We start from the raw sequence: 55,291 nt of genomic DNA on the forward strand, positions 1-55,291 counted from the left end.
GACGTGGCAGGCAGTGCCAAACAACATCCGTCAGGGTTGCCGCTCCAGCAGGATGGTCGGCTTGCCTTGGTAGACGGTTCGCAGCACTTCGCCATAACCACATTTTGCCGCGACGTTCAGCGATCCGGTGTTTTCCGGATCGATGATGCAGACGGTCTTCGCGGCGCCGAACGTCTCGTCGCCCCAGGCAAGCACCCGTGCGACGACTTCGCTGGCCAACCCGTGGCCATGCGCGCCCAAAACCAGAGCCCAGCCGGCCTCCGGAATGCCCTCGATCGACGGCGTCATGTCGCGTTTCAGATCATGAAAGCCGGCCTCGCCGATGAAGCGGCCAGTCGCTTTTTCCTCGATCGCCCAGAAGCCGTAGCCCAGAAGCGACCACAGGCCGGCGTGGCGCAGGAAGCGCATCCAGCTTTCCTCCCGCGTGCGCGGCTTGCCGCCGATAAAGCGGGTGACGGCGGGATCGGCCCACATCGCGACATAGGCGTCGAAATCGTCAAGCCGGTGCGGCCGCAGGACCGTGCGCGAGGTCTCAATTACTGGGGCGACAATTGTATGCGGACTGGCCATGGTCATGTCTCGGTTGTTGCCCGTGCAGGTCTTCCAAAAGTGGGGACAGCGACACGCCCGAGACGGGAAATCCAAATCCGTTGCGAAAAACAAGAGCCAAGGCTGTGTAGATCATCTTCCAGGCTGATGTGAATCCTGCCAGGCGGTGTTAGTTTTTCTCCAGTACTGGTTCAGGCGCGTTGGGTTTCGGCGCTGCCGTCCGACAGAGGGAAAACAGCATGGACACGACCGACCTTGTGCTTGCCATCTTCCATCATCTGCTGGTGTTTTCGCTGGCAGGCATCATCGGCGCCGAGTTCGTCCTGATCCGCAGCGACTTGTCCGCCGCGACGCTGAAGCGGCTTGTCGGCATCGATCGCCACTACGGCATCATCGCCATGCTGATCATCGTCGCAGGCATCGGCCGCGTCATCTATGGTCTCAAGGGCTGGGAATTCTACGTCTACAACTGGATGTTCTGGGCAAAGATGGCCGCCTTCGCAATTGTCGGCCTGTTGTCGATTATCCCGACCGTCCGATTCCTGTCCTGGAACAGGCAGGCGAGCGCCAGTCCCGGCTTCCAGGTGCCTGCGGCGGAGCTAGCGTCCGTTCGCAGCTATGTCCGCACCGAGGCCTTCATCTTCCTCTTGATCCCGGTGTTCGCGGCGGCGATGGCGCGCGGCTACGGTTATTAAGATAGGTCGGAGGAAGGGCATCGCGCGGCCCAACCTTTCCACTCATTTGCGCGGACAAACGTGCAGTTTGCCGTTCGAGGCTGATTGTCATTTGTCGGGTTGCGCTAGTTATTGCTCCATCTACATTCGGTTTTGAGAGGAACTCCGCGCAGCGGTTGGTAATTCGTATCCTGGGAGGAATCACGATGAGAAAATTCGTCGCCGCGCTGGCTGCCGTTGCGGCCGCCATGCTTTACCCACCGGCCGCTGGCGCGCAGACCTACCCCGAACGCACGATCAGCATTGTCGTGCCGTTTTCGGCCGGCGGCCCGACTGACACCGTCACGCGTCTTGTCGCGGAAGCCATGTCGAAGGACCTCGGCCAGCAGGTCATCGTCGAGAATGTCGGCGGCGCCGGCGGCACACTGGGCGCGGGCCGCGTCGCAAATGCCGAGCCTGACGGCTACACGCTGCTCCTCCATCACATCGGCATGGCGACAAGTGCTACGCTCTACAGAAAGCTCGCCTACGACACGCTGAACGCATTCGAATATGTCGGCCTCGTCACCGAGGTGCCGATGACCATCGTCGGCCGCAAGGACCTCGAGCCGACCGATCTGAAGGGGCTGGTCGACTACGCCAAGGCTAACAAGGACAGCATCACCGTTGCCAATGCCGGGATCGGTGCCGCCTCGCATCTGTGCGGCATGCTGTTTATGAGCGCCATCGGCACGCCGCTGGTCACCGTACCATATAAGGGCACCGGCCCGGCCATGACCGATCTTCTCGGTGGCCAGGTCGACATCATGTGCGACCAGACGACCAATACCACCAAGCAGATCCAGGGCGGCACGATCAAGGCTTATGCCGTAACCTCGCCGCAACGGCTAGACGTGCTGCCGGACGTGCCGACGACGATAGAGGCCGGTCTTCCCCAGGTGCAGGTCGGCATCTGGCACGGCATCTATGCACCCAAGGGCACGCCGGCCGAGATCACCGAACGCCTGTCGAAATCTCTGCAGGTGGCGCTGAAGGACCAGAACGTCGTCGCCCGATTTGCCGAACTCGGCACCAAGCCGTCGCCCGAGGCCGATGCCACGCCGGCCGCGCTCAAGGCCAAGCTGGAAAGTGAGATTGCGCGCTGGAAGCCGATCATCGAAGCGGCCGGCCAGTACGCCGACTAAAGGTTTTTAACGGGGCGCCGCCGGCGCCCCGTTTTTACACCGGCATCGGCACGCCCGTGAGGCGGGCCGGGAGGACGTCATGAAACCTTTCGCAATCGACAGAGCCAACGGCATATGCGCCGCGCTGTTGATCTTTATTGGCGTCTTTTTCGCGCTGCAGTCGCTGGGCCTCGAAATCGGCACCGCCTTTCGCATGGGGCCGGGCTATTTCCCCCTGGTTCTGGCGATCGTGCTCATTCTGCTCGGCGCCGTCATCCTAGTCGAGGCAGTGCGCTTCGAGAGCGAGCCGATCGGTTACATTGCGTGGCGCGGCATGCTGTTCATCCTGCCTGCTCCGATCTTCTTCGGCCTGACGGTGCGCGGCCTCGGCTTCATCCCATCGATCTTCCTGGCGGCGCTGATCGCATCGTTTGCCAGCGGCCGCATGAAGCCGCTGACCGCGCTCGTGCTGTCGGCCGGCCTGACGCTGTTCGCGTTCGCCATCTTCAGCTACGCACTCGGCCTGCCGTTCCGGCGTTTCGGCCCGTGGTTGCCACTGTCGTTGTGAGGAGATGAAATGGAACTCCTCAACAATCTCGCACTCGGCTTTTCGACGGCCACATCTTTGGCAAACCTCGGTTTCTGCCTGATCGGTGTCCTTCTCGGCACGCTGATTGGTGTCCTGCCCGGTATCGGCGCCACCGCAACCATTGCCATGCTGTTGCCGATCACCTTCCAGATCGGCGATCCGGTTTCCTCCCTGATCATGCTCGCCGGCATCTATTACGGCGCGCAGTATGGCGGCTCGACTACCGCTATTCTCATCAACATGCCTGGCGAATCCTCGTCGGCCGTCACCGCCATCGACGGCTACCAGATGGCCAGGAACGGCCGCGCCGGGGCGGCACTGGCGACCGCGGCGATAGGCTCGTTCTTTGCCGGCACGGTGTCGACCTTCCTCGTCGCCATCTTTGCCCCGCCGCTGACGGCGATAGCGTTGAAATTCGGTGCTGCCGAGTATTTTTCGCTGATGATTGTCGGTCTGGTCTCGTCCGTCGCGCTCGCCCACGGCTCGATCGTCAAGGCGCTGGCCATGGTCGTGCTCGGCCTGCTGCTCGGCCTTGTCGGCACCGATATCTACACCGGTACACCCCGTTTCACGCTCGGCATCCGCGAATATGCCGACGGGCTGAATTTCGTCGCAGTGGCGGTCGGTGTCTTCGGCGTCGCCGAGATACTGCGCAACCTCGAAAACGAGCATGAGCGTTCCGTGCTGATCCGAAAGATCTCCGGCCTTATGCCGACCCGCGAAGATTTTCGGCGCATGGCGGCTCCCATCGTGCGCGGAACGATCATCGGTTCGGCGCTCGGCATCCTGCCGGGAGGCGGCGCGATCCTTGCCGCCTTTGCCTCCTACACCGTCGAAAAACGTGTCTCGAAAAATCCCGGGGAATTCGGCAAGGGCGCCATCGAAGGCGTCGCCGGACCGGAATCGGCCAACAATGCCGGCGCCCAAACCTCCTTCATCCCGATGCTGACGCTCGGCATTCCGGCCAACCCGGTAATGGCGCTGATGATCGGCGCGATGATCATCCAGGGCATCGTGCCCGGCCCCAATGTCGCCATCGAACAGCCTGCACTGTTTTGGGGTATCATCACCTCGATGTGGATCGGCAATCTGATGCTGATCATCTTGAACCTGCCGCTGATCGGGCTTTGGGTGAAACTGCTTACGATCCCGTATTACGTGCTCTTCCCGATCATCATGGCGTTCTGCTCGATCGGCGTTTACAGCGTCAACACCAACGTCTACGACCTCTATGCCGTCGCCTTCTTTGGCTTGCTTGGCTACCTCCTGACCAAGCTGCGCTGCGAACCTGCGCCGCTGCTGCTCGGCTTCGTGCTCGGCCCGCTGCTCGAGGAAAACCTACGCCGCGCCATGATCCTCTCGCGCGGCGATCCGAGCACCTTCGTGACGCGGCCGATCAGCGCCAGCCTGCTCCTCATCGCGCTTGCCGTGCTCGTCATCGTGTTTCTCCCCGCGGTCAGGAAGAGGCGCGAGGAGGTGTTCGTCGAGGAGAGTTCCTGAATGTGGACGGCGCCACATAGGAGGAACTTCACAGTCACTTGGCGGGCACTGACTCAGTAGCCGCTTCTACTGGCCCGAGCGGCGCGATCTCGACCAGCGGTGCAGGCACGCTGGTCGTCTTTTCCTTGGCCTTGCAGATATCGGCGATGACGCAGGCCGGGCAATCCGGCTTGCGCGCCTTGCAGACATAGCGGCCGTGCAGGATCAGCCAATGATGCGCGTGCCGCATATATTCATCCGGAATGATCTTCAGGAAACCTTGCTCGACCTGTTCCGGCGTCTTGCCCGGCGCCAGGCCGAGCCTGTTACCGATGCGGAAGATGTGCGTGTCGACCGCCATCGTATGCTGGCCGAATGCCACGTTGAGCACGACGTTGGCGGTCTTGCGGCCGACACCCGGCAGCTCGACCAGTTGATCGCGATCCTCAGGCACCTCGCCGCCATGGTCGCGGATCAGCGCCTCCGACAGCGCGATGACGTTCTTGGCCTTGTTGCGCCACAGCCCGATGGTGCGGATATGGTCGCCGAGCTTGGCCTCGCCCAGCGCCAGCATTTTTTGCGGCGTGTCGGCAATTTTGAACAGCCCCCGCGTCGCCTTGTTGACGCCGGCGTCCGTCGCCTGAGCCGAAAGCACCACCGCCACCAACAGCGTGAAGGCGTTGATATGTTCGAGCTCGCCCCTCGGTTCCGGCCGCTGAACGGAAAAGCGCCGGAAAATCTCATGCACCTCGGCCGCGCTGTAAAGCGCCCGCGATCTCGCCGGCCGCGGACGCGGCTTGACGTTCGAGCCCTCGCGGCGGCCGGGCAACAGGTCTTTTTTTAGCGCAGAAGAGTTTTTGGGCTTGGGGCTTGTCATTGCCTTCCTATAATATTCCCCAATGAGCGACACAAACGCCTCATTTCAGGCCGACGAGCCATTTTTCCAGGCGCTGCTGACACCGCACCGGTCGCTGGGCAAGACCGGCTTTGCCATCCTGATGGGCGCCCTGCTGTTCGGCTGGCTGGTGACCGGAGCGTTTTTTCTGTCGCGCGGCGCCTGGCCGGTGTTCGGCTTCTTCGGCCTCGACGTGATCGCCGTCTACATCGCCTTCCGCGCCAATTATCGTGCCGCCCGGGCTCGCGAGGAGGTATCGGTGTCGCGCACCAGCCTCGACATCCGCAAGACTGCCCCGTCAGGCAAATCGGAAGCACACCGCTTCAATCCGTTCTGGGCGCGCTTTTCGATCGCCCGCCACGCCGAGATCGGCATCACCAGAATGGCGGTCGAGGCGCAAGGAAAAAGCGTCTCGATCGGCGGCTTCCTCAACCCTGACGACCGCGAAAGTTTTGCCACCGCATTTTCGCGCGCTCTGGCGACCGCCAAGGCGCGCTGAGCCAGCGTTTCAGAACCGATAGCGCAACAGCCTGCCGATCTTGCGCAATGCTGGAATGTATTTCCAAAGGCGAACGAACAGTTTCGCGAACCAGCGCATGCGAGCGGCATGTTCCGGCTTATAGGCAGGGATGTCCTCGACGAACCGCAGCTTCGGAACGGCTCGCTCCAATTCATGCGGGTTCTCGATGCTCCAATGGACCTCGGCACCGGTGGCGCGGAAGGAGGAATTGAGGCGAATGATCTTCAGGCCCAGGCGACTATAGGCATCGAAAACCAGTTCGCCGCTCGAAAGATGTCCCACCAAACGAGAAAACAGTTGCTGCCCCTCTTCGGCGCCCAGGTAGGGAGTCAGGCCTTCCGCCACGACTATGGCCGGGCGATCCCGAGGTACTTCGTTCAGCCATCCCGGTTCGGTGACCGACGAAGCGATCAGGTGGTAGTGATCCCGCACGGGATAGAGCTTGCGCCTGAGGTCGATGACTTCGGGATAGTCGACGTCGAACCAGTCCACGCCGGCTGGCGGATCGATACGGAATACGCGCGTATCGAGCCCACACCCGAGATGCAGTACGATGGCGTCAGGATTTCGGGCGAGAAAGTCCTGAACGCAGACGTCCAGCGTCTTTGCCCTGATTGCTAGACCGACGCCGAGATTGTTGTCGACCTTGAGCCGTGAGAAATCATAGTCGATGTTGCGCACCGCCTCGTCGGCAAAGTAGTCCCTGAGCAGCGAATTGGGCAGCCGGCTCTCCAGCGCCTTGCCGTAAAGTGTCAAAAGCAAAGTCTCCTTTGCCCCGGTCAGGTTTACTTTTTCACCAGCCACGACCGTCCTCCCCATTCAAAGCCCAGCTCTATCTGGGTACATGCCGCGGGAAAGCAAGTTTCGGGTGGTGATCGGCGCCGCGAAGGACGATATTCGCACTCAAGGAGATACTGCCATGAACGCCCAAATGCCTCTCAAAACGACAGCAATCCTTCAGAAAGACATCACGCCTGAAGGTGGAGACTACGAAATCGTCCGTCGTGCCATCGAAAAGATCAGCCTCGACTATCGCGACCAGCCTTCGTTGGAAGTGCTGGCCGAGGAGGTCGGCGAGACGCCGACCGGGCTGCAGAAGCTGTTCACCCGCTGGGCCGGCCTGTCGCCCAAGGCTTTTCTGCAGGCCGTCACCCTCGATCATGCGCGCAAGCTGCTCGATGCCGGCATGCCGCTGCTTGAAACCTCGTTCGAACTCGGCATGTCCGGCCCAGGCCGGCTGCACGATCTGTTCGTCACCCACGAAGCGATGTCGCCGGGCGATTACAAGACCCGCGGCGCAGGGCTCACCATCCGCTACGGCTATCATATCTCGCCTTTCGGCATCGCGCTGATCATGGTGACGGACCGCGGCCTTGCCGGCCTCGCCTTCAACGACCCCGGCGGCGAGCGTGCGGCCTTTGCCGACATGTCCAGCCGCTGGCCGAATGCGACCTATGTCGAGGACATGGCGGCGACGGCACCCTATGCCGCGCGCATCTTCGATCCGTCGCTGTGGCGCGCCGACCAGCCGCTGCGCGTTGTCATGATCGGCACAGACTTCCAGGTCCGTGTCTGGGAGGCCTTGCTGCGCATTCCGATGGGCCAGGCCTGCACCTATTCCTCGATCGCCGCGCGCATCGGCGCACCGAGTGCCAGCCGGGCTGTCGGTGCCGCGGTCGGTGCCAATCCGATGTCCTTCGTCGTGCCGTGCCACCGGGCTCTCGGCAAGTCCGGCGCACTCACCGGCTACCATTGGGGTCTGACCCGCAAACGCGCCATCCTCGGCTGGGAGGCGGGACAGGTCTCTTCTTGAATAGCCAACGAATGGAACGATTGGAGCGATGCAAGGACCGCTAGGGTGACAAGCAGCGATCTTACGGAGTAGCTTCCCGCGCAATTAGAGTGGTATGCGCTAGCGGGAGGCACTACTTGATCGTCGTCATCGGCTCCATCAATCTCGATCTCATCGCCAGTGTCGACCGCTTGCCCGGCCCCGGCGAGACCGTGCGCGGCTCCGGTTTCGCTACTGCCCCCGGCGGCAAGGGCGCCAACCAGGCGCTGGCCGCCGCCCGCGCCGGCGCCAAGGTGCGCATGGTCGGCGCGGTCGGCAAGGACAGCTTCGCCAGCGACGCTCTGGCGCTGCTGCGCGACGGCAAGATCGACCTGTCCGGCGTCGGCGAGACCTTTGCCTCGACCGGTACCGCGTTGATCATGGTCGGCGCCGACGGCGAGAACGTGATCGCCGTTGTGCCGGGCGCCAATGATTCGGTCGTGCCGGGTGACCTTTCCAAGGCTTTCGTAAAAAACGGCGACGTCGTGCTGCTGCAACTGGAGATCCCGCTGCAGACCGTCGAGGCAGCACTCGACGCGGCAAGCACGGCCGCCGCGATCACCGTGCTCAACACCGCACCTTTCCATGGCGACGCGGCCGGCTTCCTCGGCAAGGCCGACTATCTCGTCGCCAACGAAACCGAGTTCGACCTCTATGGCGAGGCGCTGTCGTTGAATGGCCGCGACCGCCCGGCACGGATGCGCGACTATGCCGCGAGAACCGGCCGCACCATCGTCGTCACGCTTGGCTCGGACGGCGTTCTGGCGGCAACGCCGGACGATCTCCTGATGGTTCCGGCGCTGAAGATCACCCCGCTCGACACGGTCGGTGCCGGCGACACGTTCTGCGGCTATTTTGCAGCCGGGCTGGCAGCCGGCCTGCCGCTCGACCAGGCGCTAGCCCGCGCTGCCGCAGCCGGTTCGCTGGCCTGCCTGAAAGCCGGTGCACAGCCGGCCATCCCGCTGGCCAGGGACGTCGATGCCGCCCTGCAGAAATCTGCAGGCTAAAGCGGGATGACAGCCATGCGCCCGACGACGAAGCACGCGGTGCCGCCCGCCGGCGACATCTGCCGCCTGTCTGCCGTGGCGCTTGCCGGGAAGATCAGGCGCCGGCAGCTTTCGGTGCGCGAAGTCGTCGCGGCATTCCTCGACAGGATCGAGGCGGTGAACCCGCTGGTCAACGCTATCGTTTCATTGCGTGAGCGTGCCGACATCCTGCGCGAGGCCAACAGCGCTGACGCTCATCTGGCGCGAGGAGGAGATACCGGATCGCTGTTCGGCCTGCCGATCGCGATCAAGGATCTTGCGCTGACAAAAGGCCTGAGAACCGCCTTCGGCTCGCCGATCTTCGCCGATTTTGTGCCTGAGGAAGACGACTTCTTCGTCGAGCGCGTCCGCAAGGCCGGCGCGATCATCATCGGCAAGACCAACGTTCCCGAATTCGGGCTCGGCTCCAACACCTACAACACCGTGTTCGGACAGACGCTCAACGCATTTGACCCGGCGCTGACCGCCGGCGGCTCGAGCGGCGGTGCGGCGGTCGCGCTGGCGCTCGACATGGTTCCCGTTGCCGATGGCAGCGATTTTGGCGGTTCCCTGCGCAATCCCGCTGCCTACAACAATGTCTATGGCTTCCGTCCATCGCAGGGATTGGTGCCGGCCGGCCCTGACCTTGATGTGTTTCTTGCGCAAATGGGCGTCGAAGGGCCGATGGGGCGTAGCGTGCGTGACATGGCGTTGCTGCTCGACGTTCAGGCCGGCTATCATCCTCGCGCGCCGCTGTCGCATGATAAGCCAGGCTCGTTCCTCGAAGGGCTGGAAGCACCGGCGGCCGGCGGGCGCATCGCCTGGCTCGGCGATCTCGAAGGCCATCTGCCGGTTGAAGCAGGCATACTACAGCTTTGCGAGGCAGCACTCGGCCGGTTCGCGGATGTATCCTTCGAGGCCGAGCCGCTGATACCGGAATTCGACTTCGAAGCGCTGTGGCAAGCCTTTGTAACGCTTCGCCAGGCGAGCAGCGGTTGTGCGCTCAAGGCGCATTACGACGATCCCTCGAAACGCAGCCTGCTGAAGCCGGAGGCCGTGTGGGAGGTGGAACATGCACTGCGCCTCACCGCGCCGCAGATCCACGCCGCCACTGTGAGGCGCTCGTCCTGGCATCGAATGCTGCTGTCGCTCTTCGAACGTTTCGACCTGATTGCGCTGCCAGCCGCACAGGTCTTTCCCTTCGATGTCGTCACCCACTGGCCAAGGCAAGTGGCCGGGCGTGCCATGGACAGCTATCATCGCTGGATGCAGGTTTCAGCGTTCGCCACGCTGGGCGGCTGCCCGGCGATCAATGTGCCGGCGGGCTTCGACGCCAGGGGCAGGCCAATGGGCATGCAATTGATCGGGCGGCCGCGCGGTGACCTCTCCGTGCTGAGGGCGGCTGCCGCCTATGAGACAACGCTGCCATGGCAGGCCGGCGCCTGCTGAAATCAACTCCGCATTGTCGGCGCCTCGCCGGCTTGCACGCAACTCATCGCCATGCATTGATCGCGACAGCGCGCCGCACGAGCGGCATCTGTGGAGGGAAAAATGTCGTTGGAACTCTACGCCACCTATGTCGTCGCCTGCATCGTCATCATCCTGGTGCCGGGGCCGACGGTGACGCTGATCATTGCCAACAGCATCCGCCACGGCTCGCGCGCAGGGCTCGCCAATGTCGCCGGCACCCAGGCCGGGCTAGCCATCATGATCGCCATCGTCGGCATCGGATTGACTTCGCTGATCGCGGGCATGGGCCACTGGTTCGAGTGGGTCCGGCTGATCGGCGCCGCCTACCTGATCTGGATGGGCGTGCAGATGTTCCGCTCGAAAGGCAAGCTGAACGCCGACGGAACGGCAAAAAGGCCACGTGGCGGCTTCTTCCTGCAGGGCCTGCTGGTGGCGATCAGCAATCCAAAGACGCTAGTGTTCTTCGGCGCCTTCTTTCCGCAGTTCATCGCTCCCGAAGGCAATTACGCACTACAGATCGGCGTCATGGGTCTCACCGCGATGATCTTCGCCGCAGTCTCGGATTCGACCTACGCGCTGGCCGCCGGCCGCGCCGGACGCCTGCTGTCGGCCGGCCGCGTCAAGCTCTTGTCGAGGATCAGCGGCAGCTTCCTGGTCGGCGGCGGCCTGTGGCTGGCCTTTTCCAAGGCGAAGTAACGGCCGCGAGCCCGGCGACGCCAACAGCAACATCCTGGAATAGGAAAGCCGATTGAAAGTCGGCCTTCAGGCCACCACATGGATCAACAGTTGGGGATTCATGTCTATGCCGTGGAGTTACGCGGATTTGAAAAGGAACGCGTTTGGCGTGATCCTGTTCATCGCTTTGTTCGCGGCGATGGTTCCGTCGGCTCTGAACAAATGGGCGAATGACGCAAGTCCGATCCGATCGGTCGACCCGGTCGATGCGACGATCAAAAGTGGACAGGGTAAAGGGCGCAATATCCAATATCTGCTGGTCCTTGAGAACGGTTCGACGGTCCTCGTTTACGACGACCTCCCGCATCTGATCGGCTCGCGCGTAGGCATCGAGCGCGTCACGCGCGACAATGGCTTCGTCTTTTACCGGTTTGCAAATTGAACGACGATCGATCGATAAGCTGTTTTCAAAGGTGACGCGAGTGACATGGCTTTTTCGGGGAATCGCTCTTGAACAAAGCCCCTATGCTACTCAACTCTAAGGTATGGGGCCGGCAAATCTTTCTCTTAGAACCCGCATTCTTTTGCTTCGGGAAGAGTTTCGCGACAGAGTTGTTGGCACCGCAATCTTGTGTGCGCTCGCTCTCGCGATCGCTGTGCCGATTGTAACCAGGCAGAACAGTCCGATCACTGGCACACAACTCGTAGGAGGCACCGTCGAAGATGTTGCGACGATGCCTCTAAATCCGAGGGGTTCCGTCGGACATGGACTTTATTATAGATATGAAGTCCGCCTCTATGAGGGCAACGCTCGGATATTTGTCGATGGTGAGGTGGAACACCCCACATGATTGGATCGGAAGTCTCGATCGAAGAACAACAACGCCAGGACGGTACCACCACCTACCGCCTGCTCAACTACTGAGCAGCCCTAAAGCCGCCCCAGCCGTTCCAGCAACAGCGCGAAAAACGCATCATGGTCGATGTCGCGCATCACCATGGCGTTCTTCGGCCGCTTGGTCACCCCCCACCAGTCGATCACCGTCATGCCCATGGTGAGCTCCGAGGCGGTTTCCACGCTGACATTGCAGTTGCGCCCCTTGAACAGCTTCGGCTTCAGCAGATACGCGATCACGCAAGGATCGTGCAGCGGGCCGCCGTCGGTACCGTATTTCTCCTCGTCGAAACGTTCGAAGAATTCCAGCATGTCCGCGGTGGCCGTGCCGACCCTGGTGCCGAGCTTGCGGAAGGCCTTCGTACGCTTGGCGGTGGTCAGCGCCTTGTGGGTGACGTCGAGCGGCATCATCACGATCGGAATGCCGGATTTGAACACGACATCGGCAGCATGCGGATCGACATAGATGTTGAACTCGGCGGTCGGCGTGACGTTGCCGCCCTCGAAGAAGCCGCCGCCCATCAGCACGATTTCCTTGATGCGCGGCGCGATTTTCGGCTCGCGGATCAGCGCCAGCGCAACGTTGGTGAGCGGCCCGAGCGCGCACAGCGTGATCGTGCCGCTCTCCTCGTTCATCAGCGTCTCAACGATGAAATCAACCGCATACTCGTCCTGCAGTTTCATCTTTGGTTCGGGCAGTTGCGGCCCGTTGAGGCCGGTCTTGCCATGCACTTCCTCGGCGGTGACGAGTTCGCGCGCCAGCGGCCGGATGGCGCCTGCATAGACCTTGACGTCCGGCCGGCCGGCCAGCTCGCAGATCTTGCGGGCGTTTTTTTCGGTAAGTTTCAGCGGCACGTTGCCGGCCACCGCGGTGATGCCGACGATCTCCAGCTCGGCGCTGCCCAGCGCCAGCAATATGGCGACGGCATCGTCCTGGCCGGGGTCAGTGTCGATGATGATCCTGCGGGATTGGGGCATTTCAATTCCTTGTTTTGGCAAGTCTTTTTGGGCGGGACGTGTGACGGCTTGAAGTCTGCCGGGCGGCGGACCATATCAAGACCATCGGGAAAAATGCCATCCGGGTTTTTCCACTTTATGTCGCTCTTGAGAGGACACTGTAACATGAGCCGAATGACGCCTTTTTCCAGCCCGCTTCTCCTCGGTTTCGATTCCATGGAAAAGACGCTGGAGCGGTTGGCAAAGTCCGGTGACAGCTATCCTCCCTACAACATCGAGCGCCTCAGCGGTGCCGACGGCAAAACCGAAAGGCTGCGTATCACGCTCGCCGTCGCCGGTTTCGCGGAAAGCGATCTCGATGTCACAACGGAGGAGAACCAGTTGGTCGTGCGCGGCCGTCAGAACGACGACACCGAGCGCGAATTCCTCCACCGCGGCATCGCCGCGCGCCAGTTTCAGCGCTGTTTCGTGCTGGCCGACGGCATGCGGGTGATTGCGGCGGAATTGAAGAACGGCCTTCTGTCGATCGATCTCGATCGGCCGGAATCCGAACGGCTGGTACGAAAAATAAACATATCGGTGAAAGACTGATTTTTGCCGATAGCTCTCATGCGGGATGGCCTTGAGCGGCATCTCGCGGCAAGGAGGCTTGAAATGACCAGAACTAACGAAAATATCATCATGACCAGCGGCGAATTCGCCCATCTCGGCGAAGGTTCTGTCGCCTATCTCAGGAAAGTGTCGAGCGACGATCTGCGCGGCCGTTTCCCGGGCCTCGGCGAAATCGCGCCCGGGCTGGAACTGTGGGCCCTGTTTGCCGCCAATGGCCAGCCGATCCTGCTTTCGGACGCTCGCGACCGGGCACTGGCTGGCGCGCTGGAAAACGATCTGACCCCGGTCGCTATCCACTAACGTCGTTATCCACTGACAAATACGGCGCAGCGATCTGGTTGGAAACGGACAGGGCCGCTCACGGCGGCCCTTCAACGGATTTAATCAAAACCTCAGGCGGCGTGCGAGGCCTGTGTGTCCGACAGCAGCGCGTGGATGGCTACGGCGTCGCGCGTGCCCCTGATCTTGGCAACCGTGTCGGCGTCGCGCAGCACCCGCGCAATGCGCGACAGCGCCTTGAGGTGGTCGGCGCCGGCGCCTTCGGGAGCCAAAAGCAGAAACACCAGGTCGACCGGCTGATCATCGAGGGCCTCGAAGTCCACCGGTGTCTCCAGCCGGGCAAAAACGCCGGCGATCCGCTTCACCCCGGCCAGCTTGCCGTGCGGAATGGCGATGCCGTTGCCGACGCCGGTGGAGCCGAGCCGCTCGCGCTGCAGGATGGTGTCGAACACCTCTCGCTCCGGAATGCCGGAAATCGCCGCCGCCCTTTCGGACAGCAATTGCAGCAGCTGCTTTTTGGAGTTCGCCTTCAACGCCGGCATGATTGCCGGAACGCTGACGAGATCGCTCAGATCCATGCTTGAAATCCCTTGTTCGCCTGCCGTCGCCAGTCCCCACGCTCGCGTGCGGCTGGTTTTTACCCCTGCGCGACCTTGGCCGTGGACGGGTCGATCCAGCCAATATTCCCGTCCGGCCGGCGATAGACGATGTTGAGATGGTCGTTTCCGGCATTGCGGAAGACCAGGACCGGGCTGTCCTTGGTGTCGAGTTCGATCACCGCTGACGCCACCGACATGGTCCGCAGCGTCATGGTCGATTCGGCGACGATGGCCGGCGCGAAATTCTCCGGTATGTCCTCCTCGTCGTCGGCAAGCGGCGCCATCACCGTATAGGCGACGTCGGTGAGCTCGCCGTTGCTATTGCCTGAATTGTGCGACTTCAGCCGGCGCTTGTAGCGCCTGAGGCGTGTTTCCAGACGGTCCGCCGCGGTATCGAAGGCAAGCGTTGGATCCTGGGCATCGCCGGTCGCCTGCAGCGAAGCACCGGAGTCCAGCCGGATCATGCAATCGGCCGTGTAGCGCGACCCCGATTTGACGACTACGATTTGCCCTGAAAAGCCCCGATCGAAATATTTCCCGATCACTTCCCCGACACGGTCGTTGATGCGCGTACGGAACGCATCGCCGATATCCATGTGTTTTCCCGATATGCGCAGTGTCATCTGAAAACTGACCTTCCTTGCTCAGGCTTCAAACTGTCCCGAGTTTATACTCGTGGTCCGCGCGCACAAGCTTTTGCGGCGTCACTTGCGCCGATTTTAGATCCGAACTTTCCGGTTGATCACAAGCCGCCTTCTTGGCCGTCCCGTGGCCTACATCGTGACGGACCATCTCTCGTGCGGGCATCGGCGAACTCAAATCCACTCGCCAGCCCGTCCCATGCGGGCGGGCTTCTAGCCACTTCGTCGCCGCTTGTCAATGAAGGGCGAAAGCTGTGGAAATTCCGCCGGAGATCAACGGCCGGCGCTGGCCAAAGCGCGTTTTTCGCGCCGCCGCTGCACCGAAGAGGGTATGTTCATGCCTTCCCGGTATTTGGCCACCGTGCGCCTGGCGATGTCGACGCCGCTTTCCCGCAGCATGTCCACGATGGCATCGTCGGAAAGCACATCGATGGCTTTCTCCTCGTCGATCAGCTGCTTTATGCGGTCGCGCACCGCTTCCGACGAATGCGCATCACCGCCACCTGACGAAGCGATCGAGGCGGTGAAGAAATAGCGCAGCTCGAACACGCCGCGCGGCGTCAGCATGTATTTGTTTGCCGTGACCCGGCTGACCGTTGATTCGTGCATGCCGATGGCGTCCGCCACCGTGCGCAGGTTGAGCGGCTTCAGGTGCCGCACGCCGTGGACGAGAAAAGCGTCCTGCTGGCGCACGATCTCAGAGGCCACCTTGAGAATGGTCTTCGCCCGCTGGTCGAGGCTGCGCGTGAGCCAGTTGGCGTTCTGCAGGCATTCGGCAAGGAAATCCTTTTCCGCCTGGTTTTTCGCATGTGGCGTGACCTGGGCGAAATAGATGTGATCGACCAGCACGCGCGGCAGCGTCTCGGCATTGAGCTCGACCGTCCAGCTGCCGTCATTGGCTGCACGCACCTCGATGTCGGCCACGATCGCATCGCTGGCACCGCGCGAAAACGCCATTCCCGGCCGTGGGTCGAGCGCCCGGATCTCGGCCAGCATGTCGAGCAGATCCTCTTCGTCGACGCCGCAAATCCGCTTCAGCGTCTGGAAATCGCGCCGTGCCAGGAGTTCGAGATTGGCGATCAGCGCCTTCATCGCCGGATCGAGCCGGTCGCGCACGGCCAGCTGCAGCAACAGGCATTCGGCGAGGTCGCGGGCGAATATGCCGGCGGGCTCGAATGTCTGGCAGACCGCCAGGACCGTTGCCATCGCCGTGGCGTCCGCGCCGAGGCGGGCGGCGATCTCGGCCATATCGGCACGCATGTAGCCGGCCTCGTCGAGGCCGTCGGCAAGCTCGCCGGCGATCAGGCGCGCCGCCGGATCGGCAAAGGCGAGCGCCACCTGCTCGCCGACATGGTCGCGCAGCGTGATGGCCGCCGCCGCCATATCCGCGACGTCGAAGCCGTCGGAGGAAGAGGTGGAACCATTGCCGGACGCCGATTTCCATTGTGCCGTCAGGTCGGGCCCGAGCCGCTCGCTCGTACCAGGATCGTCAGGAAACAGGTTTTCCAGCGACGTATCGAGCTTTTCCGAGATCGCCTCGGCGCTCCATGCCGTTTCCGCCTCGAACCAGTCGCCGTCGGCAGCCGGTTCCGATGCGGCGTCGCCCTTCTGCGCCTGGTCGCTGGCGGCGTCCTCCTGCGGTTCGGCGCGTTCCAGCAAGGGATTGCGTTCGATCTCGTCGTCGATGAAGCGTTCCAACTCGAGATGGGTGAACTGCAGCAGGCGGATCGACTGCATCAGCTGCGGCGTCATCACCAGCGACTGCGACTGTCGTAGCTGTAGTTTTGCCGCCAACGCCATGGTTCGGTTTCAAACGCCCCGTCTACGCACCCGCACTGCTGGAAGGAATTTTCCAGGCCAGCATAGAAACTGGCCCGGCTTTTGCTTGTCAAGGCGAGGAGCGGTAAAACTCGCCTGCCGACGCGTTTTCAGGCAGAAAATTGAAGAAAAAGCTGTTGGACTACGCCGGAAATCCCGTTCGAACCGGAATTTCGCATTTAGAGTGTAAATCCCTCGCCGAGATAAAGCCGCCGCACGTCGGCATTTGCGACCACTTCGTCGGCTCGACCATGGGTCAGCACCTGGCCGGCATGGATGATGTAGGCGCGGTCGATCAGGCCAAGTGTCTCGCGGACATTGTGGTCGGTGATCAGAACGCCGATGCCACGTGCCGTCAAGTGGCGCACGAGTTGCTGGATGTCGGCGACGGCGATCGGATCGATGCCGGCGAAAGGTTCGTCGAGCAGCATATAGGCGGGGCGGGTTGCCAAGGCGCGGGCAATTTCGAGGCGTCGCCGCTCACCGCCGGAGAGCGACAGCGACGGAGCCTTGCGCAGATGGCTGATGTGAAATTCCTCGAGCAATTCGTCGAGCAGGCGCTCACGCTCCTTGCGGCTCTTTTCGACGACCTCGAGCACGGCCCGGATGTTTTGCTCGACATTCAGGCCGCGAAAAATCGACGCTTCCTGCGGCAGATAGCCGATGCCGAGACGGGCGCGGCGATACATCGGCATCGACGTGACGTCGAAACCGTCGATTTCGATCGTGCCTTCATCGACCGGCACCAGGCCGGTTACCATGTAGAAACAGGTCGTCTTGCCGGCGCCGTTGGGGCCGAGCAGCCCAACCGCCTCGCCGGCGCGCACGCCCAGCGTCACGCCGCTGACGACTTTGCGGCCCTTGTAGCTTTTGGTCAGCCCCTTGGCGATCAAGGTTCCCTTGAACTTTGCCGCTTCGACGGTGACCCTGGCCGGTGCCGCAAGTTTGCTGGCGGCGCGCCCTGGAAGACGCGCCAGCAGCGACGATATGCCGGTCATCAGGGTTTCGCTGCTCCAGACTTCGCCGGCGGCGTGATCGACATCATGACGCGGCCGCCGCAAGCGTCGACCTGGGCAAGGCCGCTCTTCATCTGCACGGTAAGCTTGCAGCCGACAAGCACGTTATCGCCTTGCGAGAGCACGACCTTGCTGCCCGAAAGCACCAGCACTTCGGTCTTCATGTCGAAGGTGCCGCGGTCGCCGGTGGCAACCTGATTGTCCGATTTGATGTAGACCTTATCGTCGACCTCGAGATGGTCGATGTTGGCGGATCCGGTCATTGCCGCGGCACCCGCGGGCTGGGCGCCTTTAGCGGCGCCTGCATCCCTGACGTAATAGACCGTCATTTTGCCGGCCTTGAGCACGGTTGGACCCTGGACGACGTTGACGTTGCCGGTGAAGACGGCGACGCTTTCCGCCTGGCGCACCTCGAGCTTGTCGCTTTCGATCTGGATAGGCTTGTCGCCCGACAGCCTGAGGCCGGACATTTGGCTGGTGGCACTGGATTGCGCCAGCGACGGCGCCGTCCCGAAGGTCAGCCCCAAGGGCAACCCGAGCGTCAACGCCGAAATCGCGGCGAGGCGCCGTGCCGAACTACTGAACCGCATTGGTCTCTCCGCTCTTTGCCTCTGCCGCCTTCAAACTGGCGGGATCGATGTCGACGCGCACCTTGTTCTCGAAAACCAGGACCTTGCCATTGTCCTGGACCGACATCGAATCCGCCCTGATCCGCGACCCGCCGCGGCTGACATCGACGGGCTCGCTTGTCTTCATAGTGCCTTCGCCCATGTCGAGATAGACTGATTTGAATTTTGCCACCACACCATCCGTGGTCGACACGGTCACATCGCTGGTCAGGCTGAGCGTGTTGCCGTCGCGATCATAGGTGCCGTGCGTGGCATCGATGGCGGCCGTGTTGTCGGCCGCAATCGGCAGCTTGGCCTTGATGCCTTCCAGATCGATGATGCCTTGTTTGCTGACATCCTGTATGGCGCGCAGGGCTGTCATCGAATAGGGCAGGTTCTGTTTGGTGAAGCCGTTGAGCTTGGGGTTGGCCATCACCAGCTTGCCATCGGCAAAGGCGCCGCCGTCGGCCTGCACCTCGATTGCAGCGGGAGCCATGAGATAGGAATAGACGGGAAACGCGACCGCAATCACGGCAGCGACCAGCGGCACGGCCAGCTTGAGGATACGGACCCGGCGCGAATGACGCTGCGCAACGTCAAACGCGTCGACCCGCGCCCGGCCTGCGGCCTTGGGAGCCAACTCCGTCTCGGTGTTGGTCGGTTCGATTGGTCCCGCTAACATGACTGCTTCTTCTAAACCCCTGCCCGCCAGGCCGCCCTATAGGTGGGGTGCCGGCGCCCTCAAGCAAGCACAAGCCGAGGAAAACCGCAAAAATGTGACAGCCGCCCCTGTACAATGAAAATGGCCCCAGCGCAGCCTGTACCTCATACCAGATATGGGCGCACAGTGTTAGGGCCTGTGGAACGAGACAGGTTGAGGCTTGCCGCGAATGCCTAACGGCCTTTGGCGCAAGGCCGTCAGGAAACGGTAGCCGGGCGCGAATGGTTGCTTTAAAAGCATCTGCTCCCACCGACTACGAGGCTGACCATGGTATTGAGAGCCGACGACCTGATCGACCGCCGCCGCTTGCGCCGCAAGCTGACATTCTGGCGTGTTGCGGCGATTATCGTCGCGGCAGCCGGACTGATCGCCTTCTCGGCATGGATCTATGGTGACGACTTCACCGGCGCGGCTGTCGACCACATCGCCAAGGTCAAGATCGAAGGTACCATCACCGAAGACGAAGAACTGATCAAGCGGCTGGAGGCAATCCGTCAGTCGCCGCGCGTCAAGGCTGTGATCCTGTCGATCGATTCACCCGGCGGCACCACCGTCGGTGGCGAATCGATCTATGAGGCAGTGCGCAAGCTTGCCGCAGACAAGCCGGTGGTGGCCGAGGTCGGCACGCTCGCGGCTTCGGCGGGCTATATGATCGCCACCGCGGCCGACCATATTGTCGCACGCAAATCCTCGATCGTCGGCTCGATCGGCGTGCTGATTCAGTACCCGGACGTCAGCGGCCTCATGGACAAGCTCGGCGTCAAGCTGGAGGAGGTGAAATCCTCGCCCTTGAAGGCCTCGCCTTCTCCCTTCAAGCCGACCAATGACGATGAGCGCGCCATGGTCCGCAAGCTCATCCTCGACAGCTACGACTGGTTCGTCGGCATCGTCGCCGAGCGCCGCAACATGACCAAGCCGGAGGTGCTGGCGCTCGCAGACGGGTCGATCTTCACCGGCCGGCAGGCGGTCACCAACAGATTGATCGACGCGGTCGGCGGCGAGGCCGAAGCGATCGACTGGCTTGCAGGCAAGGGCGTCGATGCCAAGCTCAAGGTGGTGGAATGGAAGGACACGGAAAAACGCGGCGGTTTCCTGTTCTCCAAAGCGATGGCGCAGACCGTCGGTGCTGCGCTTGGCCTGGCCGGCCATGACGGCGACGTCCTTCACGAAATTGGAGCGGACCGCTTGTTTCTTGACGGTCTCGTTTCCGTCTGGCACCCTTGAGGAACCGCCTGGGACGAGTGAAAAACCAAATAAAATCATTCTGATAATTTCGGCGGCACTGCTTTTACGGGGAGCCTTTTCATGATCAAATCCGAACTTGTGCAGATCATCGCCACGCGTAATCCGCATCTTTTCCTGCGCGACGTCGAAAACATTGTCAGCGCCATCTTCGATGAAATCACCGACGCGCTTGCCGAGGGCAACCGGGTCGAGTTGCGCGGCTTCGGCGCGTTTTCGGTGAAAAATCGCCCTGCCCGCACCGGCCGCAACCCGCGCACCGGCGAATCCGTAGAGGTCGAGGAGAAATGGGTACCGTTCTTCAAGACCGGCAAGGAATTGCGTGAAAGGCTGAACGGAGGCAAATAGGCGCCGCGCCCGCCGTCCCGCTCCGGCAGCAGTCCCTACGGAAAAACATGTTCAATCGCTTAATCCTCATCGTGGTCTTCGTGCCGCTGGCCGTCATCCTGATCGCGCTGGCCGTTGCCAACCGCGAACCGGTCGCCTTCACGCTCGACCCGTTCAATCCGGGCAACCCGGCGCTGACGCTGACCTTGCCGCTGTTCATATTCCTGTTCCTTGCCCTTGCCATCGGCATGATCGTCGGCAGCCTGGCGACCTGGATCAAGCAGGGGCGCTATCGCAAGCTGGCGCGCCAGCGCGGTGCCGAGGCCGAGAATCTGCGCCAGGCGGTAAGCCGCGCGCCTGCCGCGCCTCGAGGCCCGGCTTTGCCGAAGCCGACAAACTGAAGCGTCGCTGACATATCTTTCGCGGAGCCTTTCATGCTGACCATTTCGGCCGCCGAGGTCGACAGCGCGCTGACCTTTCCCGGACTGATCGAGACGCTGCGCGCCGCGTTTCGCGATGGCGCCGTACAGCCGGTCAGGCACCATCATACGATAGAGCGGCCCGACGGCGCCGCTTCAACGCTGCTTTTGATGCCGGCCTGGACCGACTTCAACACGGCTGGCACCTCCGCCGGCGGTCACATCGGCATCAAGATCGTCACCGTGTCGCCCGACAACAACGCTGTCGGAAAACCCGCGGTGATGGGCCTTTACCTCTTGCTCGACGGCGCCACTGGCGAGCCGCAGGCCATGATCGACGGCCAGCGGCTGACGCAGTGGCGCACGGCCTGCGCCTCGGCGCTGGCCGCCTCCTACCTGGCCCGCGAGGACGCCTCGCGGCTGCTCGTGGTAGGCGCCGGCGCGCTGTCGCCGTTCCTGGCGAAGGCGCATTCGGCTGTGCGGCCGATCACCAGCATCCGCATCTGGAACCGCACGCCGGCCAATGCCGAAAAGGTCGCTGCAAGATTGCGTGCGGAAGGTTTTGCGGCCGAAGCCGCAGGCGATCTCGACGCCGAACTAGGCCAGGCCGACATCATTTCCTCGGCGACGATCACCACCGAGCCGCTGGTCAAGGGCGCCTTGTTGCGACCCGGAACGCATGTCGACCTCGTCGGCGGCTTCACTCCGGCGATGCGCGAAAGCGACGACGACACGGTTGCGCGGGCCCGCGTCTATGTCGACACCCGCGCTGGCGCCGCCAAAGAGGCGGGTGACATCGTCCAGCCGCTGGCCTCCGGCGTGTTGAAGCCGGAAGCCATCGTCGCCGACCTTTATGAACTCACGCGCGGCCAGAAAAAAGGCCGGCAGAACGACGACGAGATCACGCTGTTCAAGTCGGTCGGCGCAGCCCTCGAGGACCTCGCCGCCGGCATTGGCGTGTATCGCGCAAGCGTAGGGCAGTAGGGCAGTAGGAAACCGCACCGATCGTGCGGCGCCGCGCCAGCTATATTTCCTGTCACGTACTCCCCTACTGCCCTACTGCCCTACTGCCTTACTCCCTTTGCCAGTAGACCCTTAGCCGATGATTGTCGGGATCGAGCGCGACGAAGGTCCGGCCGAAATCCATGTCGGTCGGGCTCTGCAGGATTTTCAGACCCCGTCCGGCCCAATCGGTGTAGGTGGCATCGACCGCCTCCGGCGTGTCCAGCGCAAAGACGATCTCGGCGCCACCGCCTGCTGCCGCGGCGGCCGGTTCCACGGTGTGACGCGACCAGAGGCCGAGCTTGAAGCCGTTGTCGAGCACGAACAGCACGAAGGTCGGCGAGGTCTCGACCGGCTGCCGCCCAAGCAGCGCGCTATAGAAGGCGCCGCTTTGCTCAGGCTTGTCGACATAGAGGATGACGAAATTGGGCGGTGTCATGAACTGCTCTCCCGATGGTTTCGACTGGAGGAGCATACCGTACGCCACTGCCAGATTCTGGCAGCAGTCTCAACTGAGCAGCAGCCTTAGCTTGGCGTGTCGAGCGTCGCCCGCCATTCTTTGAGCAGCACCTGACGGCGGCGCGGATAGCGCATCTCGGTGGCATTGAGGCCGGATATCCGGTCGGCGCGAAAGTGCCTGAAATCCTGGCGCATCTCGCACCAGGCCGCGACGACGCGCACCTTGTCGAAGAAGCCGAGTGCGAACGGCCAGACGGTGCGCTCGGAGGCAGCGCCGCCGGCGTCGCGATAGACAAAGCTCAGCTTGCGCTCCTCGCGGATGGCCTGCCGCACCACACCGAGATCGATGCCTTCGGTGACCTCGGTGCGCGACCCGACCAGCAGCGTCGAGGCATCGAGCTCTTCGCGCAAATCGTCCGGCAGCACCGCGGCGATCTTGGCCAGCGCGTCGGTGGCGGCGTTCGCAAGCCGCCAGTCCGGCTGCTTGGCCACCCAGCGCGAACCGAGCACGATCGCCTCGATCTCCTCATCGGTGAACATCAAGGGCGGCAGCATGAAACCGGGCCTGAGCACGTAACCCAACCCCGCCTCACCCTCGATCGGCGCGCCCTGCCCCTGCAGCGTGGCGATGTCGCGATAGAGCGTGCGGATCGACACACCCATTTCGCCCGCAAGGCTGCGGCCGCTGACTGGCCGGCGATGCCGGCGCAGGATCTGGATCAGGTCGAGCAGGCGTTCAGCACGGGACATGAATCATGACCTGGTTTCAATCACGATAGAGCCCCAGCGCTTTCGGCGGCAAGCGACATGGGTGGCGGACGGGAACGTCTGCGTCCTGACGCCGTTGTCTGGCCACTATGGATATGCGCGGGTTCCTGTTGTTCTGGTCGGTTTTGACCGCCATCGTCGCTGCGCTCAGCCTCGGACCATCCTTCGCCCATGTGCTGGAATCGGTGCCGCGGCTGACCAGTTGGCCGCCTTCGCTCTGGCGTGAAACCACTGTCTTCAACGCTCAGTTCCAATTCTTCGCGATTGTCGGCGCACCGCTGGACGTGGCCGCGATCGCCTGTCCGGGGCTTCTCGCCTGGATGCTGCGCAGTGACCGCCCGGCATTCTGGTGGATTTTGGCCGCCACCGTGCTTTATCTGATGGCCCTCGTGGCGTGGTTTACCCTGGTCAAACCGGCAAACGATGTCCTGGCCACCTGGGTGCCTGGACCGATCCCGGACAATTTCGAAAGTATCCGGAGCAGTTGGGAAACCGGCCATATGGTCGTCACCGGCTTCAAGGCCGTTGGTTTCATAGCGCTCGCAGTCGGCCTGCTGTCGATCAGGCGCGGCTGATCCGGTTGCACACGTCGGCAGCCCTTTTGTTGCGCCGGTCAATGTGCTGTGGCAGAAGCGGCGAGCCGCCGTCCGGAGATGCGCCTTCTTGAAACCTTTTCGCGACAAACGCCGCGACAGCCGCCCGCCCCCGAAGGGCGGGGCGGAGCAGCCGCGGCGGCGCGACGCCGGCCTGACCGCCGGTTCGGAGCCTAAACTGCAGGACCGGTCCGAGCCGAAAGCCGCGCCGCGCCCTCTATCCCGTCGCGATGGCGCGCTGCCTGCCGAACATCTGCCGCTGATCCTCGAGGTCGGCCCCAATCAGGACTACGCGTTGCTCGACAGCGGCGCCGGAGAAAAACTCGAGCAATACGGCCCCTACCGCATCGTTCGGCCGGAGGGCCAGGCGATCTGGCAAAAGGCTTTGCCGGCCAGGGACTGGGAGCGCGCCGACGCCATTTTCACCGGCGATACCGACGAGGAAGGCATCGGCCGCTGGCGCTTCCCCAAGACGCCGCTCGGCGAGACCTGGCCGATGAAGCATGACGGCATAGATTATCTCGGCCGCTTCACTTCGTTTCGCCATGTCGGCGTCTTTCCCGAGCAGGCCTCGCACTGGGACCACATGGCCGGACTGATCGCGGCGGCAAAACGGCCGGTGAAGGTGTTGAACCTGTTCGGTTACACCGGCCTTGCCTCCTTGGTGGCGGCGCGTGCCGGCGCCGAGGTCACCCACGTGGATGCTTCCAAGAAGGCGATCGGCTGGGCGCGCGAAAACCAGGAAATGGCGGGCTTGTCGCAAAAGCCGATCCGCTGGATCGTCGACGATGCCGTGAAATTCGCCGAACGCGAGGAGCGCCGCGGCAGCCGCTACGACATCATCCTGTTCGACCCGCCCGCCTATGGCCGCGGACCGAAAGGCGAGGTCTGGCAGCTGTTCGAGGACCTGCCGGCGCTGACCGATATCTGCCGCACGATCCTGACGCCGAAGCCGCTCGCCGTGGTACTGACCGCCTATTCGATCCGCGCCTCTTTTTTCGCCATCCATGCCCTGATGCGCGACACCTTCGCCGGCATGGGCGGCACGGTCGAGTCGGGTGAATTGATCATCCGCGAGAAATCTGCCGGTCGGGCGCTTTCGACCTCGCTGTTCTCGCGCTGGGTGGCCTGAATGAGTGCGTACGAACGGCACGCGGGCGCGCCCGGGCAGGTGAAGGAAGTCACCAGCCTCGCCAACCCGCTGGTCAAGGACATCAAGGCGCTCGCGCTGAAGAAATTCCGTGACCAGCAGAATTCCTTCATGGCCGAAGGCCTGAAGCTGGTCATCGACGCGCTCGATCTCGGCTGGTCGATCAGGACACTGGTCTTCGCCAAGGCCGGACGTGGCAATATGGCGGTTGAAAAGGTCGCGGCGCGCACGGTCGCCGCCGGCGGCACCGTCCTTGAAGTTTCGGAAAAAGTGCTGGTCGCCATCACCCGCCGCGACAATCCGCAAATGGTCGTCGGCGTGTTCTCGCAGAAATACCTGCCGTTGAAGGACATCCGCGCCCGTGACGGCGACGTCTGGGTGGCGCTCGACCGCGTCCGCGACCCCGGCAATCTCGGCACCGTCATCCGCACGGTCGACGCTGTCGGGGCCAGGGGCGTCATCTTGGTCGGCGAGACCACCGATCCCTTTTCGGTCGAAACGGTGCGCGCCACCATGGGCTCGATTTTCGCCGTGCCGGTCGCCAAGGCGTCGCCCGAAGCTTTTCTCGCCTGGCGAACGAGCTTCCCCGGCCTCGTCGCCGGCACCCACCTGAAGGGTGCGGTCGACTACCGCTCGGTCGATTTTTCAAAGGGCCCGGTGCTTTTGATGATGGGTAACGAGCAGCAAGGCCTGCCTGACGAGCTTGCCGCAAGCTGCGACAAACTGCTGCGGATACCGCAGGCCGGCCGCGCCGATTCGCTCAACCTTGCAGTGGCCACCGGCGTCATGCTGTTCGAGATCCGGCGCGGCGCGCTGAAGCTCGGCCCGGAGGACGCCAGATCGTGACATCTCAAACCGTGAAACTGCAAACCATGAAGTCCTGGAGGCCGTATGCTCTTCTGGTCGTCGCCGCGATAGCGCTCGACCAGTGGGTGAAATACCTAGTCGAAACCGGTCTTGCCTTTCAGGAACGGCTCGACCTGCTTCCGTTCCTGGCGCTGTACCGCACCTACAACACCGGCATCGCGTTCTCGCTGTTTTCGTCCTTCGGCGACACCGGCCTGGTGGTCGTCGCGGTTCTGGTGGTCGCTTTCGTGCTCTATCTTGCGGCCCGCACGCCGCCCGGCCACCTGCTTGCCCGCATCGGCTTCGCACTGATCGTCGGCGGCGCGCTCGGCAACCTGATTGATCGCGCAATCTACGGTCATGTCATCGACTATGTCCTGTTCCATACGCCGGTCTGGTCCTTCGCGATCTTCAACCTCGCCGACGCCTTCATTTCGGTTGGTGCGGTGCTGGTCGTCTTCGACGAACTCATTGGCTGGCGGCGCGGAGCGTCGAGCGATTGACCTCACTCGCCTGGCGCCACACATTCTGATCTGCAAGCCCGAGGAGAAAAAATGCCCGAAACCTTCAAAGCCATCCTCGTTTCGCGTGACGCCGAGAAAAACCAGTCGGTCGCGGTGACCGAGCTTACCGAGGCAGACCTGATGGAGGGCGACGTCACCGTCGCGGTCGAGGCGACGACGGTGAACTACAAGGACGGTCTTGCAATTACCGGCAAGGCGCCGGTGATCCGCCACTGGCCGCTGGTGCCGGGCATCGATTTCGCCGGCACCGTCATCTCGTCTTCCAATCCTGACTGGCGCAAGGGTGACAAGGTCATATTGAACGGCTGGGGCGTCGGCGAGACGCATTTCGGCGCCTTTGCAGGGCGCGCCCGCGTCAAGGGCGACTGGCTGGTGCCGTTGCCGGACGGCATGAGCCCGCATGATGCGATGGCGGTCGGCACCGCCGGCTACACCGCCATGCTTTGCGTCATCGCGCTGGAGCGCCACGGCATCGTGCCCGATCGCGGCCCGGTGGCGGTGACCGGCGCTGCCGGTGGCGTCGGCTCGGTCGCGGTCTCGATCCTGTCCAGCCTCGGCTATCACGTCATCGCCTCGACCGGCCGTGCTGCCGAAAGCCCCTATCTGATCGACCTCGGCGCCGCGGAAGTGATTTCACGCGACGAGCTTGCCCAGCCCGCAAAACCGCTCGCCAAGGAACGCTGGGCCGGCGGCGTCGATGCGGTCGGCAGCCACACGCTGGCCAACGTTCTATCGATGACCTCCTATGGCGGCGCCGTTGCCGCTTGCGGCCTCGCCGGCGGCATGGACCTGCCGGCAAGCGTCGCGCCCTTCATCCTGCGCGGCGTCTCGCTGCTCGGCATCGATTCGGTGATGGCGCCGAAGGCGGTCCGCCTCGAGGCCTGGCGCCGTATCGGCGCCGATCTCGACCACGCAAAGCTTGCCAGCCTTTCGACGAGCATCGGCTTCGACGGCATCATCGGCGCCGCGCATGACATCGTCGAGGGTAAGATCCGCGGCCGCGTGGTGGTGGATATGTGAGCCCCCAAGGGAAAAAAAAGAGCGCGACCGGTAAAATTCGAGCGATCAACCACAACCTTCGATAAGCTCTGTCTGGCAGGATTTCCGTATGATTGCGGAACCCGGCATCAGAGAGGCGGAACCAGCCGAACGGGCCGACGGGACGGCCCCCGCGGCGCCAGGACGGCAGCTTGTCGCCGCGCCACCGCTGGCGCCGGAACTGCCGGCCTCCAACCGCGAAGGCCTGCCCTTCCTGACGCTCGTCGCCATTGTCGTGCTGGCAGGCTTTTCGCATCTGACCGGGGCGCCGATCTTCATCACTATCGGCCTTTTGGCGACAGCCATCGCCGGGCTCGCCATGCATCTGCGCAACAGGCGCACCGAGCGCCGCGCGGTGGCCCTGCTCGATGCCACGACCGCCCGCAGCCGCGCCGAAATAGAGACGCTGGCCGACCGCATGTGGGAGATGCAGGAGAGCGAGGAGCGCTTTCGCGGGCTGATCGATGCACTCGGCGATCTCGTCGTCCATCGTGACCGCGACGGCCACATTGTCTACGCCAACAAGGTTTTCGCCGACCTTGTCGAAACCGACCAGCGCGACCTTGCCGGCAAGACCCTGGCCGAACTAGGCATCGATGTCGGCATCGTCCCCGACGCCGCGTTTTCCGACCATGAATGCCTGAGTTCCACCGACGTCGCCATTCGCACGCCGGACGGCCCACGCTGGTTCTCTTGGATCGAGCTGTCGGTGCGCGACAAGGACAGCGGCGCCGTTTCGCATCGCGCCATCGCCCGCGACATCACCGCTCGCAAGCGCGCCGAATCCTCGCTGATCACCGCCCGCGAGCGGGCCGAATATGCGAGCCAGGCCAAATCGCGCTTCCTCGCCACCGTCAGCCACGAGATCCGCACGCCGATGAACGGCATCATGGGCATGGCCCGGCTTCTCGCCGACACCAGCCTTTCGCCCGAGCAGCGGACCTATGTCGGCGCCATCTCGACCTCGGCCAGCGCGCTGCTGGCGCTGATCGAGGACCTGCTCGACTACTCCAAGATCGAGGCCGGCCGCTTCGATCCCGAACCGCAGCCGATGTCGGTGCGCGAGATCGCCGACAATGTCATCGAGCTTTTGGCGGCGCGGGCTTTTGCCAAGGATATCGGCCTCGGCTGTCATGTCGAACCCGACGTGCCGCAGCTGATCACCGCCGACCCCGGCAGGGTCAGGCAGGTGCTGCTCAATCTCATCGGCAACGCCGTCAAGTTCACCGACAGCGGCGGCGTCCTGGCAAGCATCGCCCGCGTCCGCACCGAAACCACCGACCGCATCCGCTTCACCATCACCGACACCGGCCCCGGTCTGCGCGAGGAGGACATGGAGCGCATATTCGCGGACTTCGAACAGGCTGACGGCACCTCGACCCGTGCGCATGGCGGTGCCGGCCTCGGTCTCGCCATTTCCAAGCGCCTGGTGACCGCCATGGGCGGCACTATCTCTGTGTCGAGCCGGCTTGGCCAGGGGTCCGAATTCGTCTTCGAGATTCCCGCTATTTCCGCCGTCGAGGCGCCGCAGATCCGCCAGGACGCGCTGTCGGGCCGGCATGCCGTGATCGTGTCGAAGAACCTGGTCGAGGCCGAAGCCCTCGCCCGCACCATTCGCGCCAATGGCGGCACGGTCGATCTGGCCACCGCCGCAGCCCAGGCCACCCCTTTCGCCGAGAGCTGCGACGTGCTGCTGATCGATGCTGCCATGGAGCAAAGCGACGGCAGGCTGCTCAGGCGCCTGCGCCAGAGCGGATTTGCCGATTGCGAGGCAGTGACGCTGATTGCACCGACCGACCGTGGCATGCTTGGCGAGTTCCGTGCCAATGGTTACGCCACCTTCCTTGCGAGGCCGGTGCGCGGCGAGACATTGCTGCGCGTGCTTTTGACCAGCCACGCGCCGGTCATCGCCGAGCCGCAACTGCAAAGGCGCGGCGCGCAGGCGGGGCACGCCATTGGCGCCCGCCAGCAGGGCCTGTCGGTGCTGATCGCCGAGGACAACGACATCAACGCCATGCTGGCCCGCGCCACGCTGCTGAAGGCCGGGCATCGCGTGAAAGTGGTCGGCAACGGCAAGGCCGCCGTCGAGGCGGTCATCAGCACCGGCCACAAGCACCGTTACGACGTGGTGCTGATGGACTTGCATATGCCTGTCATGGACGGCCTGGACGCCATCGCCGCCATCCGCCGCCATGAGGAGGAGACCGCGGTGCCGCCAGTGCCGATCATGGTGCTGTCGGCCGACAGCCAGGAAAAGACCCGCCACGCCGTGCTCGCTCACGGTGCCAGCGGCTTCGTCACCAAGCCGCTCGACCCCGATGCCCTGGTTCATGCGGTCGAAGGGCAAGCGGCCGCCTGAGGCACAACATAGACGGTTGATAGATTGCCCAGCCGACGAAGTATTGCCCGCAGAGCCGTATCACGGTACTGTCACAATCCTGTTGCACCTACACCGTATCCCCGTGCCAAGAGGGATGGCTCGAAGGAGAATCACTCGTGCATACAGTCATGCCGGAATGTGATGCTCGGCCGAACGCCAGCGGGCCTTTGCTCGTCGGCCGGAACGCCGATGCCGTCATAAAAGGCGCATCGCTCGGCCGCATCGGCAATCTCGAAGTGCGGCTCGCCCGCAACGAGGCCGAGATCGCTGCCGCGCAGGAAGTGCGCTACCGGGTGTTCTACGACGAGCTTGGTGCCAGGAAGGACCTGTTCCAGATGCAGGACCGCCGCGATGCCGATCGCTTCGATCCCCTCTGCGATCATCTGCTGGTCTTCGATACTTCGCTTTCCGGCCCCGAGCATCGCCGCATCGTCGGCACCTACCGCCTGCTGCGGCAGGAGATTGCCGCGGCCGCCGGCGGCTTCTATTCCGAAGGTGAATTCGAGCTGACCAAGCTCATCGCGCGGCATCCCGGCCAGCGCTTCCTCGAGCTCGGCCGCTCCTGCGTTCTGCCGGAATACCGCTCGAAGCGCACCATCGAGGCGCTGTGGCAAGGCATCTGGGCCTACATCAACCATTACGGCATCGGCGTGATGACCGGCTGCGCGTCGTTCCACGGCACCGTGCCTGCGGCACATGCCGAGGCGCTGACCTATCTTGCCCACCACTGCCGGACGAATTCATCCTGGGACGTGCGCGCCGTCGCCGGGCGCTATTGTTCCATGGATCTGATGCCGATCGAGGCCGTCAACACCAAGGCGGCGATCGCGGCGATGCCGCCGCTGGTCAAGGGCTATCTGCGCGTCGGCGCGCGCATCGGCGACGGTTGTGTCATCGACCGTGAATTCTCGACGGTCGACGTGTTCGTGGTGATGCCGGTCAAGGAGATCGGTGCCCGCTACGTCAATTATTATGGCGGAGAAGCGCAGCGGTTTGCGGCCTGAATAGGGCAGTAGGGGAGTAGGCGGAGAGAAGGCAAGGGCCCGAGTAGGCAATTGCTCTACTTTACCCGACGTAGCGCTATTCCCTACTCCCGTACTGCCCTACTCCCGTACTGCCCTATTCCCCTACTCCCCTAACTTACGCATCTTTCTCAGCCTGCTCGTTGACCGGCCCCGGCTCCACCGGCGCTTCGCTTGCGACATGCTTGGGGCCGCCCTTGGCGACGCCGACCATGGCCGGCCGCAGAACACGCTCGCCGATCGAATAGCCGGGCTGCACGACCTGCACGACTGTGTTGGCCGGTACGTCGGGATTGGGCACCTCGAACATCGCCTGGTGGAAATTCGGATCGAATTTCTCGCCCTCGGGCTCAAGCTTCTTCACGCCGTGGCGTTCCAGCGCCGACAGCATGGCGCGCTCGGTGATCTCGACGCCGTCGATCAGCGCCTTGAAGCCGGCATCGCCCGACGCCTTGGCCTCCTCCGGGATGGCATCCAGCGCACGGCGCAGATTGTCTGACACCGAAAGCATGTCGCGGGCAAAATTGGCAACCGCATAGGCGCGCGCATCGTGGACGTCCCGCGCGGTACGGCGACGCAAATTCTCCATGTCGGCCGCGACGCGCAGCGCGCGATCCTTCAGCTCTTCGTTTTCCTTCAGAAGCCGCACAAGCGCCTCATAGTCGCCGTCGACGCCACCTTCCCTTGGCTCCGCGGCAGCCTCGGTCTTCTCGGCTTCATCGGGCGCGCGTTCGTCTTTTGCCTGGTCGCTCATCGCCGTTTCCCGTCATTTTCGAATGGTGTGGATTTGCGCCCGATATCGAGGTTTAGCGGCCAAAAATCAAGGGGCAAGCGATACTGCAGCCGCTGTCGCTGCTTGATGGCGGACGGCGCAGACCTTTCGATTTTAATTCAAACTTTACCGTACCCGACGGCTTTGCTTGCCGGGACACTACAATGCGGGAACCATTCCTCCCTTGGAAGAGTTTCGAAGCCGACACAGGATTTTGGATGATGCCCCGCAGGAATGGCGAAAAACGCGACGGGCTCGCCGCCGATATCCGGCGCCAGCTCGGCACCGAGGCGACCAAGCGCTTTCTGCGCACCTTACCGGCCTTCCGCACGGAGTCCGATATTCCCGACCGTCTGAAGGAATTGCTCGACCGCCTGGACGGCGTCGAAGCCAAGGTGGTCGCAGGCGGGCGCCGTCGGTAGACACCGTCGCCAGCAACGCGACCTGCGATTGCGGCCGCAATTCCTCGCCATCGCGCGACATTTACCCGCAGTAACTTTGCGTGATCTCCGCCTTGCGGCAGCGCGCCGCTCCGCCTATGTTTCATGATGAACATGATTTCCCCCGAAGCTGTGGCAAACAGCAAGCGCGCCTGGTTGAAGATCCTGTCGCGCTATAAAAAGCCCGACAGGCGTCGCAGCGCCGTCGAACTCGCCATCACCCTCATCCCCTTCGCCACGCTGTGGGCACTGTCCTCGGCCGCTTATGCCTATGGCCATTGGTGGGGTCTGGTCCTCATCCTTCCGGCAGCCGGCTTTCTGGTGCGTATCTTCATGATCCAGCACGATTGCGGCCACGGCTCCTTCTTTGCCAACCGCTATGCCGACGACTGGATCGGCCGCGTGCTTGGCGTGTTGACGCTGACGCCCTACGATTGCTGGCGCCGCGCCCACGCAACCCATCACGCCAGCGCCGGCAATCTCGACGAGCGCGGCACCGGCGACATCAAGACACTGACGGTCGCTGAATATCGGCAACTGTCATGGCGGGGCCGGCTCGCCTATCGCCTCTATCGCCATCCGCTGGTGATGTTTGGCCTTGGCCCGATATGGATCTTCATTTTCGAGCAGAGACTGCCCTTGGGCATGATGCGGGGCGGTTTCACCCCCTGGGTGTCGTCGATGTCGACCAATCTCGCCATCGCGGTCATCGCCGCGCTGCTCATCTGGTTCGTTGGCCCCGGCGCGTTCCTGGTCGTGCATTTGCCGATCGTCATCCTCGCCGGATCGGCCGGCATCTGGCTGTTTTATGTCCAGCATCAGTTCGAGGAGACGGAGTGGACAAAGGACTCCGAGTGGGAATTCCAGCACGCTGCCCTGCACGGTTCGTCCTATTACGACCTGCCGCCGGTGCTGAACTGGATCACCGGCAATATCGGCGTCCACCACGTGCATCACCTCTCGGCCAAGGTGCCATGCTACCGGCTTCCGGAAGTGTTGAGGGACTATCCGGAGCTGCGTGAGATCGGCCGCGTCACACTCCTCGACAGCCTGCGCTGCGTCAAGCTGGCGCTGTGGGACGAGAGTCGCAGCAAGCTGGTATCGTTCCGCGAAGCGCGGATGGCCGTGTAAAGCATACCGCCGCACCTAAAGCGCGTTGCGCTCGACCGGCCTCATGCGACGCGCTTTAGGTTGTCGTTTATGCATGCCGTTATCGCAAAACCGCTGACACTTTTGCGCGACATGCGTTAGGGGTGCGGCGGGCTCCACATTCCGAGCTTAAGCCGCCCGGCGCTGGTCGCGCATCAGGATCTCGCCCTGGCGGATCTCGGTGCCCAGCACTTTCAGGCATTCGCGCATGAAGGCGGCAAGGCCCGGCCAGCCCTTGGCCGACACAAGATTGCCGTCGACATGGGCGCCGGTCGGCGCAACATCGATATAGATGCCGCCGGCCAGCGTGACTTCCGGCTCGCAATATTGCAGCGCCGCGACTTCCCTGCCGCGCACCACGCCGTCGACCGCGATCAGGATCTGCACGCCGTGGCAGATGGTGAAGATCGGTTTTCCCGTCTCATGGAAATGCCGCACCAGCGCCTGCACGCGCTTGTCGATGCGGATATATTCCGGCCCGCGCCCGCCCGCCGCGTAGACGGCATCGTAGTCGGCCGGATTGACCTCGGAAAACGTCTTGTTGAGGATGTAGTCGTGGCCGAGCTTTTCCGTATAGGTCTGGTGGCCCTCGAAGTCGTGCAGCGAGGTCTTCAGGATATCGCCGGCCTTCTTGTCGGGGCAAACGACATGGACGGTGTGGCCCACCGCATGCATGGCCTGTTCAAAGACGAAAATCTCGTACTCCTCGCTGAACTCGCCAACGAGCATCAATATCTTCTTGCCAGCCATACCCGGTTCCTCCCTTGTGGCCACATTTATTCGGATCGCGAAATAATAGGCCCATCCTAAGGCGGAGAGGCGCAAAATAAAAGGCTGAATCGGGAATGTGGTCCGACCAGATAGGGCTTCTGGCCCTCTGGAGCGGATCAGCCGGCGCGCACCCGCCGCCAGGAATATTTCGGGCCTTTGGCCTCCGGCTTCACCGCCGGCTGATAGAACAGCGGAAGTCCGCCGGTGCGGCCTTGCTCGAGCCGCTTCAGCAGCACCGGGTGCGATACCTCGAATTCATCGAAGCCGACGCGCAGCATATGCGGCAACTGATCGATCAGCACCTGCCCGGTGGCGCGCATAGCGCCTGCAAAATGATAACGGCTGCGCAGCAATTCGCCCTTGGAGAACGAGCGGCCGTCATTGAACGCCGGAAACGCCAGCGCCACCAGCGACAGCTGATCGAGCAGGCCTGCGATCTTCTCGAGCTGATCGCCGGGCTGCAGCAGCACACCGATGCGCTCCTTCGCCGACCGCCGCACCTCCGGATCGAGGCCGAGAAACGCCTGCAACGGCAGGATGAAACGGCCATTGCCGACCAGCGCCTCGGCGCTTTCGGCATGAACCCACTCGTCCTCGCGGAACCCATCCGGTGTCCACAGCCGCATGGCGTTTTCGGCTATCAAATCGCTCATCAAGAAAATTCCCAAGTCCAAAGATTCTAAAGTGCACCGTGAGATTCAGGTCAGGCCGAGCCGAAGGCGGGCGCGAAGCGACCAAACTGCGTGGCCTCCGACAACCGGAGCTGAGCGTACTTTGGGTACGTGAGCGCCGGAAGCGCAGGAAGCCGCCGTTTGCAGGCCGGCTGAATATCAATATACCCTAAAGTGATGCGTCGGTCAGCGACCTTTCCAGCCCCGACAAGTGGATGCCGCATTCGGTCTTGGCGTGCCCGGCCCAGCGGCCGCTGCGCGCATCGTCGCCCGGTTGCACCGGCTGCGTGCATGGGAAACAGCCGATCGACAGATAGCCATAGGCGACCAGCGGGTTTTCACGCAGCGCATGCGCGCGCATGTAGCCGGCCTGGTCCGATGTCGTCCAGTGCGCCAGCGGATTGATGCGAATGCGCGAGCCGACCGCCTCGAACACCGGCAGCGCTGCCCGGGTCGCCGCCTGGAAGCGCTTGCGGCCGGTGAACCAGGCGCGGAACGGCTCGACGCCGCGCGCCAGCGGCTCGACCTTGCGCACGTCGCAGCAGGCGTCGGTGTCGGTCTCGTTCAGATTGCCGGTCGGGTCGATCCTTGCCAGCGCCGCATCGTCGGGCCTGATCACCCGGATATCGCTCAGCCCGAAATCGGCGGCCAGCGCGTCACGGTAGCCGAGCGTCTCCTCGAAATGCTTGCCGGTGTCGAGAAAGATCACCGGCAGCGTGCGGTCGATCTCGGCGATCATGTGCAGCAGCACCGCTGAATCCGCGCCGAAGGACGAGACGGCGGCGATTTCGCCGTGAAAGAACTCCCGGGTCGACCGCTCGATGATCTCCAGCGGCTTCAGATGGCCGTAGAGCGCGTCGAGACCCGCCGCTTGGGCGGCGATGCCGGCCTCGACGTCGACGATACGGTCAAGCGGCCTTGGCTTCGCCAGCATAGAGCGCCTCCTTGAACGGCGCGGGACCGACTCGGCGGTAGGCGTCGATGAATCTTTCGTTTCTGTCCAGCCGAAGCCCGAGATAGGTCTCGACGATCTGCTCGATGGCATCGGTGATCTCTTCCGAACTGAAGCCGCGGCCGATGATCTCGCCGACCGAGGTGTTCTCGTCGGCCGAGCCGCCGAGCGTCACCTGGTAAAGCTCGGCGCCTTTCTTCTCGACGCCCAGGATGCCTATATGGCCGACATGGTGATGGCCACAGGCATTGATGCAGCCGGAAATCTTCAGCTTCAATTCGCCGATGTCGCGCTGGCGCTCCAGCGAAGCAAAGCGCCGCGAGATTTCCTGCGCCACGGGAATGGAACGCGCCGTTGCCAGCGCGCAATAGTCGAGGCCGGGGCAGGAGATGATGTCGCTGATCAGGTTGGAATTGGCCGTCGCCAGCCCGATATCGACAAGCGCGTCATAGACCGCCTTGAGGTCGGCCCGCGCCACATGCGGCAGGATCAGGTTCTGCTCGTGACTGACGCGCAGCTCGTCGAATGAATATTTTTCGGCAATGTCGGCGACCACTTCCATCTGGCTGTCGGAGGCATCGCCCGGCGTCTCGCCGATGCCCTTGAGCGAGATGGTCACCGCCGCGTAGTCGGGATGGCGATGGGTGACCACATTCTGATCCAGCCATTCGGAAAAGCTCTTGGAGTCGAGACGGGCAAGCTTGACCGCCTCGTCGCCTTCCGGCCGGTCGACAAGCGGAGGCGGCGCGAAATAGGCATCGATGGCGCGGATGTCTTCTTCCGGCAGCCTCAGCTCGGCGTCCTTCAACTCCTGCCATTCGGCCTCGACCTGGCGGGTGATCTCCTCGACGCCGGTCTCATGGACCAGGATCTTGATGCGCGCCTTGAACTTGTTGTCGCGCCGGCCGTAGAGGTTGTAAACGCGCAGGATCGCCGTGCAGTAGGACAACAGATCCGCTTCGGGCAGGAAATCGCGGATCTTCTTGGCGACCATCGGCGTGCGGCCCTGGCCGCCGCCGACATAGACGGCGAAACCGAGCTCGCCGGCAGCGTTCTTCTTCAGATGCAAGCCGATGTCGTGCGTCTGGATGGCGGCGCGGTCGCGCTCGGCGCCGGTCACCGCGATCTTGAATTTTCGCGGCAGGAACGAGAACTCCGGATGCACCGAGGACCATTGCCGCAGGATTTCGGCATAGGGGCGCGGATCGGCAACCTCGTCAGCGGCGGCGCCGGCGAAGTGGTCGGCGGTGACGTTGCGGATGCAATTGCCGCTGGTCTGGATGGCGTGCATTTCGACGCTTGCCAGATCAGCCAGGATCGCCGGGATGTCCGACAGCGCCGGCCAGTTGAACTGGATGTTCTGGCGCGTCGTGAAATGGCCGTAACCTTTGTCGTATTTGCGGGCGATGTGGCCGAGCATGCGCAGCTGCTTGCTGTTCAGCGTGCCGTAGGGCACGGCGATGCGCAGCATATAGGCATGCAGCTGCAGATAGACGCCGTTCATCAGTCGCAGCGGCCGGAACTGGTCCTCGGTGATCTCGCCGGCAAGGCGCCGCGCGACCTGGTCGCTGAACTCGGCGACGCGGGCCTTGACGAAATCGTGGTCGAACTCATCGTAACGGTACATATTCAGGTCTTTCCGGGCGCGTCCGCCCGTTATTTTCTTCGTTCGAGCATGATCGGGATCATGCTTGTGTCATCTATGCCGCGCGTGCGGCTTGCGGACGGGCCTGCTTGCCCAGGTCGTTGCGGGTGGTCGGGCCGGCGGCACGGATCTTTTCACGCAGCCGGACCGCTTCGACCGTGCCGTTGGCCACGGTCACGTCTATCAGGTTGACGTCGACCACTTCGTTGTTGGCGGAGGCCTTGGCGCCGATTGCCTCCAGCCGGTCCTCGGCCGCCTTGTCATGGGCGATGTCGGCATGGTCGATGATCTCGGCCCAGCCGCCATTGGCGTACCAGACGGCTATGCCGTCGGCGAGGCGGTTCGCGGTCAGGACTTTCATTGGCTCACTCCTTGCGCGGCAGCACTCGCCACGCTTTCCTGCCTGTGTGCCGCCAGCGGCTCGGACCGTTCGAAATTGGCCCCGGCGACCGCGTCGCCGATGATGGTCATCACCGGGCCGCTGAGGTCGGCGCGCGCCTCCAGCGACGGCAGGTCGGCGAGCGTGCCGTGGAAACGGCGGCGGTTGGCAAGGCTGGCATTCTCGACCACGGCGACGGCCGTATCCGGCGACAGGCCGGCTTCGATCAGCCGGCCGGCGACCTCGGCGGCGACCGAGCGGCCCATATAGACGGCGACCGTCGCGCCGGAAATGGCGAGCTTTGCCCAGTCGGGCAGCGAATTTCCCTTGAGGTCATGGCCGGTGGTGAACACCATCGACGACGACACGCCGCGCAGCGTCAGCGGCAGTTCGAAATCGGCGGCGGCGGCGAAGGCCGCGGTGACGCCCGGAACCACTTCGTAGGCGACGCCGGCATCGCGAAGTGCCGCCATCTCCTCGCCGGCCCGGCCGAACACCAGCGGGTCGCCGGACTTCAGCCGCACGACACGCTTGCCGGCGTGGCCAAGCTCGACCAGCAGCGCATTGATCTCGGCCTGGCTCTTGGAATGGCAGCCCTTGCGCTTGCCGACCGGCAGGCGCTCGGCATCGCGACGGCCCATTGCGACGATCGCCTCCGGCACCAGCGCGTCATGGACGATCACGTCGGCTTCCATCAGCAGGCGATGGGCGCGCAGCGTCAAAAGGTCCTCGGCGCCTGGACCGGCGCCTACAAGCGCGATATGGCCCGATGCCGGTTCTGTCGAAAGCAGCAGGCCGACGGCCGCATCATGCGCCTGCGAAAGCTCGCCTGCCTCGACAGCGCGGGCCGGCGCGCCGCCAAAGAAATCGCTCCAGAAGCGGCGGCGGGCATTGCCCTTCGGCAGCAGTCTTTCGGCGGTGTCGCGAAAAGATGCGGCGAGCGCCGCGAGCGGCCCGAGCGAGGGCGCCAGCATGCGGTCGATGCGGCTGCGCAGCATCTGCGCCAGCACCGGGCCGGCACCTTCCGTGCCGATGGCAATGGCGACCGGCGCGCGGTTGACCAGTGCCGGCGTGAAGAAATCGCATAGCTCCGGCCGGTCGACGGCATTGACCGGAATGCCCAGCCGGCGCGCATCCCCGGCAACGCGGCGATCGAGCGCCTCGTCGCCGCTGGCGGCAAACACCATCACCGCACCATTGAGATGTGCTGCATCATAGACGTCGGCGATGTGGGCGGCCCCCGTCTCGGCGATAAAGGCCAGCAGCTCCGGGCTTGTTTCATCGCTGACGATGCGCAGCACAGCGCTCGACTGCGCGAGCAGCCGCGCCTTGGCCAGCGCTTCCTCTGCGCCGCCGACGATGGCTATGGCTTCGCCCTCGACCCGCATGAAGACGGGAAAGGCATTGAGCTTGGGTGTGGCTTGCGGCATGACGAGCGGAATCCTGGAACCGTTTGTCAGTTCTACGCGGAGGCGCGAAAAACCAGAAGGCACCCACTCGCGCATCGCTTCGTAGCAGGCAATCTCTTTTCTGCAAGCATGAAGGCCAAGAGAAAAATATTCCACATTCAAATGCGGGGCAGATTGAAGCTGCTGTTGCAGCCCTTGATCCGCTGCCTTTTTAGCGGCCGGAGGAGCTAACCACAAAACAGATTTTTCTAAATTCTATCAATTTAGTAGATTAAGCCGCCGGATGCTGACCAAGCGATCGACGGCAGCCCCGCACTCTCGCCGACCCCTGTCGGAGCACCGGGTCCGAGTGCCGGAACATTCCCGCCTCGGCACGCGTTTGCTCTATGGACCCAGGCCCGGTCACACCCCTGCGGCAAAGGCCCGGCGATGGGCTCGAAAAATCAAAAAAGGAGCGCCCCATGAGCAACGTCAGACTGAAACGCGGACTATGGATCGTGGTGGCAGATGGCGAAAAGGCGCTGTTCCTCGAGAACCGTGGAGACGTCCAATATCCCGACCTTCAGGTCGTGCACGAGATGCAGCAGGAAAATCCGGCAACCCGAGAACAAGGCACGGACCGCCCCGGCCGCTACAGCGACGGCCCTTCCGTCCACCGCAGTGCGGTCGAGGACACCGACTGGCACCGTCTCGGCAAGGAGCGTTTTGCCGAAGAGATTGCCGACAGGCTCTACAAGCTCGCGCATCGCGGCAGCTTCAAGGAGATCGTGCTGATCGCGCCGCCGCCGGTGCTGGGCGACATGCGCAGGAAGCTGCACAAGGAGGTCACCGACAAGATAACGGCCGAAATTCCAAAGACGCTGACCAACCACAGCATACCCGATATCGAGAGCCTGCTGCAGGCGACCTGATCGGGCATCGGCGGCGCGCAACTTTCGTTTCCATAGCAATCGCCTGCCTGGAGCAGGCCGCGCCGGGTGGCAACGCTTGCCGGCTCAACGCCTTTTTGCCGCCTTGCCATCGATTTCATGGGGATTGCGGGTTGTCTCGCGACTGTCCCAGCCTCCATACTGCCAAGGCGGCGGCTTTTGGACGGCGCATATCCGACATCGCGATTCCTGAAGGTGCTCCATAGACAATGCCGCATGACACGCCCCTTATCGCCACCATCGTCGCCGGTCTGGGGCTGGCTTTCGTCTTCGGCGCACTTGCCAACCGTTTTCGCGTGCCGCCGCTGGTAGGCTACCTCGTCGCCGGCGTTCTGGTTGGACCGAACACGCCGGGTTTCGTCGCCGATGCCGGCCTCGCCAATGAACTTGCCGAGATCGGCGTCATCCTGCTGATGTTCGGCGTCGGCCTGCATTTCTCGCTGAAGGACCTGTTGTCGGTCCGCGCCATCGCCGTGCCCGGCGCCATTGTGCAGATCGGCTTCGCGACAGCTCTCGGCGCCGGCCTTGCCTGGATGCTCGGCTGGTCGATCGGTGCGGGACTGGTCTTTGGCCTGGCGCTTTCCGTGGCCTCGACCGTGGTGCTGTTGCGCGCCCTGCAGGAGCGGCGGCTGATCGAGACCGAGCGCGGCCGCATCGCCGTCGGGTGGCTGATCGTCGAGGATCTGGCGATGGTGCTGGCGCTGGTGCTTTTGCCGGCGTTGGCCGGCGTGCTCGGCGGCCAAGAGCAGGTGGAGGTGCACTCCAGCAGTCTGCTGTCGCTGCCGGCGAGCTACGGCGTCTGGGGCGTCGTCGCCGTCACACTGGCCAAGGTCGCGGCCTTTGTGTGGTCATGCTGGTGGTCGGCCGCCGGCTTATCCCCTGGATCCTGCACTACGTCGCCCATACCGGATCGCGCGAACTGTTCCGGCTGGCGGTGCTTGCGATTGCGCTTGGCGTCGCCTTCGGCGCGGCCAAGCTGTTCGGCGTGTCGCTGGCTCTCGGCGCTTTCTTCGCCGGCATGATCATGAGCGAATCCGAGCTCAGCCACCGGGCCGCCGAGGAATCGCTGCCGCTGCGCGACGCCTTTTCCGTGCTGTTCTTCGTTTCGGTCGGCATGCTGTTCGACCCGTTCAGCGTGATCAGCAATGGCTGGCCGATCCTGGCGACGCTGGCCATCATCGTTGTCGGCAAGTCGCTGGCAGCCTTCGTCATCGTCGTCGTCTTCCGCTATCCGGTGGCAACCGCATTGATGATTTCGGCAAGCCTAGCCCAGATCGGCGAATTCTCGTTCATCCTGGCTGAACTCGGCGTCGGGCTGAAACTGCTGCCCGAACAAGGCCGCGACCTCATCCTCGCCGGCGCCATCCTGTCGATCGTCCTCAATCCGCTGATGTTTCTTGCCGTCGACCGGATGAAACCCTGGCTGGAAGCACGCGCCGGCAGGACGGCGCCGTCCGGCGAAGCAAGGCCGATCGGCCCGGCGACCGAGCCCGGCCAGGTGGCTTCGGTCGCGGCGGCTGCTAACGAGGATGGCCCACCGCCCAGGACGAGGCTGACCGGCCACACCATCCTGATCGGCTACGGCCGCGTCGGCAGCCTCGTCGGCACGGCGCTGAGGCAGGCCGCCCTGCCCTTCCTCGTCATCGAGGATGCCGACAAGACGCTGGCGAAGCTCAAGGCCGAAGGGGTCGAAACCGTACCCGGCAACGCGGCGAGTGGCGACGTGTTCGCCGCATCCAATCCCGAGGGGGCGAAGCGGCTGATCCTGGCCATTCCCAACGCCTTCGAGGCCGGCCAGGTCGTTCTGCGCGCCCGCGCCGCCAATCCGACAATCGAAATCATCGCCCGCGCCCATTCCGATGCCGAGGTCGAGCACCTCAAAAACCTTGGTGCCGACACCGTCATCATGGGCGAACGCGAGATCGCCCGCGGCATTGTCGAGGTGGTTTTGGCAGCACCGAAAGCGCCCCCGGCAACCTAAGCCTGCGCTGCCCCGCCAGCGTTGCGGTCAAGCCCCTTCTCCCCGTTCTTCACGGGAGAAAGTCCCGCAGGGGGATGAGGGGCAGCGTCAACGATTGATCAAAACCAACCGCTCAAACGTGCTGGCCGCCATTGATGTGTATTTCCGAGCCGGTCACGTAGGACGCCTGCTGCGAGCACAGGAAGAAGATGATGTCGGCGACTTCCGCCGTGGTGCCCAGCCGCCTCAGCGGGATGGTCTCGACGATTTTTTCGGTGCCCGGCGACAGGATCGCGGTGTCGATCTCGCCCGGCGCAATGGCGTTGACGCGAATGCCGTGCGGGCCGAAATCATGCGCCATCTCGCGTGTCAGCGAGCCGAGTGCTGCCTTCGACGTCGCATAAGCGGTACCGGCGAAGGGGTGCACCCGGGTGCCGGCGATCGAGGTGACGTTGACGATCGAGCCCTTGGCCGATGCCAGCTCCTTGAACAGTCCGCGCGCCAGCATGATCGGCGCGAAGAAATTCACCTGGAAGACGTCGCGCCAGACATGCATCGGCGTGTCGATCGAGTTCATGCGGCTGTTGCCGTCCTTGAGCTTCGGCGAGATGCCGGCATTGTTGACCAGCGCATGCAGCTGCCCGCCATGCGCCTCGAGCCGGTGGCGGATCTCGGAGATGGCGATGCCGACATCCTCCTGGTCGGCGAGATCGACCTTGATGTGGTCTTCCGGGCCGGCCGGCCACGGGCAGTCCTCGGCAAAGGCCTGGCGCGAGCAGGTGATGACGCGCCAGCCTTCGCGTGAAAAGCGCTTGACCGTGGCATGGCCGATGCCACGGCTGGCGCCGGTCAGCACGATGGTCTTTCTGGTGTCGGGTTCAGCCATGTCGCGGTCTCCAAACGGGAGATGTAGCGGAACGCGGCAGCGGTGGCGAGGGGGCCTGTTGTTCAGCCGCCTGTCAGGATGTCCAGGATCGACGTCTGCCGCTTCTTGACCGGGCCGCCGACATTGCCGGGCGGCACCGGGTGCTTGATCGATCCGGTGGCGCTATCGACGCCCGGCATGGCAAGGCCGCCGGCATCGACCGTCTCGGCAGGACGCGCGGGACGCGAAGCCGACTCGGTAGCTGCCACAGGCGGCGCCGATTGGCCGACGGAAGCGACCGGCGCCGGCGGCGCCGTATCGGACGGTATGTCGTCCGGGACGATGGTGTCGGGCGGCGTCGACTTCCAGGTTCCAGGCAGCGGCCGCACCGGCACGCCCTCATGCGCGGCGACCATGAACTCGTGCCAGGCCTGCGCCGGCAATGCGCCGCCGGTGACCTTCTTCATCGCGCTGCCGTCATCATTGCCGAACCAGACGCCGGTGGTGAGGTTGGCGGTATAGCCGATGAACCACGCGTCGCGCGAGTTCTGGCTGGTGCCTGTCTTGCCGGCCGCCGGCCAGGCGAACGCCGCCTTCCTGGCCGTGCCGATCTCGACCGTGCCGGTCATCATCGAGTTCATCATGCCGACAACATCGGGATTGACGACCCGCGGCGCACCGCCGCCATTGTTTTCGTAGAGCACCTTGCCGTCGCTCGTCGTGACGCGGCGGATGAAATGGATGTCCGGCTTGTAACCGCCATTGGCGAAGGGAACATAGGCCGAGGTCAGTTCCAGCGGCGTCACTTCCGAGGTGCCGAGCGCGATCGAGGTGTTGGCCGTCAGCTCGGACTGGACGCCCATGCGGTGCGCCGCCTCGACCACCGCATTCGGCCCGACTTCCATGGTCAGCTGCGCGGCCACCGAGTTCAGCGATTTTGCCAGCGCCGTCGCCAGCGTCACCTTGCCGAAATATTTGCCGCCGTAATTGTCGGGCGTCCAGTTGCCGATCTTGATCGGCGCGTCGTTGCGCACGCTGTCGGGCGTGCGGCCGGATTCCAGCGCCGCCATGTAGACGAACGGCTTGAACGCCGAGCCCGGCTGGCGGCGCGCCTCCGAGGCGCGGTCGAACTGGCTGGTCGAATAGTCGTAACCGCCGACCATCGCACGCACCGCGCCGGAATTGTCGATCGACACCAGCGCGCCCTGGCTGACATTGAGCTTCTTGCCGCTCTGGTCGATCAGCCGGCGGATCGATTGCTCGGCGAGTTTCTGCAGCGTCAGGTCGACGGTCGTGTCGACGACGATATCGCGGCGCACGTCGCCGATCAGGTCGGGCAGTTCTTCCATGATCGTATCGGCGACGTAGTTTTCCGAGCCGGTCCAGTAGGACGGCGCGCGTGTCGCCGGCGCGCTCATTGCCGTGGTCTGCTCCTTGGCGCTGATCTTGCCCTCGTCGCGCATCGCGGCGAGCACCAGCTGCGAGCGCTGCTCGGCCGCCTTCGGGTCGCGCGCCGGCGACAGCCGCGACGGCGCCTTGAGCAGACCGGCGAGAAGGGCGGCCTCCGACAGCGTGACGTCACGCGCGCTCTTGCCGAAATAGCGGCGCGAGGCCGCTTCGACACCATAGGCGCCAGAGCCGAAATAAACCCGGTTGAGGTACATTTCGAGGATCTGGTCCTTCGTATGCTTGTGCTCCAGCCACAGCGCCAAGAGCACTTCCTGCACCTTGCGTTCCAGCGTGCGGTCCGGCGTCAGGAACAGGTTCTTGGCCAGCTGCTGGGTCAGCGTCGAGCCGCCCTGCGAAAAATGCCCGCCCAGCACGTTGGTCACCATGGCCCGGGAAAGGCCGATCGGGTCGATGCCGAAATGCGAATAGAAGCGGCGGTCTTCGATGGCGATGACGGCCTCGGGAATATAGGGCGACATTTCGTGCAGGCCGACGGCCTCGCCGCCGCTCATGCCGCGATTGCCAAGCAGCTGGCCGTCGACCGAGACGATCTTGATGTTGGGGGCGCGGTCGGGAATGGCCCAGGTGGTGGCCGCCGGCATTTTCGCGCCGTAATAGACGACGATGCCGGCAGTGGCGATGCCGCCCCAGATGGCCAGCACGAAGCACCAGTAGAACAGCCGGGCAAGCACGCCGAACACGCCGCGCCGGCTTTTGCCGCGCCCGCCGCGCGGCGGCTTGGCCCTGGACGATTTGCGCTTTGCAGCGGCTTTTCGGTTGCTCGGCACGACGCGGTCCTCCTCGCTTACCGAAAAACCGGCCGAGGATCTCGCCCCCGGCGATGCCTCGAAGCTGGGCTCGATGCGGCTGTCTTTCCGGTTCGCCATGCGCTGTGCTGTCTTCCCCATGCCTATGGCGTTGGGGTTGAAGACTAGATGCGGCGGTTTAAAGGCGGGTTAAGTCGGGAAAAATCGAAATAAACTGTATTCAGTCGCTTGCCGAACGGCGGCGGCCCGCGACAGCGCCAAAGCCGGAAATGAAAAACCCGCCTCGGCGGGCGGGTCGTCGGAGCCAATGAGCACCATAGCCAAATTAGTAGCATAGCTGCCGGCACAAAGCAAGAACAAAATGCGCGTTGCCCCAGAATAATCACTTCAGTTCGGCGGTTGCGACAACCCTCAGTCGTCGGCATCCGCATCGTCGGAAGCCGGCCGCCAGCTGATCGGCTCGATCTTCCTTTGCGTATGGCCGTCCGTATAGGCCCACCAGCCGGCGTCGCTTTCGTCCCAGTCGCCGCCGGCCGCCTTCAGCCGGTCGAGCGAACGGTATTGCGCGATGCTCTCGTTTATCACGCCGTCGCTGTCCTGCCAGTAGACGGTGACCTTGGAGCCGTCCTTCGGTGCCGTTTCGATTGATTTTCGGGCAGCCATTTTCATTTCTCCCGGTGAAGCGAACGGAACGCCGGGACAAGCGTCTGGTTCCTGGCCGATGGCCTTTAGGAGAATTCGCTCCGGCGAGACATATGGCGTGGTTTTCGAGAACCGGAGCGCAGCGGACATTTGGGTCCGTGAGCACCGGAAGCGGAGAAAACTGCGCCAGATGGCCGCCGGAGTAGAATTATCATGAAGGCCATTAGCTGTGGGCGAAGATATCCTCCTCATCCCAGCCCATCAGGTCGAGTTTCGCACGCGTCGGCAGGAAGCGGAAGCACGCATCGGCCTCCCTGGTCCGGTTGTCGCGCGCCAGACGCGCGCTCAGTACGTCGCGCAGCCGGTGCAAATAGAGCACGTCGGAGGCGGCATATTCGAGTTGCTCGGGCGACAGCGTCTCGGCGGCCCAGTCCGATGATTGCTGCGCCTTCGACAGGCCGATCCCGAGAAGCTCGAAGCAGATGTCCTTCAGCCCGTGCCGGTCGGTGTAGGTGCGCGTCAGCCGCGACGCGATCTTGGTGCAGAACACCGGCTCCGGCATGACGCCGAAGGCGTTGTAGAGCACGGCGAGATCGAAGCGGCCGTAATGGAACAGCTTGGTGATGCTGCGGTTCTTGAGCAGGCTGACGAGGTTCGGCGCCTTCTTCTGGCCGGGCGCGATCTGGATGACGTCGGCCGAGCCGTCGCCCGGCGAGATCTGCACGACGCAGAGCCGGTCGCGATGCGGGTTCAGCCCCAGCGTCTCGGTGTCGATGGCGACCGCCCCGACATCGTAATGCAGCAGGCCGGGCAGATCGTTTTTGTGGAAACGTATGTCGCTCATCGTCTTCTCCGGTCGCGGCCCCGTGCAGCGATGCGCGACGGACCGTGCCCGTCCTTGCCGCGATCCGGCGAAAAATCAACAAAAACTTGAGTCTGGCGCAATTTCAGCGTGTCAGCGCCTCGAGAATGCGCGCCCAGGAGCGCTGGCCCTTGTGGAAGGAGCTCATCTCGTACTTCTCGTTCGGCGAGTGGATGCGGTCGTCGTCGAGGCCGAAACCGACCAGCAGCGATTCCATGCCGAGATAGGTCTGGAAATCGCCGACCACCGGGATCGAGCCGCCGCTGCCGGTCACCACCGCCGGCTTCGGCCATTCGTCGGACAGCGCCTGCTTGGCCTTGGCGAGGAAGGGCGAGTCGTAGGAAAGCTGGATCGCCGGCGAGCCGCCATGCGGGTGGAATTCGACCGAGCAGTCGGCCGGAACCCGCTGCCTGACGAATGCCTGGAAGGCGGCGCGGATTTTTTCCGGATCCTGTTTGTGGACCAGGCGGAAGGAGATTTTTGCCGAGGCTTGCGCGGCGATCACCGTCTTGAAGCCCTTGCCGGTATAGCCGCCGATGATGCCGTTGAACTCGGCCGTCGGCCGCGCCCAGGTCAGTTCGAGCACCGAGCGGCCCTTTTCGCCGGACGGGATCGACAGGCCGATCGGGCCGAGGAAGGTCTCGGCCGTCTCACCGAGCGACAGCCACGACTGCAATATCTGCGACGGCGTTTCCTCGACGCCGTCATAAAAACCCGGAATGGTGACGTGACCATCCGCATCGTGGATGTCGGCCAGGATCTTTGCCAGGATGCGGATCGGATTGGCGGCCGCACCGCCATAGAGCCCGGAATGCAGGTCGCGGTCGGCGGCAGTCACCGTGATCTCCTCGCCGACCAGCCCGCGCAGCGAGACGCAGATCGACGGCGTATCGCGGTCCCACATGCCGGTGTCGCAGACCAGCGCGAAATCGGCCTTGAGCTCATCCGCATTCGCCTCGAGAAACGGCTTCAGGGACGGCGATCCGGACTCCTCCTCGCCCTCGAACAGGATTGTGATTCGGCACGGCAATCCGCCATGCACCTGCTTCCACGCGCGGCAGGCCTCGACGAAGGTCATCAGCTGGCCCTTGTCGTCGGCCGCGCCGCGGCCGGTGATCACCTTGTGGCCGGGCTCGATCTCCTTGACCGCCGGCGCGAACGGGTCGCTTTCCCACAGCTCGATCGGATCGACCGGCTGGACGTCGTAATGGCCGTAAAACAGCAAATGCGGCGCGCCCGCCGGCCCATCGTGATGCGCGACCACCATCGGATGGCCTGGTGTGTCGCGCACGCTGGCGTCGAAGCCGATCAGCTTGAGCTCGGCGACCAGCCATTCGGCGGCCTTGCGGCAGTCGGCGGCGTAGTCCGGATCGGTGGAGATCGACTTGATGCCGAGCAGGCCGAACAGGCGTTCCAGGCTCTGGTCGAAGTTCTTGTCGAGGCGGTCGAGAACAGGGGAAACTGCGGACATCTGGCGGGCCTTTCGATTCTGGCGGCGAATCTAGAGCCCATGTTGCGAAACGGAAAGCCCGCGACCGTTGGGCCACAGCTTCCTGTCCAAAGGCAAAAAAATGCCGCCGTGGTGGAGGGAACCACGGCGGCCTCTACTCGAAACGATGCGGCAGCCCGGAGAGGGGGGATAGGCTGCCGCAAGTGTCCGGGATAGGCGGGGGACGGGCCTTGCTCCGGACTTCGGCGAAAACTGCCGATGGCGTTTATCTGTGTCTGCGAACGTGGCGATTCAAGGGCACAAAAATTACACTTTTGTAACATAGGCGTGAGCGAACAAAGCTCCGGCCAGGCCGCATGGCAGGCCAGGCTCGCACGCCATTTGTCAGGGTGTTGCCGGAACCCTTGGCAGAAGCCGCCTTTGGCATGGACCGCGGCGCTGCGCCGCGCTATTCCCTCGTGCCATGAAAAAAGGCGATCATCTCTTCCTTGTCGACGGCTCCGGCTACATCTTCCGTGCCTATCACGCGCTGCCGCCGCTGTCCCGCAAGTCCGACGGGCTGCCGACCAGTGCCGTGCTCGGCTTCTGCAACATGGTCTGGAAGCTGACGCAGGACGCCCGCAACACCGATGTCGGCATCGTGCCGACGCATTTCGCCGTGATTTTCGACTATTCGTCGAAGACCTTCCGCAACGACCTCTACCCCGAATACAAGGCCAACCGCTCGGCGCCGCCGGAAGATTTGATCCCGCAATTCGGCCTGATCCGCCAGGCGACCAGGGCCTTCAACCTGCCGTGCCTTGAGACGGAAGGCTACGAGGCCGACGATTTGATCGCCACCTATTGCCGGCTTGCCTGCGAAGCCGGCGCCGACACCACCATCATCTCTTCCGACAAGGATCTGATGCAACTGGTCGGCCCAACGGTTGCCATGTACGACCCGATGAAGGACCGCCAGATCGGTGTTCCCGAGGTGATCGAGAAATGGGGCGTGCCGCCACAGAAAATGATCGACCTGCAGGCGCTGACTGGCGATTCGGTCGACAATGTGCCGGGCGTGCCCGGCATCGGGCCGAAGACGGCAGCGCAATTGCTCGAACAGTTCGGCGACCTCGACACGCTGCTCGCCCGCGCCGGCGAGATCAAGCAGGACAAGCGGCGCGAATCGATCATCGCCAATGCCGACAAGGCACGCATTTCGCGTGACCTGGTGAGGCTGAAGAACGACGTGCCGGTGACCGAAGGGCTTGACGAATTCGTATTGCATGCGCCGGACGGCCCCAGGCTGATCGGCTTCCTCAAGACCATGGAATTCTCGACGCTGACCCGCCGCGTGGCCGAAGCGACCGGAACCGACGCCGGCGACGTTCCAGCCACCCCCGTCACCATAGAGCGTGCCGATACCGCGCATGGCCCCGATATGGGTTTTGGCGTGCCCGCGGCCGCCGAGAGCGCACCGCCGTCGGACGAAGCGGCACTCGAAGCTCCGGCCGCAGCCAAGCAAGGCGACACCCCATCCCTGCTTTCGGCGCTTCGCCTGGAGGCTGCCACCGCCCGCAAGATCGACACCGGCGCCTACACCTGCATCCGCGACGCCGCGACGCTGAAGGCCTGGATCGCCGAGGCGATGGAGAGAGGCATCGTCGCCTTCGACGTTAAGACGTCCTCGCCCGATCCGATGCGGGCCGAACTGATCGGCCTTGCCATGGCCGTCGCGCCCGGCCACGCCGCCTATGTGCCGCTTGCCCACAAAAACGGCAATGGCGACCTGCTCGGCGGCGGCGCGGTCGAAAACCAGGTCCCGATCCGCGACGCGCTGACGTTGCTCAAGCCGCTGCTCGAGGACAAATCCGTCCTCAAGATCGTGCACGACATGAAATACCGCCTTGTCGTCATGAGCCGTCACGGCATCGAGATCGGCCCCTATGACGACACCATGCTGATCTCCTACGTGCTCGAGGCCGGAACCCACGGTGGCCACGGCCTGGAGGCGCTGGCCGATAAATGGCTCGGCCACGCGACCATTCCGCTGAAGGAACTGGCCGGTTCGGGAAGAAGCTTCGTCGGCCTCGATCAGGCCGACCTCGGCAAGGCGACGGCTTACGGGGCCGAGCACGCCGACGTCGCGCTCAGGCTCTGGCAGGTGCTGAAGCCACGGCTTGCCGCCAAGGGCCTGGTCTCGGTCTATGAACGGCTTGAACGGCCGTTGGTGCCGGTCCTGGCACGGATGGAGCAGCGCGGTATCTCCGTCGACCGGCAGATCCTGTCGCGGCTCTCCGGCGAACTGGCACAGGGTGCCGCACGGCTCGAGGACGAGATCTACCAGCTGGTCGGCGAACGCATCAACATCGGCTCGCCAAAACAGCTCGGCGACATCCTGTTCGGCAGGATGGGTCTGCCCGGCGGTTCAAAAACCAAGACCGGCCAGTGGTCGACCTCGGCGCAGCTTCTCGAAGACCTCGCCGCCGAAGGCCACGAATTGCCGCGCAAGATCGTCGACTGGCGCCAGCTGACCAAGCTGAAATCGACCTATACCGATGCGCTGCCCGGCTTCATCCATCCCGACACCAAGCGCGTCCACACCTCCTACGCGCTTGCCGCGACGACGACCGGGCGGCTGTCGTCCTCGGATCCCAATCTGCAGAACATTCCGGTGCGCACCGTCGAGGGTCGAAAGATCAGGACGGCCTTCATCGCCGACAAGGGCAACAAGCTGGTTTCCGCCGACTACAGCCAGATCGAATTGCGCGTGCTCGCCCACGTCGCCGAAATCCCGCAGCTCAAGCAGGCCTTCGCCGATGGCGCCGACATCCACGCCATCACCGCGTCTGAAATGTTCAACGTGCCGGTCGAGGGCATGCCTTCGGAAGTGCGCCGCCGTGCCAAGGCGATCAATTTCGGCATCATCTACGGCATTTCGGCCTTTGGCCTCGCCAACCAGCTGTCGATCGCGCGTGAGGAAGCCGGCGACTACATCAAGAAATATTTCGAGCGCTTCCCCGGCATCCGCGACTATATCGATGCGACCAAGGCCTATGCCCGCGAGCACGGCTTCGTCGAGACCATCTTCGGCCGCCGCATCCACTATCCGGAGATACGGTCGTCGAACCCTTCGGTCCGTGCCTTCAACGAGCGCGCCTCGATCAACGCCCGCCTGCAGGGCACCGCCGCCGACATCATCCGTCGCGCCATGATCCGTATGGACGAGGCGCTGGAAAAAGCCAGGCTTTCTGCCCGCATGCTGCTGCAGGTGCATGACGAGCTGGTTTTCGAGACGGTCGAAGCCGAGGTCGAGGCGACGATCCCGGTCGTCTGCCACGTCATGGAGAACGCCGCCATGCCGGCGGTATCGATGTCGGTGCCGCTGCACGTCGACGCCCGCGCAGCCAACAACTGGGAAGAGGCGCATTAAGGCGGGCCACAGAGCCATGTTCGGTTCAAGGTTCACGAGCAGCAGCGGTATGCTATAGTGCCCGTATGATCACCAAGGCACTTGAGAATCTGGTAAGGCATGCGGAAGCTTGGCCTCGCGAAGACCAGGAGGAGCTTGCTGATTACGCCCGCGTCATCGAGGCGCGGCGGACTGGCGTGTATGCGATGTCGGAATCAGAGCGCAGCGCGGTCACAGCGGGCCTAGCAGAGGCCGATCACGGCACTTTCGTAGATGAGGATACCGTTCGCGCGGCCGACACCCGCCGCAGGCTATGAAGGTCCGATTTACGCGGCAAGCCTTTGCCGAACGCGAGGCGATTTTCAACTACCTCGAAGAGCGGGCGCCTCAGGGCGCCCTTTCAGTCATTTCTCGGATCCACGCTGGGATTTCGCGACTTGCCGAATTTCCCGAAAGCGGTCACGCGACCGACATCCCTGGCGTTCGCGTCCTCTTCATAGGCCGCTACCCTTATAAGGTCTTCTATCGTGCCCGTGCCGACGCAATTGAGATCCTGCACATCCGGCATACCTCAAGGAGACCCTTTCCCTACTGAGCCGATCCGGGAACACCCGGCGAGGGCTCGGAAAACCTTGCTCCGCCTTCGCCGCGTTGCTCCGGCCTCAAGCCGCCTCGGCCAAACACTTCGCACATGTCCCACGAAACTCGATCACCGCCTTCTTGGCGGCGAAGCCGGTCGAGCGCACCCATTCGTCGAGCCGGTGGCCGACATCATGGTCGGAGAACTCGGTCACCTGGCCGCAGGTGTCGCAGATGGCAAACGCCGTCATCGAATGGCTGTGGTCGTGCGGCTCGGCACAGGCGACGAAGGAATTGAGGCTTTCGAGCCTGTGCACGAAGCCGGATTTCACCAGCGTGTCGAGCGCCCGGTAGACCTGCAGCGGCGCGCGAAAACCGCGCTCGCGCAGTTGGTCGAGCAACGTATAGGCGCTGAGCGGGCCGCTGGCGGCCTCGAGCTTCTCGAGAACGCAAAGCTGGTTCTTCGTCAGTACATCCCTTGCCGCCATGATCCTGTTCCAAGCCGCTCCGTGCCGATCGCTGCCATTTCGCAAGCAGTCGGACCTCTTCCACTGAGATAGCGACGAACTGCCATTTTTGCTACTGTTTCTATTCGCAGCCGGTGGTCGGCTGGCCGGCGGCGCCATATTCAAAATACTGACAAAATCCTCGGCCAGGCTGGCCGTGCTTGGAAATTCGATCGGGCTTGGGGAAGCAATCATGATCAAAGTGACGCGGCGGACGCTGCTTGCCGGCACGTCCGCGCTGGCCGCTGCCGGCCTGGTGCCGTTTCGGGCATTCGCAGCGGCGCGCACCTACCATGCGCTGCTTGTTGCCTGCACCGATTACCCGAACCTGCCGAAGAAAAACTGGCTGATCGGACCGAAAAACGATGCCGGCCTGGTGCGCGATTACCTCCTGGGGAACACGCCCGCGCCGGTAAAATTCCTGGCCGAAAACGTCACGCTGCTCGCCAAGGATGTCGAAGGCGCCAACGGACCGCCGACACATGCGGCGATCAAGGCGGCGTTGGCCGATCTTGCCGCCAAGGTCCAGCGCGACGATTTCGTCTACCTGCATTTGTCCGGTCACGGCGCGCAGCAGCCGGCAGCGAACAAGGGCGACGAGACGGACGGCCTCGACGAGATTTTCTTGCCGTCCGACATCGACAAATGGGTGAACCGCGAAAAGGGCGTGCCCAATGCGCTGGTCGACAACGAGATCGGCACCGCGCTCGACGCTATCCGCGACAAGGGCGCCTTTATCTGGGCCGTGTTCGACTGCTGCCATTCCGGCACTGCGACGCGCGCCGCCGAGGTCGACGACGAGCTGGAACGCAAGGTCGAGTTCGCCGATCTGGTCGGCGGCGACGACGCTGCCAGGGCGGCTGCGGTGAGAGCCTATGACGAGATTGCGTCGGCCGCGCCGCGCGGCTTTGACGAGGACGGGCAGCGCAAGCCGGCCTTCAAGCTGACGCCGACCGGCGCCGAGCCGACCACCAAGGGCAAATTGGTCGCCTTCTACGCGGCGCAGACGGTGGAGACGACGCCCGAGATGCCGCTGCCCAAGGGCATGGCCGATGCACCGCGTTTCGGCCTGTTCACCTTCACCATCCTGTCGAAACTGGCCGAGAACCCCAACATCACCTATCGCCAGCTCGGCCAGGCCGTGCTGCAGCAATATTCGGCGGACGGCCGCACCCGGCCAACGCCGCTGTTCGAGGGAGAACTCGACGCACGCGTCTTCGGCACCGACAAGACAGACGCGGTCATGCAATGGCCGATCGTCATCGAGAACGACAAAGCCACGATCGGCGCCGGGTTGCTGCATCGCCTCACCCCCGGCAGCAGGCTCGCAATATTGCCGTCGGCGCTGTCGCCGCTGTCCGAGGCGCTTGGCTATCTCCAGGTTCAGTCGGCGAAAAACCTGGAAAGCCGGGTCAAGCCGGTCGAGTTCGGCGGCAAGCCGGCGCTCAAGCTGGCCGATATCCCCGCCAATGCCTATGCACGGCTGGCCGAGCTCGCCGTCGACTACAAGCTCGTGGTCGCGCGGCCGGCTGCGGCCAAAGGCCTCGAGAAAGAGGCCGCGCTGGCGAACTCGGTTCTCGACGAACTGGCGGCCAGGAAGAGCTCAGGGTTTCACATCGCGCTGGTCGAGCCGGGCAAGAGCGCAGATCTGCGTCTCGCAGTGCTGCGCGAGAACGCCATTGCCGGCGCCGCAGAAGATGCCACCGACGCGCCGGCGCTGTGGTTCCTGCCGGCTTCGGGCGACATGACGCTCAAGGGCGGCAGCAAGCCGCCGTTGATCGTCATTCATCCGGACGGCCGCGAAAAGTTGATCGAGGCCGCCGCAGGGAATCTGACGAAAATCTTCCGCGCCATTGGCCTGTCGAGGCTGGCCGCCGCCTCCGATTATCGGCCGGAAGAGGTCAGCGTCGAGTTCCGGATCAAGCGTTTTGACAGCGACACGCTGCAGCCGATCGAAGCGTCGACTGTGCCGCGTGTTTCGCCCGACGATCAGGTCCACGTACTGGCCAGGAACGGTTCGACCAACCTGGTCGACATCAACGTGCTCTACGTCGGCTCCGACTATTCCATCCAGCATTTTCTTGCCGAGCGCCTGACCGAAGGCGCCGTGCTCGAGGAAGGCCTGTTCAAATTCACCGACACCAGCTTCGGCATGGAGCGGATGATCGCCGTCTTGACCGAAGCACCGCCGCAGAGCGAGAAGCAGGATCTGAGCTTCCTGGCGCAAGAGGGCGTTGTCTCGGTAACGCGCGGACTGGGACAGCCAAGCTTCGCCGACATGCTGGCCGATATCGGCATGGCGCCGGCGACACGGTCGGCCATGCGGCTGACCGACGGCAAGGGGTCGAAGGGCGCCGTGATGATTTTTCCGATGGAGACCGTGCCGCGCGCCTGAGGCGCGGTCAGGTGCCCGGCCGGGCCTCTTGCCTAATCGGCTGATAATGAACATTCTTCGACCACCGCTGTCGGCGGCCGAACGGAACGGGTGAGGGCGTTCGTGAACAGGATCGTATTTTCGTGGCGCGCAACAACCGCCGGCCTTGTCGCCGGGCTGTTGCTGGCCGCCAATGCTTCGGCGGACGAGGCTTGCGGCCTCTGCGCCAAGGAGGTCGTCATCAATTCCGAACTGGCGAGCTGCTTTCTCGACCAGTACGACCGGATCGCCAAAACCGGCAACACCGCCGTTGTCGTCGATCTCAGCAGCTGCGCCTCGCGCGGCGTGGTCGAGCCGTTGCCGTCGCCGGGCAAGGCGCAGGTGGAGCCTGACGTGCAGTTCATCGTTTCGCGCACGCAGCTGGATTGCCTGAAGAAGAAGCTGGAGACGCCGGGCATCGTGCTCGACCCGTCCGCCACCATAGAACTGGACAGCTGCGGATGACGAAAGCGGGGGGCAACGCAACGCAGCAGGCAGTGACGG

At 63.5% G+C, this 55,291-nt stretch carries 56 protein-coding genes and 1 pseudogene (1 of these 57 running past the window's edge); 32 read left to right on the forward strand and 25 right to left on the reverse strand.

Features of this window, described 5'->3' with window-relative positions; genetic code table 11:
- Positions 1-30 precede the first annotated feature (30 nt).
- Entirely contained in the window at positions 31-576 is a 546-nt protein-coding gene (locus NKJ81_RS01615; protein WP_502896413.1) for a GNAT family N-acetyltransferase, read from the reverse strand.
- Between the two features lie 212 nt (positions 577-788).
- On the opposite strand from NKJ81_RS01615, the gene NKJ81_RS01620 reads away from it, so the two are divergent.
- The 4 genes from NKJ81_RS01620 to NKJ81_RS01635 all read left to right on the forward strand — a co-directional run bounded on the left by NKJ81_RS01620 (position 789) and on the right by NKJ81_RS01635 (position 4,475).
- Positions 789-1,244 (forward strand): DUF2214 family protein, encoded by a 456-nt coding sequence (locus tag NKJ81_RS01620; protein ID WP_352469445.1) that lies wholly within the window; start codon positions 789-791, stop codon positions 1,242-1,244.
- A gap of 185 nt (positions 1,245-1,429) precedes the next feature.
- A complete protein-coding gene (locus NKJ81_RS01625; protein WP_352469444.1) occupies positions 1,430-2,407 on the forward strand; it encodes a tripartite tricarboxylate transporter substrate-binding protein in 978 nt (325 codons plus the stop codon).
- Positions 2,408-2,486: 79 nt separating this feature from the next.
- On the forward strand, positions 2,487-2,954 hold the full coding sequence (locus NKJ81_RS01630) for a tripartite tricarboxylate transporter TctB family protein (protein ID WP_352469443.1): 468 nt from the start codon (positions 2,487-2,489) through the stop codon (positions 2,952-2,954).
- A 9-nt stretch (positions 2,955-2,963) separates the two neighbouring features.
- Positions 2,964-4,475, forward strand: a complete 1,512-nt coding sequence (locus tag NKJ81_RS01635; RefSeq protein WP_352539408.1) for a tripartite tricarboxylate transporter permease — start codon at positions 2,964-2,966, stop codon at positions 4,473-4,475.
- Between the two features lie 34 nt (positions 4,476-4,509).
- Here the strand turns inward: NKJ81_RS01635 and nth are convergent, their stop codons facing one another.
- Positions 4,510-5,331, reverse strand: a complete 822-nt coding sequence (gene nth / locus NKJ81_RS01640; RefSeq protein WP_352539409.1) for an endonuclease III — start codon at positions 5,329-5,331, stop codon at positions 4,510-4,512.
- Between the two features lie 22 nt (positions 5,332-5,353).
- On the opposite strand from nth, the gene NKJ81_RS01645 reads away from it, so the two are divergent.
- On the forward strand, positions 5,354-5,848 hold the full coding sequence (locus tag NKJ81_RS01645; RefSeq protein WP_352539410.1) for a DUF2244 domain-containing protein: 495 nt from the start codon (positions 5,354-5,356) through the stop codon (positions 5,846-5,848).
- Positions 5,849-5,857: 9 nt separating this feature from the next.
- Here NKJ81_RS01645 and NKJ81_RS01650 read toward each other — a convergent pair whose 3' ends face one another.
- Positions 5,858-6,673, reverse strand: a complete 816-nt coding sequence (locus NKJ81_RS01650; protein ID WP_352469440.1) for a class I SAM-dependent methyltransferase — start codon at positions 6,671-6,673, stop codon at positions 5,858-5,860.
- Positions 6,674-6,788: 115 nt separating this feature from the next.
- Between NKJ81_RS01650 and NKJ81_RS01655 the strand changes: the two genes are divergently transcribed.
- The 5 genes from NKJ81_RS01655 to NKJ81_RS01675 all read left to right on the forward strand — a co-directional run bounded on the left by NKJ81_RS01655 (position 6,789) and on the right by NKJ81_RS01675 (position 11,312).
- Complete coding sequence (locus NKJ81_RS01655; protein WP_352453988.1) at positions 6,789-7,682, forward strand: methylated-DNA--[protein]-cysteine S-methyltransferase; 894 nt, start codon at positions 6,789-6,791, stop codon at positions 7,680-7,682.
- Positions 7,683-7,798: 116 nt separating this feature from the next.
- Positions 7,799-8,707: a ribokinase gene (locus NKJ81_RS01660; RefSeq protein ID WP_352502653.1), complete on the forward strand. Its 909-nt coding sequence runs from the start codon at positions 7,799-7,801 to the stop codon at positions 8,705-8,707.
- A 6-nt stretch (positions 8,708-8,713) separates the two neighbouring features.
- Positions 8,714-10,174 carry an amidase gene (locus tag NKJ81_RS01665; RefSeq protein WP_352539411.1) on the forward strand — a complete coding sequence of 487 codons (1,461 nt, stop codon included), beginning with the start codon at positions 8,714-8,716 and terminating at the stop codon, positions 10,172-10,174.
- Between the two features lie 102 nt (positions 10,175-10,276).
- Complete coding sequence (locus NKJ81_RS01670; protein ID WP_292663261.1) at positions 10,277-10,891, forward strand: LysE family translocator; 615 nt, start codon at positions 10,277-10,279, stop codon at positions 10,889-10,891.
- A gap of 52 nt (positions 10,892-10,943) precedes the next feature.
- Positions 10,944-11,312 carry a hypothetical protein gene (locus NKJ81_RS01675; RefSeq protein WP_352469435.1) on the forward strand — a complete coding sequence of 123 codons (369 nt, stop codon included), beginning with the start codon at positions 10,944-10,946 and terminating at the stop codon, positions 11,310-11,312.
- Between the two features lie 489 nt (positions 11,313-11,801).
- On the opposite strand, the gene NKJ81_RS01680 is transcribed toward NKJ81_RS01675, so the two are convergent.
- Positions 11,802-12,743 carry a nucleoside hydrolase gene (locus NKJ81_RS01680; protein ID WP_352469434.1) on the reverse strand — a complete coding sequence of 314 codons (942 nt, stop codon included), beginning with the start codon at positions 12,741-12,743 and terminating at the stop codon, positions 11,802-11,804.
- A 144-nt stretch (positions 12,744-12,887) separates the two neighbouring features.
- Between NKJ81_RS01680 and NKJ81_RS01685 the strand changes: the two genes are divergently transcribed.
- Entirely contained in the window at positions 12,888-13,313 is a 426-nt protein-coding gene (locus NKJ81_RS01685) for an Hsp20 family protein (protein WP_023675270.1), read from the forward strand.
- A gap of 63 nt (positions 13,314-13,376) precedes the next feature.
- On the forward strand, positions 13,377-13,634 hold the full coding sequence (locus tag NKJ81_RS01690) for a BQ00720 family protein (RefSeq protein WP_023675269.1): 258 nt from the start codon (positions 13,377-13,379) through the stop codon (positions 13,632-13,634).
- A 92-nt stretch (positions 13,635-13,726) separates the two neighbouring features.
- On the opposite strand, the gene ptsN is transcribed toward NKJ81_RS01690, so the two are convergent.
- The 6 genes from ptsN to lptC all read right to left on the reverse strand — a co-directional run bounded on the left by ptsN (position 13,727) and on the right by lptC (position 18,977).
- Positions 13,727-14,191, reverse strand: coding sequence for a PTS IIA-like nitrogen regulatory protein PtsN (gene ptsN / locus NKJ81_RS01695; protein ID WP_023675268.1), 465 nt, complete (start codon positions 14,189-14,191; stop codon positions 13,727-13,729).
- Positions 14,192-14,250: 59 nt separating this feature from the next.
- Positions 14,251-14,835: a ribosome hibernation-promoting factor, HPF/YfiA family gene (hpf, locus tag NKJ81_RS01700; protein ID WP_023675267.1), complete on the reverse strand. Its 585-nt coding sequence runs from the start codon at positions 14,833-14,835 to the stop codon at positions 14,251-14,253.
- 291 nt (positions 14,836-15,126) lie between these two features.
- Positions 15,127-16,653 carry an RNA polymerase factor sigma-54 gene (gene rpoN, locus NKJ81_RS01705; protein WP_352469431.1) on the reverse strand — a complete coding sequence of 509 codons (1,527 nt, stop codon included), beginning with the start codon at positions 16,651-16,653 and terminating at the stop codon, positions 15,127-15,129.
- Positions 16,654-16,850: 197 nt separating this feature from the next.
- Positions 16,851-17,669, reverse strand: a complete 819-nt coding sequence (gene lptB / locus NKJ81_RS01710) for an LPS export ABC transporter ATP-binding protein (protein ID WP_292664962.1) — start codon at positions 17,667-17,669, stop codon at positions 16,851-16,853.
- Complete coding sequence (locus tag NKJ81_RS01715; RefSeq protein ID WP_292664963.1) at positions 17,669-18,277, reverse strand: LptA/OstA family protein; 609 nt, start codon at positions 18,275-18,277, stop codon at positions 17,669-17,671. The genes lptB and NKJ81_RS01715 overlap by 1 nt, the downstream gene beginning before the upstream one ends.
- A complete protein-coding gene (lptC, locus tag NKJ81_RS01720; RefSeq protein WP_023675263.1) occupies positions 18,264-18,977 on the reverse strand; it encodes an LPS export ABC transporter periplasmic protein LptC in 714 nt (237 codons plus the stop codon). Before lptC ends, NKJ81_RS01715 begins: the two co-directional genes overlap by 14 nt.
- Before the next feature lie 306 nt (positions 18,978-19,283).
- Here lptC and sppA point away from each other — a divergent pair, with 306 nt between their 5' ends.
- The 4 genes from sppA (at position 19,284) to lhpI (ending at position 21,988) form a co-directional block, all read left to right on the forward strand.
- Positions 19,284-20,240 (forward strand): signal peptide peptidase SppA, encoded by a 957-nt coding sequence (sppA, locus tag NKJ81_RS01725; protein WP_352469429.1) that lies wholly within the window; start codon positions 19,284-19,286, stop codon positions 20,238-20,240.
- A gap of 81 nt (positions 20,241-20,321) precedes the next feature.
- Positions 20,322-20,606 carry an integration host factor subunit beta gene (locus NKJ81_RS01730; RefSeq protein ID WP_023675261.1) on the forward strand — a complete coding sequence of 95 codons (285 nt, stop codon included), beginning with the start codon at positions 20,322-20,324 and terminating at the stop codon, positions 20,604-20,606.
- Positions 20,607-20,653: 47 nt separating this feature from the next.
- A complete protein-coding gene (locus NKJ81_RS01735; protein ID WP_352539412.1) occupies positions 20,654-20,986 on the forward strand; it encodes a LapA family protein in 333 nt (110 codons plus the stop codon).
- A 33-nt stretch (positions 20,987-21,019) separates the two neighbouring features.
- Positions 21,020-21,988: a bifunctional Delta(1)-pyrroline-2-carboxylate/Delta(1)-piperideine-2-carboxylate reductase gene (lhpI, locus tag NKJ81_RS01740; protein WP_352539413.1), complete on the forward strand. Its 969-nt coding sequence runs from the start codon at positions 21,020-21,022 to the stop codon at positions 21,986-21,988.
- Positions 21,989-22,076: 88 nt separating this feature from the next.
- Here the strand turns inward: lhpI and NKJ81_RS01745 are convergent, their stop codons facing one another.
- Both NKJ81_RS01745 and NKJ81_RS01750 read right to left on the reverse strand, forming a co-directional pair.
- Positions 22,077-22,445, reverse strand: coding sequence for a VOC family protein (locus NKJ81_RS01745; protein WP_352469426.1), 369 nt, complete (start codon positions 22,443-22,445; stop codon positions 22,077-22,079).
- Between the two features lie 86 nt (positions 22,446-22,531).
- Entirely contained in the window at positions 22,532-23,215 is a 684-nt protein-coding gene (locus NKJ81_RS01750; protein ID WP_352468341.1) for a helix-turn-helix transcriptional regulator, read from the reverse strand.
- Between the two features lie 107 nt (positions 23,216-23,322).
- Between NKJ81_RS01750 and NKJ81_RS01755 the strand changes: the two genes are divergently transcribed.
- The 7 genes from NKJ81_RS01755 (at position 23,323) to olsB (ending at position 30,768) form a co-directional block, all read left to right on the forward strand.
- The gene (locus NKJ81_RS01755) at positions 23,323-23,808 is read left to right on the forward strand and encodes a DUF1772 domain-containing protein (RefSeq protein WP_352539414.1); all 486 of its coding nucleotides are present in this window, start codon (positions 23,323-23,325) and stop codon (positions 23,806-23,808) included.
- An 88-nt stretch (positions 23,809-23,896) separates the two neighbouring features.
- On the forward strand, positions 23,897-24,958 hold the full coding sequence (locus tag NKJ81_RS01760) for an RsmD family RNA methyltransferase (protein WP_352539415.1): 1,062 nt from the start codon (positions 23,897-23,899) through the stop codon (positions 24,956-24,958).
- On the forward strand, positions 24,959-25,822 hold the full coding sequence (locus NKJ81_RS01765) for a TrmH family RNA methyltransferase (protein WP_352539416.1): 864 nt from the start codon (positions 24,959-24,961) through the stop codon (positions 25,820-25,822). It abuts the gene before it with no gap.
- A gap of 26 nt (positions 25,823-25,848) precedes the next feature.
- A complete protein-coding gene (gene lspA, locus NKJ81_RS01770) occupies positions 25,849-26,325 on the forward strand; it encodes a signal peptidase II (RefSeq protein ID WP_352454178.1) in 477 nt (158 codons plus the stop codon).
- A 51-nt stretch (positions 26,326-26,376) separates the two neighbouring features.
- Complete coding sequence (acuI, locus tag NKJ81_RS01775) at positions 26,377-27,366, forward strand: acrylyl-CoA reductase (NADPH) (RefSeq protein ID WP_352539417.1); 990 nt, start codon at positions 26,377-26,379, stop codon at positions 27,364-27,366.
- 88 nt (positions 27,367-27,454) lie between these two features.
- Positions 27,455-29,743, forward strand: a complete 2,289-nt coding sequence (locus NKJ81_RS01780; RefSeq protein ID WP_352539418.1) for a PAS domain-containing hybrid sensor histidine kinase/response regulator — start codon at positions 27,455-27,457, stop codon at positions 29,741-29,743.
- Positions 29,744-29,892: 149 nt separating this feature from the next.
- The gene (gene olsB, locus NKJ81_RS01785; protein WP_023675251.1) at positions 29,893-30,768 is read left to right on the forward strand and encodes a l-ornithine N(alpha)-acyltransferase; all 876 of its coding nucleotides are present in this window, start codon (positions 29,893-29,895) and stop codon (positions 30,766-30,768) included.
- 136 nt (positions 30,769-30,904) lie between these two features.
- Here the strand turns inward: olsB and grpE are convergent, their stop codons facing one another.
- Positions 30,905-31,540, reverse strand: coding sequence for a nucleotide exchange factor GrpE (grpE, locus tag NKJ81_RS01790; RefSeq protein WP_023675250.1), 636 nt, complete (start codon positions 31,538-31,540; stop codon positions 30,905-30,907).
- Positions 31,541-31,776: 236 nt separating this feature from the next.
- On the opposite strand from grpE, the gene NKJ81_RS01795 reads away from it, so the two are divergent.
- Both NKJ81_RS01795 and NKJ81_RS01800 read left to right on the forward strand, forming a co-directional pair.
- Positions 31,777-31,980 (forward strand): hypothetical protein, encoded by a 204-nt coding sequence (locus NKJ81_RS01795; protein ID WP_023675249.1) that lies wholly within the window; start codon positions 31,777-31,779, stop codon positions 31,978-31,980.
- Between the two features lie 126 nt (positions 31,981-32,106).
- A complete protein-coding gene (locus NKJ81_RS01800; protein WP_352469420.1) occupies positions 32,107-33,129 on the forward strand; it encodes a fatty acid desaturase in 1,023 nt (340 codons plus the stop codon).
- 147 nt (positions 33,130-33,276) lie between these two features.
- Here NKJ81_RS01800 and NKJ81_RS01805 read toward each other — a convergent pair whose 3' ends face one another.
- The 6 genes from NKJ81_RS01805 to cysG form a co-directional block, all read right to left on the reverse strand.
- Entirely contained in the window at positions 33,277-33,897 is a 621-nt protein-coding gene (locus NKJ81_RS01805) for a DJ-1/PfpI family protein (protein ID WP_352539419.1), read from the reverse strand.
- A gap of 137 nt (positions 33,898-34,034) precedes the next feature.
- The gene (locus tag NKJ81_RS01810; protein ID WP_352539420.1) at positions 34,035-34,571 is read right to left on the reverse strand and encodes a DUF934 domain-containing protein; all 537 of its coding nucleotides are present in this window, start codon (positions 34,569-34,571) and stop codon (positions 34,035-34,037) included.
- Positions 34,572-34,758: 187 nt separating this feature from the next.
- A complete protein-coding gene (locus NKJ81_RS01815; RefSeq protein ID WP_352448339.1) occupies positions 34,759-35,523 on the reverse strand; it encodes a phosphoadenylyl-sulfate reductase in 765 nt (254 codons plus the stop codon).
- Positions 35,498-37,168 (reverse strand): nitrite/sulfite reductase, encoded by a 1,671-nt coding sequence (locus NKJ81_RS01820; RefSeq protein WP_352539421.1) that lies wholly within the window; start codon positions 37,166-37,168, stop codon positions 35,498-35,500. Before NKJ81_RS01820 ends, NKJ81_RS01815 begins: the two co-directional genes overlap by 26 nt.
- A gap of 73 nt (positions 37,169-37,241) precedes the next feature.
- Positions 37,242-37,547 carry a DUF2849 domain-containing protein gene (locus tag NKJ81_RS01825; protein ID WP_352469417.1) on the reverse strand — a complete coding sequence of 102 codons (306 nt, stop codon included), beginning with the start codon at positions 37,545-37,547 and terminating at the stop codon, positions 37,242-37,244.
- A complete protein-coding gene (gene cysG / locus NKJ81_RS01830; RefSeq protein WP_352539422.1) occupies positions 37,544-38,995 on the reverse strand; it encodes a siroheme synthase CysG in 1,452 nt (483 codons plus the stop codon). The genes NKJ81_RS01825 and cysG overlap by 4 nt, the downstream gene beginning before the upstream one ends.
- A gap of 440 nt (positions 38,996-39,435) precedes the next feature.
- Between cysG and NKJ81_RS01835 the strand changes: the two genes are divergently transcribed.
- A complete protein-coding gene (locus NKJ81_RS01835) occupies positions 39,436-39,885 on the forward strand; it encodes a baeRF12 domain-containing protein (RefSeq protein WP_352539423.1) in 450 nt (149 codons plus the stop codon).
- Between the two features lie 227 nt (positions 39,886-40,112).
- Positions 40,113-41,884 (forward strand): annotated as a pseudogene (locus tag NKJ81_RS01840) (cation:proton antiporter domain-containing protein).
- Between the two features lie 112 nt (positions 41,885-41,996).
- Here the strand turns inward: NKJ81_RS01840 and NKJ81_RS01845 are convergent.
- From NKJ81_RS01845 to NKJ81_RS01865, 5 genes are all read right to left on the reverse strand, one after another.
- Entirely contained in the window at positions 41,997-42,749 is a 753-nt protein-coding gene (locus tag NKJ81_RS01845) for an SDR family NAD(P)-dependent oxidoreductase (protein ID WP_023718933.1), read from the reverse strand.
- Positions 42,750-42,811: 62 nt separating this feature from the next.
- Entirely contained in the window at positions 42,812-45,064 is a 2,253-nt protein-coding gene (locus tag NKJ81_RS01850; protein WP_352539424.1) for a transglycosylase domain-containing protein, read from the reverse strand.
- A 291-nt stretch (positions 45,065-45,355) separates the two neighbouring features.
- Positions 45,356-45,607: a hypothetical protein gene (locus tag NKJ81_RS01855; RefSeq protein WP_352539425.1), complete on the reverse strand. Its 252-nt coding sequence runs from the start codon at positions 45,605-45,607 to the stop codon at positions 45,356-45,358.
- Between the two features lie 202 nt (positions 45,608-45,809).
- Positions 45,810-46,430, reverse strand: a complete 621-nt coding sequence (locus NKJ81_RS01860) for a ribonuclease D (protein ID WP_254816792.1) — start codon at positions 46,428-46,430, stop codon at positions 45,810-45,812.
- Positions 46,431-46,533: 103 nt separating this feature from the next.
- Entirely contained in the window at positions 46,534-47,919 is a 1,386-nt protein-coding gene (locus tag NKJ81_RS01865; RefSeq protein ID WP_352539426.1) for a M20/M25/M40 family metallo-hydrolase, read from the reverse strand.
- Positions 47,920-48,361: 442 nt separating this feature from the next.
- On the opposite strand from NKJ81_RS01865, the gene polA reads away from it, so the two are divergent.
- Positions 48,362-51,310: a DNA polymerase I gene (gene polA / locus NKJ81_RS01870; protein WP_352539427.1), complete on the forward strand. Its 2,949-nt coding sequence runs from the start codon at positions 48,362-48,364 to the stop codon at positions 51,308-51,310.
- Between the two features lie 292 nt (positions 51,311-51,602).
- Positions 51,603-51,884, forward strand: a complete 282-nt coding sequence (locus NKJ81_RS01875; protein ID WP_352448351.1) for a type II toxin-antitoxin system RelE/ParE family toxin — start codon at positions 51,603-51,605, stop codon at positions 51,882-51,884.
- Positions 51,885-51,951: 67 nt separating this feature from the next.
- Here NKJ81_RS01875 and NKJ81_RS01880 read toward each other — a convergent pair whose 3' ends face one another.
- On the reverse strand, positions 51,952-52,356 hold the full coding sequence (locus NKJ81_RS01880; protein WP_023675234.1) for a Fur family transcriptional regulator: 405 nt from the start codon (positions 52,354-52,356) through the stop codon (positions 51,952-51,954).
- Between the two features lie 211 nt (positions 52,357-52,567).
- Between NKJ81_RS01880 and NKJ81_RS01885 the strand changes: the two genes are divergently transcribed.
- The 3 genes from NKJ81_RS01885 to NKJ81_RS01895 form a co-directional block, all read left to right on the forward strand.
- On the forward strand, positions 52,568-54,769 hold the full coding sequence (locus NKJ81_RS01885) for a caspase family protein (protein ID WP_352539428.1): 2,202 nt from the start codon (positions 52,568-52,570) through the stop codon (positions 54,767-54,769).
- 102 nt (positions 54,770-54,871) lie between these two features.
- Positions 54,872-55,252: a hypothetical protein gene (locus NKJ81_RS01890; protein ID WP_352474870.1), complete on the forward strand. Its 381-nt coding sequence runs from the start codon at positions 54,872-54,874 to the stop codon at positions 55,250-55,252.
- Positions 55,249-55,291: the start of a DUF4760 domain-containing protein gene (locus tag NKJ81_RS01895; protein ID WP_352539429.1), read on the forward strand. It continues 662 nt past the right edge of the window; the window shows 43 of its 705 coding nt (coding positions 1-43); the start codon lies at positions 55,249-55,251; its stop codon lies off the right edge, out of view. The genes NKJ81_RS01890 and NKJ81_RS01895 overlap by 4 nt, the downstream gene beginning before the upstream one ends.

The organism is Mesorhizobium sp. M0018, assembly GCF_040323955.1.
GTDB lineage: Bacteria > Pseudomonadota > Alphaproteobacteria > Rhizobiales > Rhizobiaceae > Mesorhizobium.

What these genes read in the sequence shown, in the direction of transcription:
- NKJ81_RS01635 (WP_352539408.1), top strand. Translation starts at nt 2,964, where the DNA reads ATGGAACTCCTCAACAATCTCGCACTCGGCTTTTCGACGGCCACATCT.
- NKJ81_RS01750 (WP_352468341.1), bottom strand. Translation starts at nt 23,215, where the DNA reads ATGTCCCGTGCTGAACGCCTGCTCGACCTGATCCAGATCCTGCGCCGG.
- NKJ81_RS01620 (WP_352469445.1), top strand. Translation starts at nt 789, where the DNA reads ATGGACACGACCGACCTTGTGCTTGCCATCTTCCATCATCTGCTGGTG.
- NKJ81_RS01880 (WP_023675234.1), bottom strand. Translation starts at nt 52,356, where the DNA reads ATGGCGGCAAGGGATGTACTGACGAAGAACCAGCTTTGCGTTCTCGAG.
- NKJ81_RS01730 (WP_023675261.1), top strand. Translation starts at nt 20,322, where the DNA reads ATGATCAAATCCGAACTTGTGCAGATCATCGCCACGCGTAATCCGCAT.
- polA (WP_352539427.1), top strand. Translation starts at nt 48,362, where the DNA reads ATGAAAAAAGGCGATCATCTCTTCCTTGTCGACGGCTCCGGCTACATC.
- NKJ81_RS01645 (WP_352539410.1), top strand. Translation starts at nt 5,354, where the DNA reads ATGAGCGACACAAACGCCTCATTTCAGGCCGACGAGCCATTTTTCCAG.
- NKJ81_RS01850 (WP_352539424.1), bottom strand. Translation starts at nt 45,064, where the DNA reads ATGGCGAACCGGAAAGACAGCCGCATCGAGCCCAGCTTCGAGGCATCG.
- NKJ81_RS01630 (WP_352469443.1), top strand. Translation starts at nt 2,487, where the DNA reads ATGAAACCTTTCGCAATCGACAGAGCCAACGGCATATGCGCCGCGCTG.
- NKJ81_RS01815 (WP_352448339.1), bottom strand. Translation starts at nt 35,523, where the DNA reads ATGCTGGCGAAGCCAAGGCCGCTTGACCGTATCGTCGACGTCGAGGCC.
- NKJ81_RS01820 (WP_352539421.1), bottom strand. Translation starts at nt 37,168, where the DNA reads ATGTACCGTTACGATGAGTTCGACCACGATTTCGTCAAGGCCCGCGTC.
- rpoN (WP_352469431.1), bottom strand. Translation starts at nt 16,653, where the DNA reads ATGGCGTTGGCGGCAAAACTACAGCTACGACAGTCGCAGTCGCTGGTG.
- NKJ81_RS01795 (WP_023675249.1), top strand. Translation starts at nt 31,777, where the DNA reads ATGATGCCCCGCAGGAATGGCGAAAAACGCGACGGGCTCGCCGCCGAT.
- NKJ81_RS01800 (WP_352469420.1), top strand. Translation starts at nt 32,107, where the DNA reads ATGAACATGATTTCCCCCGAAGCTGTGGCAAACAGCAAGCGCGCCTGG.
- NKJ81_RS01865 (WP_352539426.1), bottom strand. Translation starts at nt 47,919, where the DNA reads ATGTCCGCAGTTTCCCCTGTTCTCGACCGCCTCGACAAGAACTTCGAC.
- NKJ81_RS01845 (WP_023718933.1), bottom strand. Translation starts at nt 42,749, where the DNA reads ATGGCTGAACCCGACACCAGAAAGACCATCGTGCTGACCGGCGCCAGC.
- NKJ81_RS01685 (WP_023675270.1), top strand. Translation starts at nt 12,888, where the DNA reads ATGAGCCGAATGACGCCTTTTTCCAGCCCGCTTCTCCTCGGTTTCGAT.
- NKJ81_RS01755 (WP_352539414.1), top strand. Translation starts at nt 23,323, where the DNA reads ATGGATATGCGCGGGTTCCTGTTGTTCTGGTCGGTTTTGACCGCCATC.
- grpE (WP_023675250.1), bottom strand. Translation starts at nt 31,540, where the DNA reads ATGAGCGACCAGGCAAAAGACGAACGCGCGCCCGATGAAGCCGAGAAG.
- NKJ81_RS01715 (WP_292664963.1), bottom strand. Translation starts at nt 18,277, where the DNA reads ATGCGGTTCAGTAGTTCGGCACGGCGCCTCGCCGCGATTTCGGCGTTG.
- NKJ81_RS01875 (WP_352448351.1), top strand. Translation starts at nt 51,603, where the DNA reads ATGAAGGTCCGATTTACGCGGCAAGCCTTTGCCGAACGCGAGGCGATT.
- cysG (WP_352539422.1), bottom strand. Translation starts at nt 38,995, where the DNA reads ATGCCGCAAGCCACACCCAAGCTCAATGCCTTTCCCGTCTTCATGCGG.
- ptsN (WP_023675268.1), bottom strand. Translation starts at nt 14,191, where the DNA reads ATGGATCTGAGCGATCTCGTCAGCGTTCCGGCAATCATGCCGGCGTTG.
- NKJ81_RS01780 (WP_352539418.1), top strand. Translation starts at nt 27,455, where the DNA reads ATGATTGCGGAACCCGGCATCAGAGAGGCGGAACCAGCCGAACGGGCC.
- NKJ81_RS01745 (WP_352469426.1), bottom strand. Translation starts at nt 22,445, where the DNA reads ATGACACCGCCCAATTTCGTCATCCTCTATGTCGACAAGCCTGAGCAA.
- NKJ81_RS01860 (WP_254816792.1), bottom strand. Translation starts at nt 46,430, where the DNA reads ATGAGCGACATACGTTTCCACAAAAACGATCTGCCCGGCCTGCTGCAT.
- lptB (WP_292664962.1), bottom strand. Translation starts at nt 17,669, where the DNA reads ATGACCGGCATATCGTCGCTGCTGGCGCGTCTTCCAGGGCGCGCCGCC.
- NKJ81_RS01855 (WP_352539425.1), bottom strand. Translation starts at nt 45,607, where the DNA reads ATGGCTGCCCGAAAATCAATCGAAACGGCACCGAAGGACGGCTCCAAG.
- NKJ81_RS01690 (WP_023675269.1), top strand. Translation starts at nt 13,377, where the DNA reads ATGACCAGAACTAACGAAAATATCATCATGACCAGCGGCGAATTCGCC.
- NKJ81_RS01805 (WP_352539419.1), bottom strand. Translation starts at nt 33,897, where the DNA reads ATGGCTGGCAAGAAGATATTGATGCTCGTTGGCGAGTTCAGCGAGGAG.
- NKJ81_RS01735 (WP_352539412.1), top strand. Translation starts at nt 20,654, where the DNA reads ATGTTCAATCGCTTAATCCTCATCGTGGTCTTCGTGCCGCTGGCCGTC.
- NKJ81_RS01680 (WP_352469434.1), bottom strand. Translation starts at nt 12,743, where the DNA reads ATGCCCCAATCCCGCAGGATCATCATCGACACTGACCCCGGCCAGGAC.
- NKJ81_RS01670 (WP_292663261.1), top strand. Translation starts at nt 10,277, where the DNA reads ATGTCGTTGGAACTCTACGCCACCTATGTCGTCGCCTGCATCGTCATC.
- olsB (WP_023675251.1), top strand. Translation starts at nt 29,893, where the DNA reads ATGCCGGAATGTGATGCTCGGCCGAACGCCAGCGGGCCTTTGCTCGTC.
- lspA (WP_352454178.1), top strand. Translation starts at nt 25,849, where the DNA reads ATGAAGTCCTGGAGGCCGTATGCTCTTCTGGTCGTCGCCGCGATAGCG.
- lhpI (WP_352539413.1), top strand. Translation starts at nt 21,020, where the DNA reads ATGCTGACCATTTCGGCCGCCGAGGTCGACAGCGCGCTGACCTTTCCC.
- hpf (WP_023675267.1), bottom strand. Translation starts at nt 14,835, where the DNA reads ATGACACTGCGCATATCGGGAAAACACATGGATATCGGCGATGCGTTC.
- lptC (WP_023675263.1), bottom strand. Translation starts at nt 18,977, where the DNA reads ATGTTAGCGGGACCAATCGAACCGACCAACACCGAGACGGAGTTGGCT.
- NKJ81_RS01615 (WP_502896413.1), bottom strand. Translation starts at nt 576, where the DNA reads ATGACCATGGCCAGTCCGCATACAATTGTCGCCCCAGTAATTGAGACC.
- NKJ81_RS01835 (WP_352539423.1), top strand. Translation starts at nt 39,436, where the DNA reads ATGAGCAACGTCAGACTGAAACGCGGACTATGGATCGTGGTGGCAGAT.
- NKJ81_RS01655 (WP_352453988.1), top strand. Translation starts at nt 6,789, where the DNA reads ATGAACGCCCAAATGCCTCTCAAAACGACAGCAATCCTTCAGAAAGAC.
- NKJ81_RS01810 (WP_352539420.1), bottom strand. Translation starts at nt 34,571, where the DNA reads ATGAGCGATTTGATAGCCGAAAACGCCATGCGGCTGTGGACACCGGAT.
- NKJ81_RS01825 (WP_352469417.1), bottom strand. Translation starts at nt 37,547, where the DNA reads ATGAAAGTCCTGACCGCGAACCGCCTCGCCGACGGCATAGCCGTCTGG.
- NKJ81_RS01885 (WP_352539428.1), top strand. Translation starts at nt 52,568, where the DNA reads ATGATCAAAGTGACGCGGCGGACGCTGCTTGCCGGCACGTCCGCGCTG.
- NKJ81_RS01665 (WP_352539411.1), top strand. Translation starts at nt 8,714, where the DNA reads ATGACAGCCATGCGCCCGACGACGAAGCACGCGGTGCCGCCCGCCGGC.
- nth (WP_352539409.1), bottom strand. Translation starts at nt 5,331, where the DNA reads ATGACAAGCCCCAAGCCCAAAAACTCTTCTGCGCTAAAAAAAGACCTG.
- NKJ81_RS01765 (WP_352539416.1), top strand. Translation starts at nt 24,959, where the DNA reads ATGAGTGCGTACGAACGGCACGCGGGCGCGCCCGGGCAGGTGAAGGAA.
- NKJ81_RS01625 (WP_352469444.1), top strand. Translation starts at nt 1,430, where the DNA reads ATGAGAAAATTCGTCGCCGCGCTGGCTGCCGTTGCGGCCGCCATGCTT.
- sppA (WP_352469429.1), top strand. Translation starts at nt 19,284, where the DNA reads ATGGTATTGAGAGCCGACGACCTGATCGACCGCCGCCGCTTGCGCCGC.
- acuI (WP_352539417.1), top strand. Translation starts at nt 26,377, where the DNA reads ATGCCCGAAACCTTCAAAGCCATCCTCGTTTCGCGTGACGCCGAGAAA.